Genomic DNA, 55,851 nt, shown 5'->3' on the forward strand with positions numbered 1-55,851 from the left:
AGAAGGCCGCCCCCGAGACGGCTGTCGACGCCCAGGCCGAGTCGAAGGATGCAGCCGAGAAGCCTGCGCCGTTGAGCGCAGCGAAGCGCGCAGCGGCCAAGCGCGCGCCCGTGAAGAAGAAGAAGGCCGATGACGTCGTCGAAGACGACGAGGCCCCCGCCACGGGCACCGCGGAAGCCGGCGATGACGACGACGACGACAGCAAGCCCAAGTTCGCTGAGCCGCTGCCCACGGGCGCGATCGTCATCTCGTCCACCGACGACGAGGACGTGCCGGTCTACTCGACTCAGATCACCGGCGCGACCGCAGACCCGGTCAAGGACTACCTGAAGCAGATCGGAAAGGTCGCGCTTCTGAACGCGGCCGAAGAGGTCGAGCTGGCCATGCGCATCGAGGCGGGACTCTTCGCCGAAGAGAAGCTCTCCACGATGACCGCGGCCGAGAAGGCCGGCCAGCTGGGTCTGGACCTCCAGTGGGTCGCCCGCGACGGACAGCGTGCCAAGAGTCATCTGCTCGGCGCGAACCTCCGACTGGTCGTCTCGCTCGCGAAGCGCTACACCGGACGCGGCATGCAGTTCCTGGACCTTATCCAGGAGGGCAACCTCGGTCTGATCCGCGCCGTCGAGAAGTTCGACTACACCAAGGGCTTCAAGTTCTCCACCTACGCCACGTGGTGGATCCGTCAGGCGATCACCCGCGCCATGGCCGACCAGGCCCGCACCATCCGCATCCCGGTGCACATGGTCGAGGTCATCAACAAGCTCGCCCGCGTGCAGCGCCAGATGCTGCAGGACCTCGGTCGCGAACCCACTCCGGAAGAGCTGAGCCGCGAGCTCGACATGACGCCGGAGAAGGTCGTCGAGGTGCAGAAGTACGGTCGCGAGCCGATCTCTCTGCACACCCCGCTCGGTGAAGACGGAGACAGCGAGTTCGGTGACCTCATCGAGGACACCGAGGCTGTCGTCCCGGCCGACGCGGTCGGCTTCACCATGCTGCAGCGCCAGCTCGAGCAGTTGCTCGACTCGTTGTCGGAGCGCGAGGCCGGAGTCATCCGGATGCGCTTCGGACTCGGTGACGGTCAGCCCAAGACGCTCGACCAGATCGGCGACACCTTCGGCGTGACCCGCGAGCGGATCCGTCAGATCGAGTCCAAGACGATGGCCAAGCTGCGTCACCCGAGTCGCTCGCAGTCGCTGCGGGACTACCTCGAATGAGCCAGGCGAACGACGGCAAGGCGCTCGAGACGAGCGTCGACGGCAAGAGCTACGAACGCATTCCGCTGCGCACACGTGTCGTCATGCCCGACGACGACCTCGACTCCATCATCTCGGAGTACGCGACCGCGTCGGTGCAGCCGGGTGACCTGCTGTTCGTGACCGAGAAGATCGTCGCGATCACCCAGGGACGCTCGTACCGTCTCGACGAGATCCACCCGCGCAAGCTCGCGCTGTTCCTGTCGAAGTACGTGACCCGCACGCCGTACGGCATCGGTCTGGGCATGCCCGAGACCATGGAGATGGCTCTGCGGGAGTGCGGCACGCCGCGCATCCTGTTCGCCTCCGCGGTCGCCGCTGTCACCAAGGCTTTCGGCCGCCGCGGGGACTTCTACCGGATCGCGGGCGACAAGGCACGGGCGATCGACGGTCCCACCAAGCACACGATCCCTCCGTACAACGAGGCCGTCGTGCTCGGGCCGAAGAACCCGCGCGAGGTCGCGCAGCGCGTGAAGACGCTGATCGGCGGAAAGGCCGAGGTCGCCGTGGTCGACATCAACGACCTCGGCGGCAACATCCTCGGCTCGACGCTGGACAAGGCCGGCGAACGCCGCCTGGTGCGCATCCTCGGCGACAACCCGCTCGGACAGGGGCTGGAGTCGACGCCGCTCGGTATCGTACGCGCCGTCTGACTCTGTGACGGTCTCAGAACCGCTCGCAATCGACGAAGGCCCCCGGATGCATCGGCATCCGGGGGCCTTCTCGCTTCGCTGTGTCAGAACCCGATGACCTCGCGGTAGCGGGGCTTGTGGCCGGTGCGGATGCCGGTGACGCTGGGCTTGTTCTCGTAGACGCCGGCACCCCAGTTGCCCTCGACGAGTACCGGTCCCTCCGGCGAGACGACGATGTCCCATCCGACGTACTGCACCTGCGGAACGACGCGCGCGACCTGATCGATGAAAGCCCGGACCTCGTCCATGTACGGCAGCTGGAAGTCGGCGATGGGGAACCCGGTGTCGGGATGCGTCTCGTGCACGTGCCCGTGCGAGTCATATCCGGCACCGACGGAGCGACCGTCGGCATCGAGCATCGTGTAGAAGCCGCCGAACGTCATCTGGTCGCTCACGGCTCCTCGGCCGAACTTCTGCGCCATGGCGAGGATGTGCGCCTTCTCGCCATCGAAGAACGCAGTGACGCGCGTCGTGTTGACGGTGCCGGGGCACACTGCTGCGAGAGCGTCGTGCTGGCGGATGACCTCTTCGATGAGCAGTTCTCCACGGCTGAGCAGCCCACGATGGAAGTCGTCCCAGTCCTCGATCTCGGCTGCGTGGTACCGATGCACGCCGGTGCCTGCCTGCCCGACCGGCTCCTTCGTGACGATCGTGCCGAGTCTCTGCGCGAACTCACGCACGGCGTCGGCGTTGCCCTCCTCGACCACCATCCACTCGCGGTGCAGGTACGCGGCGAAGTGCCGGTCGAACGCCACCTTGTCCTGGAAGATCCACCGGAAGTCCGGGTGGTCATAGCGCTGCGACAGCTGGTTCGACACCGGGTGGGTCATGAAGGTCTCACGCTCCGCCCGCGTCAGGATGGCGAAGTCGTAGTCGATGTAGTCCTGGAATCCGACGTTGTGGCGTCCGGCCGACCACAGCATGTCGGCGACGATGACGGGAACGGCTTTGTGGTGCTGAGCCGACGCTTCTCTGGCGCGCTCCACGACGGATCCGACATCGATGCGTCGGGCGCGACCGAGCAGGTAACGGACCCGGGGCGCGAGGGAAAGACGAGACATTGTGCTCCGAAGGGTTGGGGACCGATCCAGTCTACGGGGGCGCCTCAGCGAAGCTGGGAGCGCGGAAGATAGTGTGGAGGACGTGTGTGAGACGACGTCGAGTGCCCGACCCCGGGCCATGATCTCCCGGTCCGCGCTGGAGTCCGCCGCTCGCGCCGCGCTGCACAGCGGCGGTACGCTGGCCGACCTCCGCCGTGATGCGTGGGGGCACGGAGTGCTCACGATCGCGCAGGCGCTGACCGCCGCAGGTCGAATGCGGGTACTGGTCGACTCCGAGGGCGAGGCCGAGACGCTGGGTCTGGAAGGCATCGACGCGACTCTTCACGGCGAGCCCGACATCTCGTCGTCGCTGCTGTACGGACTGCCCGACGCCGACGGCAGTCTCCCCACACGTCCTGTGATGCGTCTCGTCGGCCACGTGCTCTCCACCAAGCCCCTGCGCGCCGGGGATGCCGTGTCGTACGGGTACACCCACCGTGCCGCGGCCGACACCACAGCGGCACTGGTCACGGGCGGGTATGCCCAGGGCATCGTGCGGGCCCTCGGCAACAACGTCCACGTCGAGGTCGACGGGATTGCACGGCCCGTCATCGGCCGCGTGGCGATGGACGTCTGCGTCGTCGACCTGCAGGGCGCCGAGGTCGCGGTGGGCACCGAGGTCACCTACTTCGGAGGGTCGGGTCCCGTCGGCCCCGCACTGGCGCGCTGGAGCGCTGTGACGGGATTCTCGGTCGCGGAGCTCGTTGCCGTCGCGGGCGGTCACGCCGACCGAGGATGGGAATCATGACGCGACCCGAACTTCGCCTGAGTGCGCGGACCTTCCGCGCGAACATCGATGCGGTCCGCTCGCGGATCGAACCGTCCACGCTCATGCTCGTGGTCAAGGATGACGCCTACGGGCACGGCCTGGCGTGGGCGGTGACCGAGGCGTGCGCGGCAGGGGTCGAGTGGATCGGCAGCTACGACGTCCGCACCGGCATCGACGCGCGGCGGAACGCCGGTGACGGCGCGCGGATCTTCGCCTGGGCGACGTCGACGGACTCCGAGATCGACGAGGCGCTTGTTCACGACATCGACCTCGGTGTCGGCAGCGCGGAGTACCTCGGCCGGGTGATCGCCTGTTCCGCGGCGCTCGGCCGGCGGGCACGCGTGCATCTCAAGATCGACACGGGTCTGCATCGCAACGGCATCCGTTCCGAGAACTGGGGCGAGGCGATCGCGACCGCCCGCGCGGCGGAGCAGGCCGGCACGGTCGAGCTCGTCGGAATCTGGAGCCACATCTCCGAGGCGAGTGACGCGGACGACGACGACTCCCGCGCCGTGTTCCTCGATGCCGTGGACGTCGCCGGGGCGACGGGGCCGACGCCGCCGCTGCAGCATCTCACCGCGTCGGCCGCCTCGTGGTGGCGGCCGGAGCTGCGGGGCTCGCTCTCGCGCATCGGCGCCTTCTGCTACGGCGTGCGTTCCGCAGACGGCCCAGAGCTTGACGGCATCCGCCCGATCGCGTCCCTGGTCGCTCCGGTCTCGCGGATCGAGGGCGCCCACGCGGTGATCGGCATCGGAAGCTTCGACGGACTGCCCTCCACGCTGGCCGGCGCTCGCGTCGGTACACCCGGCGGTGCGCGTGAGCTTCTCGGCGTCGATCCGACTTCCTCGGTCGTCGAGGGATGGGCGGGCATGGGCCTCGGCGACGAGGTGCACGTGTTCGGCGCCGGTGATCACGGGGAGTCGAGCGCCACCGCTCTCGCGGAGCGCATCGACACGGTGGGCGAGGAGATCCTCACCCGCCTGAGCATGAAAATGCGCCGGACCGTCAGAGACTGACGTTCCGGCGCGGTGGACGCGTCGAGGCGCTCCCGATTGGGGGCGTGGACTCAGACGGCGTCGATGAGACGCGAGGTCTCGTCGTGCCAGCTGGTGGCGATGCTGCGGAGCTTCTCTTCGTACTTGCGACCGTGGTGGGCGCAGAAGAGCAGCTCGGAGCCGTTGACCTCGGCGGCGATGTATGCCTGAGCGCCGCAGGAGTCGCAGCGGTCCATGGCGGTCAGGCGGAACTCGACGGTAGAGGTCTCACGTTCGGTCGTAGCGTTCATCTCGGTTCCTCCTCGGGTGTCGGGTTCGCTGTTGGAGCGTGCTCAATACAACCACGGGATACCTGGGGGCATGCCCGGATCGCGGCGTGTTTCGCTCTGCGCGTACGGGGACCGCGTCATGTCCGGTGCCGTGGGGAGTGTCGACCGGTCCACAGGTGCAGTCGAGAATAGACTCGGAGATTGTGACCGCCGAGTATTCAGCCCATCATCTCCAGGTGCTCGAGGGCCTCGAGGCAGTCCGCAAACGTCCCGGTATGTACATCGGTTCGAACGGATCGCCCGGGCTCATGCACTGCCTGTGGGAGATCATCGACAACGCCGTCGACGAAGCCGTCGCGGGCAACGGCAACCGGATCGACATCATCCTGCACGCCGACGGCAGCGTCGAGGTGCACGACCACGGTCGCGGCATCCCCGTCGACGTCGAGCCCCGCACCGGGCTGACCGGTGTCGAAGTCGTCTTCACCAAGCTCCACGCGGGAGGCAAGTTCGGCGGCGGCTCCTACGCGGCATCCGGTGGCCTGCACGGGGTGGGGGCATCGGTCGTGAATGCTCTCTCCGAGCGTCTCGACGTCGAGGTCGACCGCGGGAGCAAGACCTACGCCATGTCGTTCCACCGCGGCGAGCCGGGCATCTTCACCGACTCGGGGGAGAAGCGGCCGGACGCGCCCTTCCGCCCATTCCAGGACGGCAGCGAGCTCCGCGTCGCGGGCAAGGCGCCTCGTGGTGTGACCGGCACCCGTGTCCGCTACTGGGCCGATCGGCAGATCTTCACGAAGGACGCCGCGTTCCAGCTCGGTGATCTCGAGAATCGCGCGCGCCAGACCGCGTTCCTGGTCCCCGGGCTCGAGATCGTGATCCGCGATGAGCGGGCCGAGGAGAGCATCGAGACCTCGTACCGCTACGAGGGTGGTATCTCCGAGTTCGTCGAGTACCTCGCCTCCGACCCGCCCGTGACCGACACCTGGCGCGTTCAGGGCGAGGGCATGTTCAAAGAGACGGTGCCGGTGCTTCAGGCCGACGGGCACATGATCGCCACCGAGGTCGAGCGCGTCTGCCAGGTCGACATCGCCCTGCGCTGGGGTACCGGGTACGAGACGACGATGCGCTCGTTCGTGAACATCATCGCGACGCCCAAGGGCGGGACGCATCAGCAGGGCTTCGAGCAGGAGATGCTCAAGGTGCTCCGCGCCCAGGTCGAGCAGAACGCACGCCGGCTCAAGGTCGGCAACGACAAGCTCGAGAAGGACGACGTGCTGGCCGGCCTCACAGCCGTGCTCACGGTGAACGTCCCGGAGCCGCAGTTCGAGGGCCAGACCAAAGAGGTGCTCGGCACGCCGGCCGTGCGTCAGATCGTGGCGCAGGTGCTGCGCAAGGACTTCGCTCAACGTTTCGCCTCCACCAAGCGCGACGACAAGAACCAGGCCACGCAGCTGCTCGACAAGATCGTCGCCGAGATGAAGGCGCGTGTCTCCGCTCGCGCTCACAAGGAGACGCAGCGCCGAAAGAACGCGCTGGAGTCGTCGACGCTCCCCACCAAGCTGGTGGATTGCCGCACGAACGAGGTGGAGCGCAGCGAGCTGTTCATCGTGGAGGGCGACTCGGCGCTCGGTACGGCCAAGAACGCGCGCAACAGCGAATTCCAGGCGTTGCTGCCGATCCGAGGCAAGATCCTCAACGTCCAGAAGGCGTCGGTGGGCGACATGCTCTCCAACGCGGAGTGCGCGTCGATCATCCAGGTGATCGGCGCGGGATCCGGGCGGTCGTTCGACATCAGCGCGGCACGCTACGGCAAGGTGATCCTGATGAGCGACGCCGACGTCGACGGCGCGCACATCCGCACGCTGCTGCTCACGCTGTTCTTCCGGTACATGCGTCCGCTGATCGAGCACGGGCGGGTGTTCGCCGCCGTTCCGCCGCTGCACCGGGTGATCGTGATGAACCCCGGTTCCAAGCCGAACGAGACGATCTACACCTACAGCGAGCAGGAGATGCACGCGCTGCTGACCAAGCTCCGCAAGGCGGGCAAGCGCTGGCACGAACCGATCCAGCGGTACAAGGGGCTCGGCGAGATGGACGCGGAGCAGCTGGCCAACACCACCATGGACCGCTCCGGGCGCCTGCTCCGTCGCGTGCGGATGGAGGATGCCGAGGCCGCGGGTCGCGTCTTCGAGCTGCTGATGGGCAATGAGGTCGCCCCCCGCCGGGAGTTCATCATCGACTCGTCGGACCGACTCTCGCGCGAGGCGATCGACGCCTAGGTCCCGGACAGGCGTCAGACGATCGTGCGGCCGATGCTGCCGATCACGCCGTCGATCGGCTGCCCCGAGGCGTCCCGTCGTGCTCTGAGCTCAGGAAGCCTGCGCACGGCGCCGGTCGGGTCGACGGCCTGCGCCGGCGTGCGGCCGACCCAGGCGACCGTCAGTCGGTCCTCGCCCTTCAGGAACGAGTGCGCGCGCACCCCTCCCGTCGCTCGTCCCTTGGCCGGGTACTCCGTGAACGACGACACCTTCGCACGGCCCGGTTCGGTGCCGGGGAGAATGCCGTCCGTGCCCGAGACCGTGGCGACGACGGCGTCGTCCTCGGGGGCGACGACGCCGAAGAACAGCACGCTCGCGCCCGTTCCGAGCTTGATCCCCGCCATGCCTCCGGCCGGCGCTCCCTGCGGACGCACGATCGATGACGAGAAATGCAGCAGCTGCGCGTCGGTCGTGACGAACACCAGTTCCGTGCCATCCGGCGCCTCGGCTGCGCCGACCACCGAATCCCCGGCCTTCAGTCCGATGACCTCGATCTCCGGGCGCACGGGGAGCGTCGACGGCACCACGCGCTTCACGGTTCCCTGCAGTGTGCCCAGGGCGATCGGAGTGTCGCTGTCGAAGCGCACGAATCCGACGATGCGTTCGCCCCGCGTGGTGATGTTCAGGTAGTCCCGCAGGGGGGTGCCCGCTGCGAGCTGCACGGAGCTCGACGGCACCGACGGGAGGTCTACGGGGGAGAAGCGGACGACACGGCCCGCGCTGGTGACCGCTCCGATCTCCGCTCGGACCGTCGTCTCGAGAGTCGTGAGGATGGCGTCGTGCTTGCTGCGTCGTGCGGCTGCCGAGAGTTCCTGGCCCTGCGCGAGGTCGATCCGCACCGCACGTCCCGTCGTCGAGAGCACGAGCACCGTCGCCGCATCGGCGATCTGCAGGTCGACGGCTCCCTTGGTGGCGCGGGGCTTGGGCGGGGCGGCGTTCATGAGCAGGGTGCGGCGCGGCGTGCCGTAGGCCTCGGCCGCCGCGTCGAGCTCCGACGCCACCGCTGCGCGCAGCAGCACGGGGCTCGCCAGCAGTTCGCGGAGCTTGGCGATCTCGGCGAGGAGCGAATCGCGTTCGGCCTCGAGTTCGATGCGTGAGAACTTCGTCAGTCGGCGCAGCCGGAGTTCGAGGATGTACTCGGCCTGCAGCTCACTCAGATCGAAGATCGAGCGCAGGCGGGTGCGCGCCTGCTCGGAGTCGTCGGAGGAGCGGATGACCTGGATGACCTCGTCGATGTCGAGGATCGCGATCAGCAGTCCCTCGACGAGGTGCAGGCGCTCCTCGCGGCGCGCGAGGCGGTAGCGGCTGCGGCGCGTGATGACCTCGAGGCGATGCGCCACGTAGACGCTGAGCATCTCTTTCAGCCCGAGCGTGCGCGGCTGTCCGTCGACGAGCGCGACGTTGTTGATGCTGAAGGAATCCTCGAGCGGGGTCAGCCGGTAGAGCTGATCCAACACGGCGTTCGGGTCGAAGCCGGTCTTGATGCCGATCGCGACCCGGAGTCCGTGATTGCGGTCGGTGAGGTCAGTGACGTCGCTGATGCCCTGCAGCTTCTTCGACTGCACGGCATCGCGGATCTTCTCGATCAGCCGCTCGGGGCCGACCATGTACGGCAGCTCGGAGACGATGATGCCGGTGCGCCGGGGGCCGAGCGGTTCGACCGAGACCTTGGCGCGGACCTTGAGTGCCCCGCGCCCCGTCATGTACGCGTCCTTAACGCCGTCGAGGCCCATCAGGACGCCGCCCGCGGGGAAATCGGGGCCCGGAACGAACTCCATGAGCTCTTCCGTGGTCGCGTCCGGGTTCTCGAGCAGGTGGATGGCTGCGGCGACGACCTCGATGAGGTTGTGCGGCGCCATGTTGGTCGCCATGCCGACGGCGATGCCGCTGGCACCGTTCACGAGCAGGTTGGGGAATGCCGCAGGCAGCACCGCCGGCTGCTGGAACTGTCCGTCGTAGTTCGGGATGAAGTCGACGACATCCTCGTCGAGGTTCTCCGTCAGGGCGAGCGCTGAGGCCGCCAGGCGCGCCTCGGTGTACCGCGCGGCGGCAGGACCGTCGTCGAGCGAGCCGAAATTGCCGTGTCCGTCGACCAGCGGGACGCGCAGGGCCCACTCCTGTGCGAGGCGCACGAGTGCGTCATAGATGGCGGTGTCGCCATGGGGGTGCAGCTTTCCCATCACCTCGCCGACGACGCGCGCGCTCTTCACGTGACCGCGGTCCGGACGCAGGCCCATCTCGGCCATCTGGTACAGGATTCGCCGCTGCACGGGCTTCAGGCCGTCGCGCGCGTCCGGCAGGGCGCGCGAGTAGATCACCGAATACGCGTACTCGAGGAACGAGCCCTGCATCTCGCTGGAGAGGTCGATGTCCTGGATGCGTTCTTCGACGGGCTCGGGCGGCGGAGTTTTCGGCATGTACTTCCTGAGGGCGTTGCTGAGTGCCTGTGTCAGACTGGCAGGGATGACCCTCATGCTACCGTCCGAGTCGCCATCGACCCGGAGCGTGGTCGGGGTGGCGGCCGACCTGCTCGCGTCCTTGACCGGCACGTCCGACGCCCTGCCCGCCGTCCGATCGGCCGTGCTCGTCGTGATCGACGGACTTGGAGCGATCAGCCTCCGCGCGCACGCCGGACATGCCAGGACGCTCACGGCGCGGATGGCGAAGAAGGATGTCGCGCGCTCGGTGTTCCCCTCCACGACCGCGGCCGCTCTCACCAGCATCCTCACGGGCGTCTGGCCCGGTGTGCACGGGCTGGTCGGCTACCGCGTGCTCGATCCGAGCCGCGACCGCCTGGTGAATCAGCTGACGGGCTGGGAGTCCGAGGGCCTCGATCCCCTGACGTGGCAGCCCGCCCCGACGGTGTTCGAGCAGGCACGAGCCCAAGGTCGTCCGACCTTCGCGATCGGCGTTGCGGCCTACGCCACGAGCGGATTCACGCGCGCGACGCTGCGCGGTGCGGACTTCGTCGCGGCCGCCACTGCGGCCGACCGTGTGGCGGCCGCGTACGAGCTCGCCGAGCGGAACCCCGGTTCCCTCGTCTACTGCTACGTGCCCGAGGTCGACAAGGCCGGCCACAAGCACGGAATCGCGTCATCGCCGTGGGTGTCCGCGCTCGAGGAGGTCGACGCGGCACTCGCCATTCGGATCCCGGCGGGAGTGGGGGTCCTGGTGACCTCTGACCACGGCATGGTCGATGTGCCTGCGCAGCGCCAGGTGATCCTCGATGAGACACATCTCGTGGGCGTCCGTCACGTGGGCGGCGAGCCCCGCATGATCCACGCCTACCTCGAACCTGATGCCGACCCCGCGACCGTTCTCACTCGGTGGCGCGCCGACCTCGAGGGGGCGGCCGACGTCGTGTCGCGCGAAGAGGCCATCGTGGCCGGACTGTTCGGACCCCTCGTCACCGATGCTGCATCGTCACGCATCGGAGACGTCCTGGCCATCGCGCGGGGCGTGTCGGCGATCTACGACGGAACGGCAGTGGATCAACGCGGCCGCGGCATGGTCGGCCAGCACGGAGGCCTGACACCCGAGGAGCGACAGGTTCCGCTGCTGCGGCTCGGCGCATACGCTCGCTGACCTGGACGCACGCCGTCACGCGACGCTGCCACTCGACGCGTCATTCGTCGGTGCGCGCTCCGAACACGATCTCGTCCCACGACGGCATCGCGTTGCGACGGCGCCGGCGGCCGTTGCTGTCGGCGCCGTTGTCGGGCGACTCCGTCCGCGGGGGCTCTTCGGCGGGCACGGGTTCGACCGGCGCGGTCTCGAAGGCGTCGAACAGGGCGATCGGCGTGGACTCGTCGCCGTGGTGGTCGTCCGAGTCATCGATCAGGGGAGCGTTCTCTCGCTGACCGCGGCGGCGACGCAGCGCCTCGAGCAGGTCGGCGGTCTCCGGGTTCGTCGCGCCCGGTTCCGGCGCGCGATTGATGGCGGCGTGCTGCGCAGCCGCGTTCGAGCGTTCCGGCAGCGCAGGGCTCTCGGAGTCGGCGTCCGGCGTGGGAAGCAGTCGGGGGCCGAAGGCTCCGGAGTCGAAACGGCTCTCGTCCTTGTACGGCGAGCCACCGCGGTCGGGGTCGACGGCACGCAGCCGGGGGATGAGCCCCTCGGGCAGCGAGCCCTGGCGCGAGAGCTGGGTCGCGTCGGCGTTCAGCGGAGCGAGCGCGCTGCGGCGCGGGTCGAAGCTCCAGCGTGCGTCGTGCTCGACCTCGCTCGCGGTGAACTCCAGCTTGACGATCCATCCGGTCTCGTCTTTCCAGCTGGCCCAGCGCTCATCGGTGGCGCCGACCTCGGCGAGCTTGTCGCGCACGGCGGCACCGAACGTGGGCTGCGCGTCGGGCTCGACCTCGCTGCCGATGAGAACGGGCACGGCGAGGGCCTGATCGATGATGTGCTCGCGCTCGGCCAGTACGGGACTCTCGAAGCGGATCACATCGTCGACGCTGATGCCGAGAAGTGCCGAGACCTCGGGCGCGGTCAGACCGGCGCGGATCTGAGCCTGGATGTCGCGCGGGCTGGCGGCGAGCCGCGGAACACCGGGTTCGGCCTGGCGGGAGGCGCGACGGAGTTCGCGCCGCAGGACATCGTCGATGGCCAGCGCGAACCGCTCGCCCGACTCTGTGGCGAGTACGAGCAGTCCTGCTTCTGTGCCGACGATCGTGACGTTTTCCATGCGAATGCCCCTCTGATGGGTGTTCGTTCATGGTGTCACGCAGGAGGGCTGCAGAGCGGGAATACTCTGGGCGTGCCGTGAGTTTGGTCTGTCGCACACCACAGCATTTGCGTTCTCGCTTTGGGTCGTGCAAACTGTGGCCGCCGAATACCCGACGGCGCACCACCCACTCGCACCATGAAAGTGGAGATCTACCGCATGGCAACCGACTACGACGCTCCCCGAAAGAGTGAAGACGACTCAGAGTCGATCGAAGCCCTCAAGGAGCGTGTTCCGGACAAGTCCTCCGGATCCTCTGGGGACGAAGACTCCGACAACCCTTCGAACTTCGACCTTCCCGGCGCCGACCTCTCCGACCTCGAACTGGACGTCGTCGTGCTGCCCGCGCAGCAGGACGAGTTCACCTGCATGAACTGCTTCCTCGTGAAGCACCAATCGCAGCTCGACCACGAGGGATCCGCCGGACCCATCTGCAAGGAGTGCGCTGCCTGAGCACGCGCACGTGATACCAACGCGCCCCGGACCTCGGTCAGGGGCGCGTCGTCGTTTCCGGGTGCGGGCCGGCGCGAGACGGCTGTCTCAGCGGCGCGCCGCCGCGATGGCCGCCGCCAGGCGATCGGGCGTGCGCGTGGAGATGGTCCAGGACTCGGCCGGATCGTCGGGGTCGATGTTCGGCACGACCACGACGCCGTCGATGCCTCCGCGGATCACGTGCCATCCGTGGGCGGGGAGTCCGGGTCCCCGAGCCTGGCGCGCGTCGTCGCCGGTCAGCGCCGTCGCGTCTCCGAGGTGACGAACGTCGATGTGCGCGCGTCCCGCGTGCAGCACGCTGCCGGTGATCATGATCGCCGGGGCGGCGGCCACCAGCAGGACGACGAGCACGGCCGACACGGCGGCTCCGATGATGAGCGCGACGGTGGATCCGACGGGGACGAAGATCAGCGCGACCATCGGTCCGGCGAGCGCGACCGTGACCAGCAGCCGGAGGCTGGGGGAGAGTCGCTCGCGATAGGACGTCCGTGCGTCTGTGGTGGGGTTCTGCATTAGCCTCATGGGGTGACCGATTCCGTTGTTGTCCCCATTATCGCTCCTGTTCTGGACGGTGACGTCGTGGTTCCGGGATACGCGCACCCCGGCGACGCGGGTGCGGATCTCGTGGCGGCGGAGGCGGTCCACCTCGAGCCCGGCGAACGGGCGCTGGTCGCGACCGGCGTGCGGATCGCGCTGCCCGAGGGCTATGCGGCCTTCGTGGTTCCCCGCAGCGGTCTCGCCGCAAAGCACGGCATTTCGATCGTGAATTCGCCGGGAACGGTCGACGCCGGTTATCGGGGCGAGATCAAGGTGAGTCTCATCAACACGGACAATCACAGCGCGTACGATGTGGCCGTCGGCGATCGCATCGCACAGCTGATCGTGATGCCCGTCTCGCGGGCGACATTCATTCCGGTCGACGAACTGCCCGAGAGCGTTCGCGGCGAAGGCGGATTCGGTTCCACCGGTTATCAGGCAGGGAAGAGCAATGACTGACAACACCCCCATCCCCGCGAAGTCGGCACCCGTGAACCGGGCGACGGAGGGACCCTTCGACGACTCCGAGGCGAACCCGGTGCGTCCGTACATCGACCTGGGCGGCATCAAGATCCTGCCGCGCGAGGGGCTGAACCTGCGCCTCGAGGTCGAGGAGCAGTCCAAGCGCATCGTCGCTGTGGGTCTCGACTACGCGGATTCCTCGTTGCAGGTCCAGCCCTTCGCGGCGCCGCGCAGCGGGGGCCTCTGGGACGAGACGCGCGTGCAGCTGCGCGATCAGGTGAAGGCTCAGGGCGGCCGCGTCGAGGAGCGTGACGGCGCACTCGGCAAGGAGCTTCTGGCCGAGGTCCCCGCGACGGCGAACGAGGGATCCGGTCTCCGGCTCGCTCGCTTCATCGGCATCGACGGTCCGCGCTGGTTCCTGCGCGGCGTGATCGGCGGGGCTGCGGCATCCGATCCGGCCGCCGCCGAGAAGGTCGAGGATCTGTTCCGTTCGATCGTGGTCGTGCGCGGCGGATCCCCGATGCCCCCTCGCGACCTCATTCCGCTGAAGATGCCGGCAACGCCGGGCTCCGCGTGAGCGCTCCCGGGCCGCGTTCGGAGCAGCCAGACGCCGAGCGCGAGACGAGTGCGTCGGATGTGTTGGGGGCCGCGCTCGGTGGTGCGGCTCGGCGCGCGGGTCTCGATCCAGTCGAAGGCGGAAGCACCCCTCGTGTCGTCTGGTCCGCGATCGGGGGCTGGCGCGGCATCCTCGAGTCGGTCCTCCCGAGCCTCGCGTTCGTCATCCTGTTCACCCTGCGACCCGAGCCGCTGATCCTCGCGCTCGGGGTCTCCGTCGGGCTCGCCGCGATCTTCACGATCGTGCGTCTGATCCAGAAGTCGCCGCCGTCCGCCGCGCTCGGCGGTCTGATCGCTGCCGCCGCTGCCGCCGCCCTGGCGCTGTGGACCGGACGTGGCGAGGACAACTTCGTTCCCGGCCTGATCACCAATGCGGTCTACGGATCGGCGCTGCTGGTATCGGCGCTGATCGGCTGGTCGCTCATCGGCGTCGCGGCCGGCTTCCTGATGGGGGAGGGCACCGCCTGGCGCCAGGACCGCCGCAAGCGTCGGGCGTTCCTCTGGCTCGGGATCGCGTGGTCCGCCCTGTTCTTCGCCCGTTTGGCCGTGCAGCTGCCCCTCTACCTCGCGGGTGACGTCACCGCGCTCGGCACGCTGAAGCTGATCATGGGACTGCCGTTGTTCGCGCCGCTGATCGCTGTCACCTGGCTCGTGGTCCGTGCGCTCTATCCGCGCGCGCCGCGCGATGAGAACACCGCTCCGGCGTGATAGATTTATCTTGATGTCAAGATAAATCGCACGCTTCTGCCGAGGGCCGAAAAGGCGCAGACTGGTTAGGTACGCCTTGCTAGCCGCAGAACCTCCGAGGCGAGCAAGATGGAAGCGCCTGTCGCTCCCATCCGACCAGAAGGAGACGGATCCGTGTCCACGGTGAACAGCTTCGGTGCCAAGAGCACCCTGACAGTCGGCAGCACCGACTACGAGATCTTCCGCATCGACACGGTGCCCGGCTACGAGAAGCTCCCCTTCAGTCTCAAGGTCCTCCTGGAGAACCTGCTTCGCACCGAAGACGGCGCGAACGTGACGAAGGCGCAGATCGAGGCTCTGGGGTCGTGGGATGCTGCGGCAGAGCCCACCACCGAGATCCAGTTCACGCCGGCGCGCGTGGTCATGCAGGACTTCACCGGTGTGCCCTGCATCGTCGACCTCGCCACCATGCGTGAGGCCGTCACGGCGCTGGGCGGTGACGCGAACAAGATCAACCCGCTGTCGCCCGCAGAGATGGTCATCGACCACTCGGTCATCGCGGACCTCTTCGGTTCCGAGAATGCGCTCGAGCGCAACGTCGAGATCGAGTACGAGCGCAACGGTGAGCGGTATCAGTTCCTGCGCTGGGGCCAGACGGCGTTCAGCGACTTCAAGGTCGTGCCCCCGGGCACCGGCATCGTGCACCAGGTGAACATCGAGCACCTCGCGAAGGTCATCTACGACCGTGATGTCGACGGCGTGCTGCGCGCGTACCCCGACACCTGCGTCGGCACCGACTCGCACACGACCATGGTCAACGGCCTGGGTGTGCTGGGGTGGGGCGTCGGTGGCATCGAGGCCGAGGCTGCCATGCTCGGCCAGCCCGTGTCGATGCTCATCCCGCGCGTCGTGGGCTTCAAGCTCAGCGGCGAGATCCCCGCCGGTGTGACGGCGACCGACGTCGTGCTCACCATCACCGAACTGCTGCGCACGCACGGAGTCGTCGGCAAGTTCGTGGAGTTCTACGGTGAGGGTGTGACCTCGGTCCCGCTCGCGAACCGCGCGACCATCGGCAACATGAGCCCCGAGTTCGGTTCGACCGCGGCGATCTTCCCGATCGACGACGTCACGCTCGACTACCTGCGCCTGACCGGCCGCAGCGATGAGGCCGTCGCGCTCGTCGAGGCCTACGCCAAGGAGCAGAAGCTCTGGCACGACGCCTCGCACGAGCCCACGTTCAGCGAGTACCTCGAGCTCGACCTCGGCACGGTCGTCCCCTCGATCGCCGGCCCGAAGCGCCCGCAGGACCGCATCCTGCTCTCCGACGCGAAGTCGCAGTTCGAGCGCGACATCCTCGCCTACGCGGCACCGTCCACGTCGGACGACGTCGTCGACCTCGAGTCGAAGCACTCGTTCCCCGCCTCCGACCCGGGCAACGCCCCGGGCGAGGAGGAGCCGCGCACCACGCGTCCCGTGCACATCAACAGCGGGGCTCCGGCGAACGCATCGAAGCCGGTGCCGGTCACGACGCCGAGCGGTGAGAAGTACATCCTCGACAACGGAGCGGTCACCCTCGCGGCGATCACCTCGTGCACGAACACCTCCAACCCCTCGGTGATGATCGCCGCGGGTCTGGTGGCGCGCAAGGCTCTCGAGAAGGGCCTCAAGCAGAAGCCCTGGGTTAAGACCACGCTGGGACCGGGCTCGAAGGTCGTCACCGACTACTACGAGAAGTCCGGACTCGACAAGGACCTCGAGGGTCTCGGCTTCTACACCGTCGGCTACGGCTGCACCATCTGCATCGGAAACTCCGGACCGCTGATCGAGGAGGTCTCCGAGGCGATCAACGAGCACGACCTCGCGGTCACCGCGGTGCTCTCCGGAAACCGCAACTTCGAGGGCCGTATCAGCCCCGACGTGAAGATGAACTACCTCGCCAGCCCGCCGCTGGTCATCGCCTACGCACTGGCCGGATCGATGCACTTCGACTTCGAGAACGACGCGCTGGGACAGGGCACAGACGGCCAGGACGTGTTCCTGAAGGACATCTGGCCCACGCCAGCCGAGGTGCAGGAGCTCGTCGACTCGTCGATCTCGCGGGAGCAGTTCATCAAGCAGTACGCCACCGTCTTCGACGGCGACGAGCGCTGGCGCAGCCTGCCCACCCCGGATGACGCGATCTTCCAGTGGGATGAGAACTCGACCTACGTGCGAAAGGCGCCGTACTTCGACGGCATGACGATGGAGCTCACTCCGGTGCGCGACATCGAGGGCGCCCGTGTCATGGCGACGCTCGGCGACTCGGTCACCACCGACCACATCTCGCCGGCCGGCAACATCAAGGCGGGAACGCCGGCGGCGCAGTACCTGACCGAGCACGGGGTCGACCGCAAGGACTTCAACTCCTTCGGGTCGCGTCGTGGCAACCACGAGGTCATGATCCGCGGCACGTTCGCCAACATCCGCCTGAAGAACATGATGGTCTCGGCTGTCAACGACGGCCAGGTCGTCGAGGGCGGGTTCACCCGCGACTTCACCCGGGAGGGCGGCCCGCAGTCGTACATCTACGACGCGAGCATGAACTACCAGGAGCAGGGCACCCCGCTGGTCATCTTCGGCGGCAAGGAGTACGGCTCCGGCTCGTCGCGTGACTGGGCGGCCAAGGGCACCAGTCTGCTGGGCGTCAAGGCGGTCATCACCGAGAGCTTCGAGCGCATCCACCGCTCGAACCTGATCGGCATGGGCGTCGTCCCGCTGCAGTTCCCCGCAGGGGAGAGCTGGGAGACACTGGGCCTCGACGGCACGGAGATCGTCTCCATCTCGGGTCTTGAGGAGCTGAACAGCGGCGTGACCCCCAAGACGGTCAAGGTCACCGCGACTCCGAGCGAGCACTCGCCCGAGGGCAAGCAGGTCGTGGAGTTCGACGCCGTGGTCCGCATCGACACCCCCGGTGAGGCCGACTACTACCGCAACGGCGGCATCCTGCAGTACGTGCTGCGTTCGCTGGTCTGACGCGCAACACGAAGGGGGCTCGGGTCATCGCGACCCGGCCCCCTTCGTCGTGTCACGCGCCTGCTTCCAGGCTTCCCCCCGGGCAGGCGCGATAGGATCGACGAGACGCCCGCAGCTGTGCGGGCGGCGCTGATGAAGCCTGTAGGAGGTGCAGATGCCGATTCTCCCGAGCATCTCAGGACCCCGCGATCTGGACGCTCTGTCCGAGGATCAGCTGGTCGGACTCGCGGGCGAGATCCGCGAATTCCTGATCGAGAACGTCTCCCGCACCGGCGGGCATCTCGGTCCCAACCTCGGGGTCGTCGAACTCACGATCGCGCTGCACCGGGTGTTCTCCTCGCCCGATGATCCCTTCATCTTCGACACGGGGCACCAGTCCTACGTGCACAAGCTGCTGACGGGCCGACAGGACTTCTCCGGGCTGCGTCTGCGCGGGGGTCTGGCCGGCTATCCGCAGCGCAGTGAGAGCCCTCACGACGTGGTCGAGTCGTCGCACGCCTCCAGCTCGCTCAGCTGGGCCGACGGAGTGTCACGCGCGCTCACGGCGACGGGGCGCGCCGATCGGCACGTCGTCGCGGTGCTCGGCGACGGCTCACTCACCGGCGGCATGACCTGGGAGGCGCTCAACAACATCTCCGACGACAACGATCGCAATCTCGTGATCGTGGTCAACGACAACGGACGCTCCTACGCGCCGACCATCGGCGGGATGTCGCGGTACCTCAACCGCGTGCGCACGGCAGCGGCCTACAAGGAGCTGCACCACAAGTCCGACCGTCTGTTCCGCGCGTTCGGTCCGATCGGGCGTGCCGTGTTCCGCGGCGTCCGCGGCGGTACGCACGGCTTCCTCTCGCGCTTCACCAACAACGAGGCGCTGTACTCGAATCTCGACATCAAGTACCTCGGGCCGGTGGACGGGCATGACCTGCCCGCGCTGCTCGAGACGCTCGAACTCGCGAAGTCGTACGGCGCACCGGTGATCGTGCATGCCATCACCGAGAAGGGCCACGGGTACCAGCCCGCTCGCGATGACGATGCCGATCAATTCCACGCCGTCGGGCAGATCGATCCGATCACCGGCGAGACGCTGTCATCCGGGGGCCGCGGCTGGACCGACGTCTTCTCGGATGCGCTCGTCGAGGTGGGTGAGCGTCGGCATGACGTGATCGCGATGACCGCCGCCATGCTGCGTCCGACGGGTCTGGCGCCGTTCGCCGAGCGGTTCCCCGATCGCGTGTACGACGTGGGCATCGCCGAGCAGCATGCGGTGGCCTCGGCCGCCGGTCTGGCCTTCGGAGGACTGCACCCCGTCGTCGCGCTCTACGCGACGTTCATGGGACGGGCGTTCGACCAGGTGCTGATGGACGTCGCTCTGCACCGCGCCGGTGTGACCTTCGTGCTCGACCGCGCCGGCGTGACCGGCCCCGACGGTCCCAGCCATCACGGCATGTGGGACCTCGCCATGCTGCAGATCGTTCCGCACATCCGCATCGCGGCACCCCGAGACGGCGCGCGTCTGATCGAAGCCCTGGATGAGGCCGTCGACGTCGACGATGCCCCCACCGTCATCCGCTTCCCGAAGGGATCCGTCGCCGATGACCTGCCGGCCGTCGAACGACTGCACGACGGTGTCGACGTGCTGGAACGCGGCGAGTCAGAAGATGTGCTGCTCGTGGCCATCGGGCCCTTCGCCACGCTCGCGATGGACGTCGCTGCGCGACTGCGCGCACAGGGCATCGGCGCCACGGTGATCGATCCGCGGTGGGCGATCCCGGTGCAGCCCTCGGTGGTGGCCCTGGCCGCGCGGCATCGGCTCGTGATCACGCTGGAGGACGGCATTCGCGTGGGTGGCATCGGCACCCGTGTGCGACAGGTACTGCGCGAGTCCGGGATCGACACGGCCGTGGACGAGCTGGGTCTGCCGGACGAGTTCATCGACCACGCGACCCGCGCAGAGATCCTCGCGGACGCAGGGCTCACGGCATCGAAGATCGCGCAGGACGTGGTGGCTCAGGTGCTCGGCACCCGCATCCCGATCGCCCGGAACGCCGGGGAGACCGGCGCGATCGATATTCCGCTGCGCGAGCGCCGCTGAGACCGGTCCAGACGACGAAGAAGGGGGCCACGCCGAAGCGCGGCCCCCTTCCCCGTTCGATCAGCGGTGCTCGATGCCCCGGATCTGCGGGGTGTGGAACGACCCGCCGAAGGCACGATCAGACGCACCCTCGCGATCGAGGTACGGCGAGGCTCCGCCGTCGATGAACGGCCAGCCCGCGCCGAGGATCAGGCAGAGATCGATGTCCTCGACCTCGGGCACCACGCCCTCGTCGAGCATGGTCTTGATCTCGTGGGCGAGTCCGTCCTGCACGCGTCCCAGGATCGTCGCCGCAGATGCCGGCGTCGAACCCACGACGGGCTTGACGATCTTCTCCGCCTGCTTGGTCCAGCCGGTGACCCGACCGCCCCTGTCCTTCTCCACGACCGAATCGAGCGCGGCGAGAGCATGGAAGTTCTCGTTCGCGTAGAAGCGGTGCGGGAACGCGTGCACCATCGTGTCCTGCACGTGCGCTGCGACCTTCCAGCCGACGAGGTCGATCAGCTGGAACGGACCCATCGGCAGGCCGAGCGGTGCGAAGGCCTTCTCGACGTCGGCGATCGGTGTGCCCTCGTAGACGGCCCGCGCGGCCTCGCCCATGACCTTCGCCAGCAGACGGTTCACGACGAAGCCGGGGGCATCGGCGGTGAGCACGGCGCTCTTGCCGAGATTCTTCGCGACCACGAACGCGGTCGACAGTGCGGCGTCCGCCGTCGACGGGGTCTTCACGATCTCGATGAGCGGCATCACCGCCACCGGATTGAAGAAGTGGAAGCCGACGAGGCGCTCGGGGTGTGAGAGCTTCGCGCCGATCTCCTCGACGGACAGCGACGAGGTGTTGGTGGCGAGGATGGCATCCTCGGCGATGATGTTCTCGATCTCGCCGAACACCTGCTGCTTGACGCCGACCTCCTCGAAGACGGCTTCGATCACGAAGTCGCAGTCCGCATAGAGGGTCTTGTCGGTGGTGCCGGTCACGAGCGCACGGAGCTTGTTGGCGGTGTCGGCGTCGAGCCGACCCTTGCCCTCGAGCTTGCCGATCTCCTCGTGGATGTAGGCCACGCCCTTGTCGACCCGGGCCTGATCGAGATCGGTGATGAGCACCGGCACCTGCAGCTTGCGCACGAACAGCAGCGCGAACTGGCTCGCCATGAGTCCCGCTCCGATGATGCCGACCTTGGTCACCTTCTTCGCGAGCGCCTTGTCGGGCGCGCCGACCGGCCGCTTGGCGCGCTTCTGCACCAGGTCGAACGCATACATCGAGGCAGCGAACTGATCGCCGGTGACGAGATCGGCCAGCGCCTCGTCTTCGCGGGCGAAGCCCTCGGCCTTCGTCCCGCTCTTCGCCTTGTCGAGCAGCTCGAGTGCCGCGTACGGCGACTTCGGCACGGTGCCGATCTTCGACTCCAGCATGCCGCGCGCCATCTTCACCGCGATCGGCCACTTCGTGAGTCGCTCGAGCTTGCCGGGCTCGTTCTTGCGCTCGACCTTCTTGCCGTTGAGGACCGCGTCCGCCCATGCCAGCGAGTTCTCGAGATAGTTCGCCGCCGGGAAGATGGCGTCGAAGATGCCGAGGTCGAACGCCTGCTGAGGCTTCAGCATGCGGTTCTGCTTGAGCGGGTTGGAGATGACGACTTCGAGCGCGTTCTCGATCCCGATCAGGTTCGGGAGCAGATAGGCGCCGCCCCACCCGGGGATGATGCCCAGGAACACTTCGGGCAGCGCGACGGCTGCGGCCGACGAGTCGACGGTGCGATACGTGGAGTTGAGCGCGATCTCGAGTCCACCGCCGAGAGCCAGACCGTTCACGAACGCGAACGACGGCACACCGAGGTCCGAGAACCTGCCGAGCACCTTGTGGCCGAGCTGTGCGATCAGTCGGGCGTTGTCGCGGGATCCGACCTTGCTGATGTCGGACAGGTCGGCGCCGGCGGCCATGATGTACTGCTTGCCGGTGACACCGACCGCCTGGATCTCGCCGGCGGCTGCGCGGGCACGGAGCCCGTCGAGCGTCTGGCCGAGCTCGGTGAGCGTCGCCGGGCCCAGCGTGTTGGGACGGTTGTGGTCGCGCCCGTTGTCGAGCGTGATCAGGGCGAGCATCTTGCCGGACGGGAGGCGGATGTCGCGCACGGGCGAGTGCGTGATCACCTCGCCCTCGGTCAGCGCCTGGATAGGGGAGAAGTCGATCTCGTCGTAATTCGTCACGTTCGCGCTCACTTCTTCCGCTTCTTGCCGTCGTAGTGCGGGTTCTCCCAGATGACGGAACCGCCCTGACCGAGACCGACGCACATGGCGGTGAGGCCGTATCGGACGTCAGGACGCTCGGCGAACTGCGCCGCGAGCTGGATCATCAGACGCACTCCGGACGCCGCGAGCGGGTGGCCGAGGGCGATCGCGCCTCCCCACTGGTTCACGCGGGGGTCGTCGTCGGCGATACCGAAGTGATCGAGCAGGGAGATCACCTGGATGGCGAACGCCTCGTTCAACTCGAACAGTCCGATGTCGTCGATCGTGAGACCGGCCTTCTTCAAAGCCTTCTCGGTCGACGGAATCGGGCCGATGCCCATGATCTCGGGCTGTACGCCCGCGAAGGCGAACGAGACCATGCGCATCTTCGGTGCCAGCCCCAGCTCCTTCACCGCGCCGCCGCCGGCGAGCAGCGACATCGTCGCGCCGTCGGTGAGCGGGGACGAAGTGCCGGCGGTCACGCGGCCGTGCGGACGGAACGGCGTCTTCAGTGCGGCGAGGTCGTCCATCGTCGTCTGCGGGCGGCGACCCTCATCCTCCGTGGCGAGGCCCCAGGCGCCGTCTGCACCCTTGATCGCGACCGACACCAGGTCGGGCTGGATCTTGCCGGCGTCATAGGCAGCCTGCACCTTGTGCTGGCTGAGCATGCCGAACCGGTCGGAGCGCTCCTTGGTGAGGTGCGGGAAGCGGTCGAAGATGCGCTCAGCGGTGACGCCCATGTTCAGCGCACCGGGGTCGACCATCTTCTCCGCGACGAATCGCGGGTTCGGGTCGGCGTTGTCGCCGATCGGGTGATGGCCCATGTGCTCGACGCCGCCGGCGAGGGCGAGGTCATACATGCCGACGCCGATCGACGCTCCCATGGTGGTGACGCTGGTCATCGCGCCGGCGCACATGCGCTCCACCGCCAGGCCCGGCACGGTCTGGGGAAGACCGGCGAGGATCGCCACGGAGCGTCCGAGCGTGAGCCCCTGGTCGCCGGTCTGGCTCGTCGCGGCGATCGCGACGTCGTCGATGCGGTCGGCCGGGACGGCCGCGTTCCGCTCCATCAGGCCGATGGTCGCCTTGACAGCGAGGTCATCTGCGCGGGTGTTCCAGTACATGCCCTTTTCGCCGGCGCGCCCGAAGGGGGTGCGCACTCCATCGACGAAGAAGACGTCCGAGATCTCGGCCACTCTGCCTCCAAGTTTGTGCGGTCGTCCCAGTCTAGGAACGCGCCAAAATCGAGAGGAATCGGTTGGATCGAACCTACGAAGCGTCTGCGGGCGGCTCGTCGGGCAGTTGACTGGCTTCTACAAAAGCGTCCGCGATCTTCTGTGCAGTGTGTGCAACCTGCCACGGGCGCGCGCCGAGTTCTGTGAGGGCGTCGCCGATCGCTTCCGCCGTCTGCAGAGACAGATCCCAGGCGACGCGGCGAAGGAAATCCGGAGTCAGCAAGTTCTCGGTCGGCATGGACAGCTCCTCGGCGACAGTCTCGACGACCGGGCGAGCAGCCTTGAGTCGTGCGTCCGCCTCGGGATTGCGATCGGCCCAGGCCCGGGGCGGCGGCAGCGCGTCGCTCGGCACCCGCTCACGCGGAAGCTCCTCGGTGGCGCGTCCGTCGACGAACGCCTGCCACCAGCGATCCAACTGTGTGCGGCTCGCCCGGCCCTGGAACTCCTTGATGCCCGCGAGGGCCTGCTTGCTCTGCGGATTTCCCAGCAGAGCCGCCATGAGCGAGCGATCGGGGACGAGTCGTCCGGGTGAGACGTCCTGCTCCTGTGCGTACGCCTCGCGCGCCTGCCAGAGAGCGCGGGCGACCGCGAGGTTGCGGGCTCCGCGTACCTGGTGCAGGCCGCTCAGACGCCGCCAGGGGTCGTCTCGCGGCGGCTTCGGCGCGCGCGACAGGGTGGCGGCGAACTCCTCCGCGGCGATGTCGGTCTTCCCCTGCTCTGAGAGTTCCGCCACCAGGGCGTCACGCACGTCGACGAGGTGGAGCACATCGAGTGCGGCGTACTCCAGCCATGATGCGGGAAGCGGTCGGGTCGACCAGTCAGCAGCCGAGTGTTCCTTCTTGAGCGTGATCCCCAGCGTGTGCTCGACGACCGCCGCAAGGCCCACGCGCTCGTGGCCGAGCAGGCGCGATGCCAGCTCGGTGTCGAAGATCGTGGGGGGCTCGAGCCCGAGCTCCCGCAGGGACGGGAGATCCTGGCTGGCCGCGTGCAGAACCCACTCGACCGATCCGATCGCGTCCTGCAACGCCGTGAAGTCACCGATCGCGGGAGGATCGAAGAGGAAGACACCGGCATCGCGGCGGAACACCTGCACGAGGTAGGCGCGTTGCGAGTAGCGGAACCCGGATGCCCGCTCGACATCCACGGCGACGGGACCGGTTCCCGAGGCGAGGACGGTGCAGGCGGCGAGGAATTCCTCGGCGTCCGAGATCACAGAGTATTCAGTCACGTACAGCCTTTCGCGCGCCGATCACGGCGATGCCCTCGGAACCCGGCGGAAGTCCCGCCAGCATTCCGACCAGCTCGGCCCATGCTTCGACGTGCGGTCGGAACGGGCCGTCCGGTGTCCAGGACGCCCGCAATTCTATCTGGGCCCCGTCTCCTTCGATCGCGAGCCCCCCGAACCCCTTGGACAGGGTCTTGGTCGACGTGCCCGAGGGGGAGTGGTAGATCGCCTCACGAGAGTCGAGCGCATCGACGAGCCATGACCACGTCACGTCCGCGAGGAGGGGGTCGGTTCCGATCTCGGTCTCGAGCGGCGCCTGCGCGAAGATGATGATGCGCCAGGCACCGCCCCAGGCGGCCGGTGCGTCGGGGTCGTGCAGCAGCACGAAGCGACCGGTCCCGTACACCGACTCCCCGTGCTCGTCCGGTCGGACGTCGGCGGCCAGGGCCAGCGCGAACGGCGCGAGCCCCTGAGGGGTCGCGATCTCGTGAACGACGATGTCGCCGCGGAAGGCGGTTTCACGCAGTTCAGCGGCGGCGCTGTCGAAGAGCGACCCTGCTTCGGGGTGTGCGGTCACGGCAACAGGCTAGAGTCAGGAGGCGATGAAGAGTCTCAGGCACGCCGTTGCACTCCTTGTCCCCGCGCTGTTCGCACTCGGGGGAGCGCTGGCGTTCATCGTCCTCCGGGTGGCGCGTCGGATCGTGACCCCCGTGCGAGGGTCGACAGACGCGGTGATCCTCGCCGTTGACACCGGGGCGCAGACGATCGAGCTGGGCCGCACGCTCGACACCGAACTGCCCGGACGCTACGGCCTCTTCACGACCGGAACCTACGGATACGTCAAGCTCGGGGCGGTCCTGAGCGCCGACGCCACCAGCGTGCGCCGCAAGCTTCTGACGCAGATCGAGCCCGGCGCGCGGGTGGACCGTGACGCGCGGTTCAGCGGTTGGTACTACTCGTCACCGTCTGAGCTGCACCTGCCCTGGCAGAACATTCTGATCGGGTCGTCTGCGGGGCCGTGTCCGGCGTGGCACTTTCCGACGGAGTCCTCGACCTGGGTCGTCCAGGTGCACGGGCGCGGTGCGGTACGAGCGGAGTGCCTGCGCGCGGTCCCGGTGCTGCAGGCGGCCGGACTGTCGTCGCTCGTGGTGTCGTACCGCAACGACGGCGAGGCACCGCGCAGCCGTGGCGGCGCGTACGCGCTGGGCGCCGCAGAGTGGCGGGATGTGGATGCGGCGATCTCGTACGCGTTGCGGCACGGCGCCGAACGCGTGCTCCTGATGGGGTGGTCGATGGGAGGCGCCGTGGCGCTGCAGACCGCGGTGAACTCGGCGCATCGCGACCGAATCGCCGGGCTGATCCTCGAATCGCCCGTGATCGACTGGCGCACGGTCCTGCGGTTCCAGGCCCGAAAAGCCGGGATGCACGCCCCGCTGCCCGACCTGGCCATGGGTGCCCTGTCGATGCCGGTCACCGCGCGCATGAGTGGCGCGGAAGACGCCATCCACTTCGACCGACTCGACATGGTCGCCCGCGCGCAGGAACTGGCGGTCCCCATCCTGATCCTGCACAGCGAGGACGACGGCTTCGTACCGGCCGACGCCTCGCATGCGCTGGCGGCGGCTCGTCCGGATCTCGTCACGATGCCGCGCTTCACCGTGGCACGGCACACCAAGCTCTGGAACTACGACCAGTCCGGGTGGAGCGACGCGATCACCGAATGGTTGCGCGCCACCGGGTTCAGCGCTTCTGCCTGACCTGCTTCTTCGCCCGCATCAGCATTCCCGTCATTCCACCGATACGCAGCGGTGAGACCGCCTTGGTGAGTCCGATCGACTGCGGATAGTCGTCGGGGATGGCGAGGACCTCATCGGGCGAGAGTCCGGAGATCCCCTGAGCCAGGATGCTGGCGAAACCGCGCGTGGTCGGAGCCTCGGGCGGGGCCGTGGCGTGCATGGTGACGACGTCGTCGACGACCTCGACGTAGATGTACACCGGTGACTGGCATTCGGCGACGCGCTCGCACATCTCGGGATGATCGGCGACCTCGTCGGACACCGGAGGCAGCTCGTCCGCGAACTCCAGCAGGAGCAGCAGACGATCAGCCTCCGGCGTCTCGAGGAACGCGTCTCGGATCTCGGCGAGGGTGTCTGGGACGTCCGTGGTGCTCATCCCAGAATTCTCACACGATCAGACCGTGCCGGGCTCGGATCCGGTCACGATGGGCACGCGCACGGCGCTGCCCCACTCGGTCCAGGATCCGTCGTAGTTGCGCACGTTCTCGAACCCGAGCAGATGACGCAGCACGAACCAGGTGTGGCTGGAACGCTCACCGATGCGGCAGTACGCCACCACATTGTCGCCGTCCTTCAGGCCAGCACCGTCGCGGTAGATCGCGTCGAGTTCGGCACGGCTCCGGAACCCGCCGTCCTCGGCGACCGCCTTCGCCCACGGCACGCTCTGCGCGGTGGGGATGTGTCCGGCGCGCAGCGTGCCCTCTTCGGGGTAGGCGGGCGCGGTGGTGCGCTCTCCGCTGTACTCCTCAGGCGAGCGCACGTCGATCAGCGGGCGGCCGATGTGCGTGAGCACGTCTTCTTTGTACGCGCGGATGACGGAGTCGTCGCGCTCGACCACCGGGTAGTCGGTCGCCGGACGGGTCGTCGCCTCGCGCGTGATCTCGCGTCCCTCGGCGATCCAGCGGTCACGACCGCCGTCGAGCAGCCGGACGTCCTCGTGGCCGAAGAGCGAGAACACCCAGAGCGCGTAGGCGGCCCACCAGTTGTTCTTGTCGCCGTAGATCACGACCGTGTCATCTCGAGAGATGCCCTTGCGGCTGAGCAGTTCGGCGAAGCCCTCGCCGTCGACGTAGTCGCGCACGACCGGGTCGTTCAGCTCTGTGTGCCAGTCGACCTTCACCGCTCCCGGGATGTGGCCCGTCTCGTACAGCAGCACGTCTTCATCGGACTCCACCACCACGAGACCGGGGGTGTCGAGGTGCTCGGCGAGCCACTCGGTGGTCACCAGGCGTCCGGGTTCGGAGTACTCGGCGAACTTGGGTGAAGACGAATCGAACTCGATGGCCACAGGGATCTCCTCCAGGGGTGAGCGGACGATGGTGCGGTGCGGACGGCGTAATGTGGAGCCGTCCCTTCGACGATAGATCGCCGCCGAGCTGCCTGCACCGGATTCGTAAGACTTCGACACAGGTCCGCACCCGATTCAGGACTGTGATGACCGAGACGCCTTCCCGCACGGGCATCGTGCACCTGACCGCGCGTCAGCCCACCGTGACCGGAGCGGAGATGCTCGCGAGTCTGGTGCCGCCGCCGCAGTTCGGCTCCGCCACGTTCGACACCTACCGGGCAGACCCCGAGTATCCGTCGCAGGAGGAGACCAAGGAGACGCTGATGCGCTTCGCCGGTCGCAGCGCGCAGGTCAAGCGGGGCGGACTGTTCAGTCGTTCGAAGAAAGAGCCCGAGATGAAGCCCGGGGTGTACCTGGACGGTGGCTTCGGCGTCGGCAAGACGCACCTTCTGGCTTCGATCTATCACGCGATGCCCGCTCGTCGGAAGTACTTCGGGTCGTTCATCGAGTACACGGCGCTCGTCGGGGCGCTCGGATACAAGAACACGGTCGATCTGCTCAAGGGCGCCGATCTGCTCTGCATCGACGAGTTCGAGCTCGACGATCCGGGCGACACCATGGTCATGACGCGCCTGATCGGTGAGCTCGTTCCCACCGGCACCCGGTTGGCTGCCACGTCGAACACGCCTCCGAACGCGCTGGGCGAGGGGCGGTTCGCCGCGCAGGACTTCCTGCGCGAGATCCACGCGATGTCCGACCGGTTCCAGACGCTGCGCATCGACGGAGTCGACTTCCGTCAGCGCGCCCTCGACGGCCATGCGGTCGTGCTCGACGACGCGCAGTACGAGAAGTCCATCGCCGCGGCGTCAGGGCAGGGGGCCGTATCGGACGACGCGTTCGGCGACCTGATCCGCCACCTGGCGCAGGTGCATCCGTCACGCTACATCCGGCTCATCGACGAGATCGATCGCGTCGGGCTGCGTGACGTGCACCAGCTGGTCGACCAGTCCGAGGCTCTGCGCCTCGTCGCCTTCGTCGACCGCGTGTACGACGCACAGATTCCGGTGAGTGCGACCGGGACGCCGCTCGACTCCGTCTTCTCGGACGAGATGCTCGCCGGTGGATACCGCAAGAAGTACCTGCGCGCCATCTCCCGACTCAACGCATTGACACATTCTGCGCAAGCCTGAAGACGTGTGTAACGGGATGTTCACACCCAGCGGCATCCTGTAACACCGGGGAAACAAACCTCACGCATCCGCGAAACGGCGCGTCGTCACACTGAAGCTCTCAATTACTTCGGATGTGAGGTTTTCCTATGGATGCTCCCGGCAACATCTCGTGGGCGATCACCGCGACAGCGCTGGTCCTGCTCATGACGCCCGGCGTCGCCTTCTTCTATGGCGGTCTCGTCAAGGCGAAGAGCGTCGTCAGCATGATGATGATGAGCTTCGGCTCGATCGGTCTCGTCGCCGTGCTGTGGATTCTGTTCGGCTTCTCGATGAGTGCCGTCGACAGCCCGACCGCTTTCGCCGGCAACCCGTTCGCCGACATCGGCCTCTCGAGCCTCGCCTCGGGTGAGGGCTCGAACGTCGCTCTTCTCGGTGTCGCCTACGGCGCGACCTTCGCGATCATCACGGTCGCCCTGATCTCGGGCGCCATCGCTGACCGCGCGAAGTTCGGCAGCTGGCTGATCTTCGCCGGCATCTTCGCCACGGTCGGCTACTTCCCGGTCGCCGCGTGGGTCTGGGGCGGCGGTTGGATCATGAACCTCGGCACGACTCTGTTCGGCGAGGACAGTGGCATCGGCGTCATCGACTACGCCGGTGGCACCGCGGTGCACATCAACGCGGGTGCGGCGGCTCTGGCCCTCGCTCTGGTCCTCGGCAAGCGCATCGGCTTCCAGAAGGGCATCCTCAAGCCGCACAACGTGCCGCTGACGCTGCTGGGCGCCGCACTGCTGTGGTTCGGCTGGTTCGGCTTCAACGCCGGCGCTGAGTGGCTGGCGGAGGACATGGGCGGCGTCGGACTGATCGGTCTGAACACGCTGGGCGCCACCGCAGCCGCGATCCTCGGCTGGATCCTGATCGAGAAGATCAAGGACGGCAAGCCCACCTCGGTCGGCGCCGCCTCCGGTGCGGTGGCGGGTCTCGTCGCCATCACCCCGGCGTGCGCGAACCTCACCCCGGGCTGGGCGCTGCTGCTGGGCCTGCTGGCCGGTGTGGTCTGCGCTCTCGCGATCGAGCTGAAGTTCCGTCTCGGATTCGACGACTCGCTCGACGTGGTCGGCATCCACCTGGTCGGCGGACTCCTCGGTACCGTCTACCTCGGCTTCTTCGCTTCCGAGACCGGCCTGTTCGTGGGCGGCGACGCTCGCCAGCTGGCCGTCCAGGTGATCGCCGCGCTCGGGGTCCTGATCTACTCGTTCGTCGTCGCCTTCATCATCGGCTTCGCGATCGAGAAGACGATCGGCTTCCGCGTCACCAACGAGGACGAGATCGCCGGTGTCGACCTGGTCGTGCACGGTGAAGAGGGTTACGCTCTCGCGAACTCCTGAACGGCCGTTAGGGTGACCGGGTGAGCAAATCCCGTGGCATCCTCGCAACACTCGCAGGCATCCTTCGCTCCGCGCTGGGAGCAGATCGGGCGTCTCGGACCACTTCTGGTCCGAGACGCCCGACTGCGCGTCTGCGCACGTCCGCGGAATCCGGCACCACCGCGGTGCTCGTTCCAGCGGCCTCGGGGGAGGCCACGGTGCGCGTCGACCCCGATCACCTCAGCGCGGTACACATCGGATACGCACCGGACCGCGACGGGGCGCCCGACGCGGGCGAGATCATCTGGACGTGGGTGCCGTACGAGGAGAACGACGGACGCGGCAAAGATCGTCCTGTCCTGGTGATCGGTCGGGCGTCAGCGGACCGTGTCTATGCGGTGCGGCTGACCAGCAAGCCCCACGACGGTGACCGTGACTACCTGACGATCGGCGCAGGCGCCTGGGATGCGCAGGGCCGCGAGTCCTGGGTGGACATCGAGCAGCTGTACAGCGTGCACGAGCGCGGACTGCGCCGAGAGGCGGCGGTGCTGGACCGCCGCCGATACGACCGCGTGAGCGCCGCTCTCAGGCAGCGCTACGGCTGGGCTGCTGCGGGCTGAGCGTCGGGAACGCCTGCAGGACCATCTCGACCAGTTCGGCGAGCGGCCGCGTCAGGGGATCGGTGGCAGGCAGACCCGTCTCGAGCTCGATCTCGTCGATCGCCTCCGCAAGCTGCGTCGGCGTCAAGTTCTCGTGATTCACGGTCACGCCGATCACGCGGGTGTCGGCGAAAGCCTCGATCAGTGCGATCTCGCTCTCGATCGTGGGCATCGCGACCATCGGGAAGTCGCCCAGCATGACGCGACCCGGCGCGTGCTGCACGATGACGCCCGCGGGCTGGCTTCCGCGCAGGATGTGCGCCGAGGTGATGTAAGCGGGGTGGCTGAGGGCGCCCTGGCCCTCGACGATGATGATGTCAGGGTTTTCGCCCTCGAACGCGGCGACGACCTGATTCTCGACCTCGCCCGAGCAGAACTGGGGCACGAGGGCGTCGAGCGCCACACCGTACTTGCCGCCCTGGATGATCGTCGTCTGACCGGTGCCCACCATGACGGCATGGATGCCGCGCTCGTTGAGCGCCGCGACCAGGAGAGTCGAGGTGGTGCGTTTGCCGATCGCGCCGTCGGTGCCGAGCACGGCGATCCGCGGGCAGGTCACGTCGAAGATGCGGCCCGAGAAGAGGTGCAGGTCCTTCTTGTCCTTCGGGCGACGGACGTCCGTGATCGTGACCCCGGCGAGCAGGCTCGCGGCGACGAACTCGGCGTCGTCGGTGAGGAACTCGTGCAGACCGTTGATGATGTGCATGCCACGAGTGATGCCGTCGAGCAGCACGGTGCGCTGGGCATCGGAGAGCAGACCGTCGGCCGGAGCGACACCGCAGATCAGGTAGTCGGGAACACGGCCCGCGTGGGCGATCGCCGTCGCGAGCCCGCCGAGGATCGGAATGCCCTTGTCCACGCCGTCGAGCACCATGCCGGCGTCCGCGCCCGCGTGCGTGCTGTCGATGACACTGAGGATGTCGTACTTCTCGGAATGGCGGACGAGACCGTTGGCGGTCTTGCCGTCCTGCTCCCCGAACTGACCTTCGCAGTAGATCACGGCGGTCGAACCGGTCGGCAGAGCGATCGGCGCGGCCCACGTGTGATCGGCGGGGTCGCTGACAGGGGAAAAGGACGGGCTGGGCATGACGCTCCTCGGGCTCACACAGAGGAGGCGACGGAGAACGAAATGGCCATGGGCCCGTTGGTCGACAAGAAGTCTTCCCTGATGTCGACAAGATGCCGACCGCCTCACCGTAGCAGGGCGCCCCGAGACCCAGCCGCGAGTCGTCCGCGGAGGCGTGCGTGCAATCCGATCCGGGGGATGCGCCGAATGAGCTGTGAGTCGCGCATCGAGCGACACCACAACCAGGAGGAATCATGCGCTTCATCCCCACCAAGGTCCACGGCATTCTCGACTATCTCGTCGGCATCGCTCTCATCGCGGCACCCTGGCTGTTCGGCTTCGCGGCGGTGGGTGGACCCGCCGTCATCATCCCGATCGTGCTCGGCGTCGGCCTGATCGTCTACAGCCTGTTCACGAAGTACGAATGGGGCCCGTTCGGTTTCATCCCGATGCCGGTTCACCTGGTGTTCGACATCGTCGCGAGCCTGTTTCTCGCGCTGTCCCCCTGGATCTTCGGATTCTCGGGCGAGGCGCTCAACGTCTGGCTCCCGCATGTGGTCGTCGGTGTGACGGTCATCATCGTCGTGCTGTTCTCGAAGCCGCAGCCGGAGAGCACCCCGCGCCGCGCTCGCGCCTGATCCAGTGACTCGAAGCGCCCCCTCCGCGAGGAGGGGGCGCTTCGTCGTTGTCGCACGATCCCGCTACCGCTCCGACCAGAGAGTCTCGAGCGGCACGTCGCGTCCCAGGATCCGCTGCGCCGCGCGGTGTCCGGACAGCATCGCGGCGGTGGTCGTCGCCGGGTCATCGGTCCAGGTCGCCTCACCGGCGATGTGCAGCACCCCGTCGCCGATCGGTAATGCGAGATCGTCGTGATCCGCGGTCGTCGCCCCGAGCGTCATGTAGGCGTAGGACCCGCGCGCGAAGGGATCGTCCTGCCAGGTGGTGCGATGGAGCTGCGTGGGCGTAGGCAGGGATTCCCCGTAGAGCCGGCGGAGCGCCGAGAGCACCGAGTCGAGCACCTGCTCGTTGTCCCAGTCGCGGGTCTCCCGGGCAGCTGGTCCCGCCGCGAACGTGAGGAGCGTGGGCTCGCCGTGCAGTTCGGTCAGGTCGTACCAGGAATGCCACCAGCGGGCTTGCGGTCCCTGCTGGCGGATCGCGTAGACGCCTGCATCCCAGAATCGTGTGGGGAAGCGCAGGAAGATCTTCTCGAAGGCGTTCATCTCGAGGCGGCTCAGCGCGTCGGCGTTCGCAGCAGGGAGCGGCGGCTCGATCGCGATGGCCCCCGCTTTCAACACGCCGACCGGCACCGTGAGCACTGCCGCATCTGCACCGAAGTGGCCCTGCGACGTGCGCACTCGGACCCCGCGAGACCATTCCACGCCGGAGACGACGTGTTCGAGGCGGATATCGAGGCCGGTCGCGAGCCCCTCAGGCAGACGGTCGTATCCGTCGGGGAACACGACCTCGTCGCCGTCGATGGAGTCGTCGTCGAGCCCATGCGCGGCAAGGTCTTCGATCCACGCGCCATACTGCTCCTCGGCGCGATGCTCGAGATACTCGCGCACCCGCTGCACACGATCCGCATCCCACGGCTGTCGGGCCAGCGCCGCCTCGGTCGCCTCGCGATACGAGGCGTCAGGCGCGGAGTCTGCGATCGTGCCGATGAGCGCCGCGTCGACGGAATGCACGTCTGCAGCGAAAGCGTGCGCGTCGTCGTCGGAGAGCCGCCTTCCGTCGGGGCCGTAGTAGGCGATCGGCCGGCTGTCGACCTGGTACCCGCCGACGCTGAATTCCCTCGTCGGCATGCCGAAGGCTTCCGCCGCTGCGGCGACAGGGCTGTTCGTGATGCCGTGAACCCAGGAGGCACCGAGATCGGTCACGCCGACTGTGCGATCCGTGATGACCCGTCCGCCGATGCGGTCCCTCGCCTCCAGCACGAGGACCGAACGACCCGCTCGGCGAAGCAGCTGCGCCGTGCTGAGACCGGCGACGCCGGCGCCGATCACGATCGCGTCGAAGTGCTCCATGGTGATTCCCTTCGCGGCTGCGACATCGCCGCCTCGACTCCGACGATAGCCAGAGAGTGAAGGCGCGGGGTAGCGGTCACCCGCGCAGCGCTTCGCTCAGCCAGCGGGCGTAGAGCTGCCACGGATCACCCACCGCCCGCAACGCGTCGATGTGCGCCCGGAGCTCACCGGTCAGCGTGAACCACTCGCCGCCTTCTCGCACGTTCGCGAACTCGCGATGACGGCTCTGCTCGAGAGAGCGGTCGCCGGCCTCGAACGCGAGCAGCTCGTGATGGCGGATTCTGCGCAGCCGCTGCCGCGGCTGCCGGCTGGTGCCGATCTTCACCCGCCGGTCATAGCGCAAGTAGTAGACCACGTCGACGCGGGGGAGAGGCAGATCCGCATCGGGGACGTCTCCGTACCTCCACCCGCACGCGGAGCACAGCCACGCCTCGCCGATCCTCGTGCCCTGCATCCCTCCACAGAGGTGGCAGGGTCCGGGAAGCGCAGCCTTGGTCGACACGTAGTGAGATTACGTCGGGGTGCCGACACTCGACAGCCGGATGCCTCCGCACCGCCGGACGTGGCATCCTGGCAGTCGACGGACGCACCGGCGCACTGCCGCCCCTCCGCGATCCTCGGCTGACTGGAGTCTCGATGAAACTCGCTCGACGCGCCCGCGAGGCGGAGCCGTTCCACGCGATGGCGATCGGTGAACGCGCCGCGGCGCTGACCGCCCAGGGGCACCACGTCGTGCGGCTTTCGATCGGTGAACCGGACTTCGGTGCGCCACCGGCCGTGAGAGACGCCATGATCGCGGCGATGGACGGTCGACCGCTCCCGTACACGGCCGTGCTCGGACTCCCGGCCCTGCGTGAGGCGATCGCCGGCTTCTATCGGGACAAGCACCACGTGGAGGTCGACCCGGGCCGCATCCTGATCACCTCGGGGGCCTCTGCCGCGCTCCTGGTGGTCACGGCAGCGACGACCGAGGAAGGCGACGAGGTGATCATCGCCGACCCCTCGTACCCGTGCAACCGGGAACTGGTGAGAAGCTTCGGCGGGACGCTGGTGACCGTGCCGGCGGTGCCCGAGAACCGCTACCAGCTCGACGCCGCCTCCGTGAGTGCGGCATGGAGCGACCGCACCACGGCGGTGATGATCGCGAGTCCGGCGAACCCGACCGGAGCGTCGATCCCGTTCGCGGAGCTCGCCGCGATCTGCGAGCTCGCGCACGAGCGGGGAGCTTGGCGCATCGTGGACGAGATCTACCTCGACTTGGCCGACCACGCGGCCGACGGCACACCTGCGGCGACCGTGCTGACGACCGACCCCGATGCCATCGTGATCGGCAGCTTCTCGAAGTACTTCGGCATGACAGGGTGGCGCCTCGGGTGGGCGATCCTGCCCGCTGAGCTCGTCTCGCCGGTCGAACGTCTCGCCGTGAACTACTTCCTCTCCAGCTCGGCCCCTGCGCAACAGGCTGCGGTGGCGGCGTTCTTGCCGGAGTCGCTGAAGATCTGCGAGGAGCGTCGACTCGAGCTGGCTGCGCGACGCCGCATCGTGCTCGAGGGTCTGGCCGAACTGGGGCTCGAGGTGCCGGTGGTGCCGGACGGCGCGTTCTACGTGTACTTCGACGTCAGCTCGACCGGGCTCGACGCGTGGAGCTTCTGCGCACGGCTTCTGGAGTCCGCTCACGTCGCGCTCACCCCGGGTCGCGACTTCGCGACGGCCACCGCGCACACCCACGTGCGTCTGTCGTATGCCGCGTCTCGCGACGAGCTGGCCGAGGGCCTGCGGCGGATCGGTGCGTTCTTGAAGACCCTCTCGGATTCGGACTCCACGACGAGCGGCGATGTCAAGAGCCACCGGTAATGGACGGAGCCGCTTCATGATGACCTGGAAGCCCGTGGGAGAGGTCCCCGATGGGCGTCTGACGGCGTGGATCCACCCGAGTATCCCGCTGGTGATCGCCTTCGATGAGGCAGAGAGCCCGCCCATCGACGGAACGCGCGTCGCGCGGATGATGCAGAGCCTCAACGCGCACGGAGAGCTGCGCATCGAGACCGGGCCGTAGACGTTCGTGAGGTGGGCGATACCGGACTCGAACCGATGACCTCTTCCGTGTGAAGGAAGCGCGCTACCAACTGCGCCAATCGCCCTAAGCCCTGAGGCTCGACAACCGATACTACCGGACGAGAAGGCCCGCTTTGACCAGTCCAGAAGACACGCGCGAGATTCCGTTCCGGTTTGGACACCGGCAGATCTTCGGCTAATGTTTCATGAGTGCCCGGGACACCGGGAACGAAATGCGGATGTAGCGCAGTTGGTAGCGCACAACCTTGCCAAGGTTGGGGTCGCGAGTTCGAGTCTCGTCATCCGCTCGAGTGCAGAGGGTCTTCTCCGGAAGGCTCACGGCACGTGGGGTCAATCCACACGGTGGCGTGGCCGAGCGGCTAGGCACCGGCCTGCAAAGCCGTTTACACGGGTTCGAATCCCGTCGCCACCTCGTCGCATACAACTGAAAAGCCTGAACAGGCGCGATTGGCGCAGCGGTAGCGCGCTTCCCTGACACGGAAGAGGTCACTGGTTCGATCCCAGTATCGCGCACACTGAACCCCCGGTTTTCCGGGGGTTTTTTCGTATCCGGGGAGCCTGGGCATAATCGAGGCGTGCGAAACCCCGAGCCCAAGCGTCCTGTCAGCTCGATTGAGCTGCTCTTCGACCCGGTGACAGAGGCGGCTGTCCGCGCCGAGTGGGACGCGCTCGCATCGCACGGGATGTCGAGCCTCGCGCCTCATACATCGGCGAGCAACCGCCCCCACCTGACGCTCCTCGTGCGCAACGATCTGCCCGCATTCGATTCGCAGACTCTCGCGGGGCTCTCATCGTTCCCGGTCATACTCAGCGCTCCCTTGCTCTTCGGCACCGGAGAGCGCCGCGTGCTCGCCCGGAGTGTCACGCCGACGACCGAGCTGCTCAGTGTCCACGCTGCTGTGCACGCCGCTGCCGGATACGGGGACGACGCCCCGCACACCACCCCAGGGGAGTGGAGCCCCCATGTCACCCTCGCCCGCCGACTGCGTAACTCCGATCTCACCGCAGCTCTGGATCACATCGGCGGCGAGATCCATGGTCACGTGGTGAGCTTGAGACGCTGGGATGCCGCCACTGCAACCACCAGCACCATCACAACCTTCTCGTAGCGCCGCGAGCTAACGGATCTTCTCGTAGTCCTTACCGTTGTCGACCCAGCGGGTGTGAGCGCGCAGCCCGTGGAAGACGCCTTGACGGATCACGAGGTACATCAGGAGCAGGCCGACCACAGTCGCCAGGATGCCGACCGCGATGTTGACCACGAGTAGTAGGCCGAGTTGGGATTCGAGGTTCACAGTCCGACCATAGTGACCCGCATGCCTGGCGCGCGTGCGACGCTTCTGCCCAGGTCCGTCTCGCGGGGGATGTACCTGCTCCCATCCCTCCGTAGTGTTCTGAAGATGACCGGACCAGACAAGAGTTCCCATCAGAAGACAGGTCTCGGCGTAGCAATCGGGATGGCTATCGGCCTTCCGATCGGCGCAGGGGCCGGGTTGTTACTGTTCGACAACGTCGGCATCGGTGCCGGTCTTGGTCTCGCGTTGGGCCTTGCGCTGGGAGCGGCTTTCGGATCTTCGGGACAGGACGAGAAGTCCGAATGACAGGCACCGCAACGCATCGTGCCGTTCTCTCGGGGCGGGGATCGTAACCTCAGCCCTTGATGTCGCGTGGATCGTGGCCGTGGGAATCCCGCTCTCCGATCCGGCCGTTCAGGTTGTGGACGATGTGCTCGACGCCGCGCTGCTTCGCCGCATCCCGGCCGGCCATGACGGCGTCCGCACGTGTGGTGTGCTTGCCGCCGAGAGTCCCGGATTCACCCTCGACGCGGTTGTGCCAGAAGCCGTCCTCGTGAAACGTCTCGATGTCGCCTTTCGGCATGGGTTCCCTCCTTCGGAATAGGTGGATCCCGTTGTACTGCGACCGGTGTTCGGGCGAGAGCCCCTTGCGCCGGAGTGCCACGAAGCTCTAGCTTCTCCTAGGCTGGAGCGATGCTGTATGCCCTGATCCGTCCCGCCGAGGCCCGCACCCAGACCGTTGAGGGTACCGAGCTTCCGGAGCTTCGCGCTGAACTCATCGCTCAGGCCACCGACGGCTGGGACATGGTCTCCGCGCATGTCGAGATGAAGCCCGGAGGAATCCGCATCGTCGAAGGCAAGTATGAGCGTCGAGACGAGCCGCTCGAGATCGAGGCGCCCGACCTGGCTGCCCTCGAGGCGAAGGTTCCCGACGGATGGCGGATGCTCTCCGTCCGCTCCGCGTGAGAGAGAACGGCAGCCTGTCGCGCGACCGGTAAGCGGCTAACGGCTGCCCGGTCCGGGCGCAACCCCCTGCGCGGCAGGGCGGAAACGGGCGTACTGTCGCGCCATGAGCGAGACACGAGCGGAGACGAGGGCACGGGTCGAGATCGATGGACACGCGTTCCTCGTGGACCGCGACCGTGACCTCGTGGAGCTGATGCAGCAGATCGAGTCGGCTGCGCGGTCCCAGCCCACGTTCGTGCACCTGCACGGCGGCGAGGGGTCAGTGAGCGTTCTCGTGACCCCGCGCTCCAAGATCGTGATCACGGTCGATCACGGACGCCGCGCCGTGCTCGGCGAGGAGTCGCCGTTGGTTCCCGCGAGCGACTGGGAACTCTGACCCCGTCGCAGCTACTTGCGACGCACCGCCGAGCGCACGCGCCGCACCGCCCGGCCGATGGCATCTTTCCACGCGCCGGACGATCGCGCGCGTTTCAGCGAGATCCTTCCGTCATCACCGACCTCGACGGTGCAGGTGCGGCCCGCGAGCAGGGGGAACGGCCCACGTTGGCGAGCACGGCGCGGTCTGCGGTCAGAGGCACGTCGAAGGTCCAGCCGGCACGGCGTACGCGCACGCTCAACGCGGCCTCCAGCGCGGTGTCCTGTGCGCGGAAGACGCGCAGCGGGTCTACCGGAATCTTCACAGACGTCTTCCGCACGGCCCGGCGGCTGGCGATATGACGCAGTTCTGTCGAGCGGTCGTCGCTGACCGTCACCTCGACCTGGTCGCCGCGCGTGTCGCGTGTCGCGTCGAACGTCGGCGCAGGAAGATCATTGAGCCAGCGGGGCGCCCGCCAGACGGTGCGCTTCGGAGCGGATTCCGAGGGCTCGAGGACGAGCGCCGGTTCTCCGCCGTGCGTGATGGCGACCCGCACGCCGAGGAGCAGGCCGCCCCCTCGCGTCCAGGCGGCGGAGGTCACCTCGGCGCGACACTCCAGGTCGTGCTCGAACTGCGCGAACTGCAGGAGGTCCGACCGCCGGTCGGCGCGGAGCAGGGCAGCGCGGATGCGGTTCGGGAAGGCGAGACCCGCATCGACCCCGGGCCCGAATCGGCGCTCTGCAAGCGGACCCACGACGTCGATGAACCGCTGCCGGTAGTCATCGGGGTACCGCACCATCTGACGACCGGAGAGCCGCTTGAGGATCTTCCCGCGGAACCAGTGGCGCAAGAGCCGATCGCGGAGCTTGCCGGGCTCGGTGTTCGCCTCGACGAGATCGAGCACCGCCTCGAGATGCGGGAAGTAGGTCTCCGGCTCGATGCGTGACGAGCTCGCGCTGCCGGGGTGCTTGATCCAGGCGTAACAGGGCTCACTGGCGAGCACGGAGATCGTGGTCGCCTTGAAGTACGCCTCCATGACGAACAGGTGGTCCTCGAGCCGGACGCGCCCGTTCGGGAAGTGGATGTCGTTGTCGCGCAGGAACGCGGTACGGAACATCTTGTGCGGGGTGAGCAGCTCGAGGATCGGGTCCTCGCCCAGTCGCGCGTCAGGGATGTCTCGGCTGAAGATGCGCCGGGGAAGCGGCCGCCCGATTCCGACCTCCTTGCCGACGATCACGTCGGAGGAATGGCGGTCAGCGTAGTCGCAGAGCTTCTGCAATGCGCCGGGGAAGAGGCGGTCGTCCTGGTCGACGAACTGCACGTACGTGCCCTGCGCCTCGGCGATGCCGTGGTTGCGCGGCGTACCTGGCCACCCGGAATGGGGGAGCCACAGCACGCGCACGTACGGGCGCGTGCGCTCGAGGGTCTCGAGGCGCCCGCGCGTGGCCTCGTCGGATCCGTCGTCACAGAGCAGGACCTCGAAGTTGCCGGATGCCATCGTCTGCTCGTCGAACGAACGGATCAGGTCGTCGAACGACGGACCGGGATTGAACACGGGGACGATGACACTCACACGAACTGGCACTGATTTCCATTCACTCGGACGACCTTTCCAGCATGGCACTTCCACTGCCGTCAGACCTGGGGGTTGCGTCTGGGAGCTCCGTACAGTTCGTCGCCAGTGCCTGCGCGTCATCGCTGAGGCACACAGGTATCGGCTCGCGCAAGGGGCATCCGTTTTCCTCGGGAGGGTCATATTCTTCCCTGGTGATCAATCCCAGCCCTCGTACCTCCGACGTCCTCTGGGCGTGCGTCGAGGCAGGTTTCCATGTCGGCAGTCGCGGCGGCGACTTCCTCGGTTACGTCGATCGGCAGGCGAACGGCGAGTACATCGCGTTCGACGCCCGCTCGCAGTCGCTCGGGAGCTTTCCGACCCTCGACGAGGCGACAGTCGCAGTGTCTCGTACCAGTCTCGTCGGGGCCGACGATGACAGTACCGATGCCGGTATGACGGGAATCGTCCACCGATGACAGATGAGAATCCTGCGCTGACGTCCCTCGTGTACACCAGCACGGCCAGCGCCCCCTTCCGTGAGAGTGCTCTCTCGCATCTTCTCGGGGAGTGCCGGGCACTCAACGGCGATCGCGACGTCACGGGCATGCTTCTCTATCGCAATGAGCGGTTCATCCAGATCCTCGAAGGGCCGAGGGAGACGGTGCGCGCGCTCGTGGAGCGAATCGCTCGCGATCCGCGGCACCGAGACATGCGCATCCTCTTGGACGAGCCGATCGGTGCTCGGCGCTTTGCCGAGTGGACCATGGGATACCGCTCTCTGAACGATCACCTCGACGACGCCCCGGCAGGCTTCCGCGACTCCTTCGCCGACCTCGACGACGGTGTTGAAGGCTCGGACGCGATACGAGCTCTCAGCGAGCTCACCCTCTGGTTCCGCGTGCGCTCGGGCGACCTGGCGACCGCAAGCCACGGCTGACAGAGAAGACCCGGTGATCGTCGCGAGACGTCGCCGGACCTTCTGCAGTCAGACCCGTCAGCCGCCGGAGGGGTTGTCGACCGGCATCCCGTTCTCATCGGTCGTGTGCTCGGTCGTCTTCTCGTCGGCCTGCTCCGGCGAACCACCCGAGGCCGTGTCGGCCTCCGTGTCGGCTCCAGGCCTGCCCTGCGTGTTCTGCGGATCGCTCATGGTGTCTCCTGTCTGTCGTTACGGCGACCGTAACGCGTCTCGACGCGTCGCATGAGGGGCTTGACGATCGTCGCGATGCGCGACTCTACGCAGAGCGCGCGACGATCTGTCGGTTTCGTCCATTCTGCTTGAGTATTCGGCGTGCGCGGGTGTGGAGATGCGACAACGATTGTGCACAGACATCCGACGATCCAGAGAATGGATTTATTCAGTCGGGGGACTGAATACCTCCCAACGACGGGCTAGGCGAATCATCGCCGTCTGAAGGGAGACGGCACGGCCATATGGGGTATATGTCCAGGTGAACAACGCCGGCCGTCGCACACCGGGTCCCCCTCATGCCGCGAAGCTGGTATGAGGGGGATCCGCGTGGTCTCGCTCAGCCCTCGACGCGACTGGTGCGCTTCAGCTCGTCGTACGCGGCGAGCGCGGCCTTGCGAGTCGTTCCCAGATCGACGATCGGCTCGCTCGGCGCACCCGCGGCCCACTGGGAGATGTAGAGTCCCCGCGGATCGAACTTCTTGGCCTGCAGCTCCGGATTGAACACGCGGAAGTACGGAGCGGCGTCCGCGCCGGAGCCCGCGACCCACTGCCAATTGAACGCGTTGCTCGCGCCGTCGGCGTCGACAAGCGTGTCCCAGAACCACTCTTCGCCCTGGCGCCAGTCGATCAGGAGATTCTTCACCAGGAACGATGCGGTGACCATGCGCACCCGGTTGTGCATGAACCCGGTGTGCCACAGCTCCCGCATGCCTGCATCGACGAGAGGGACCCCGGTCTCGCCCTTTTGCCACGCTGCCAGGTGCGAACGGGAGAGCTGCGGCCAGGGAAAGGCGTCGTATTCGCTGCGGAGGTTCTTCGTTGCGAGATCGGGAAAGTGGTAGAGCGTGTGCCACGCGAACTCGCGCCACCCGATCTCCGAAAGGAACCCGCCGGCTCCGTCGACGTCTACGGCCTCGTGGTACACGGTGAACGGGCTGAGTTCGCCCCAGCGGAGCCGTGGTGACAGCCCGGAGGTCGCGCCCCCGGACGGCTCGTCGCGGGCGCGATCGTAGTCCGGCAGGTCCTCGTCGAGGAACGACCGCAGGCGGCGCCGAGCGGCGGGCTCACCCGGCTCCCAGGTCTCGCGCAGGCCGGCGGCCCAGTCCGGCCGAGTGGGGAGGAGCTTCCAGTCGTCCAGCTCATCGGAGGCCGGGAGCGGGGTGAGTCCTTCGATCTCCTGTGGTTCGGGCAGGGGAGCGCGGGGCGCCGGCAGCGCGAGACTGGCGCGCCAGAACGGCGTGAAGACTGAGTAGTGGGTGCCACTGCCGGTCGTGACCGTCCAGGGCTCATGCAGCAGCGACGCGGCGAAGGAGGCGACCTCGTGGCCGTCGTCGCGCAGCGACGACTTGAGGGCGGCGTCGACCGCGCGCTCCGGTCCGCCGTAACGGCGATTCCAGAACACCGCCGCGGCACCGGTGTCGGTCACCGCCTCGCGTACGATGCGCTCAGCGGGGCCGCGCCGCAGGATCAGGTTCCCTCCGCGCTCGCGCAGCCGCTCGCCCAGGGACGCGAGGGAGTGATGCAGCCACCACCGTGCGGCGCCGCCCAGGGGACGGATGCCAGGACTCTCCTCATCGAGCACGTACAGCGCGACGATCGGCTCTCCGCGGTCCACGGCGGCCCGCAGCGCGGGGTTGTCGGCGATGCGGAGGTCGTCGCGGAACCACACGAGCGAAGGAGACGTCATCGCACCATTCTCTCGGACGCAGTGAGAAGGCGGGCGAGAGTCATCGGCGGCGACCGCGGCTCGTCGGCTCCTCTTCGGTGGTGCACCACAGCGCCCAAGCGACCAGCAGCGGCTGCAGGAAGAGGCGCCCGAACCGGCGCGCGTCGGTGTCGAGACCCGGTGTGGAGCGCTTCGTCTGCCACTGGTGGATGTTTCCCGGCAGCACGGCGACGAAGAACGCGGCCACGGCCCATCCGATCCTTCGTCGCTCCCGTGGCAGAGCGATCAACCCCGCCGCGAGGGCTACTTCGGCCGCACCGGATGCGAGAACGATGTCGTTCTTGTCGAGTCTGGTTATTCGCACCGCCCAGTCGGGCACCACGACGCGGAAGCCGCGCGTCGACGAGAAATGCATGACACCGATCGCGCCGAGGGCGATCGCGAGGGTCCATCGGCCGAGTGCTCTCATGCCCTCACGCTACGTGATTCCCGGGCGACCGGAGGAGCGCTCCTGCCGTGGGTGCATCAGCCTGCCGAGAGGCGTATGCCCGCCCAGGCGCGGAACATCTCCACGATCTGGCGGACTGTGGGGGATGAAGGTAGTGCTCCCCGGGGAGGGCGATGACGGTTCCGTCGGCGACGCGGGCCGCCTGAAAGCAGCCCGGTCGGGAACGCGGCGTCCATGCCGGGCTGCTCGGGCACGCTCGAGTCGATGCCGACGAAGGCAGTCAGCTCGTCCGGGTAGCGCTCGGCGAACTCGAGAGCGTAGATGCCGGCGATCGAGTGACCCATGAGCGTGTATTTCTCCACACCGAGCTTCTGGAGAGCCTCGTGCACCTCGGAGACGATGTTCTCGGCCGTGCGCTCCCCGCCGTAGGGCTCGATCCGGTCCTGCTCCGCGGCCGTCGCCCTGGCATTCACCACCGTCGTCGTGGCGAGTGCGAGCACCACGACCGCCCCGATCGCCGGTCCCGCCGCCGGGGTGTGGGCGGCGGGACCGGCTTCTGGGGTCAGCTCGCCGGGTACAGGACTCTGAGCGTGTTCGTCTGCACCGCTCCCGAGATCCGTCCCGTGACCTCCGCCTCGACGCGGCCCGCCGGAAGCGATGAGCGCCGTACGGTGAAGTCATGGAACGCGCTCCTCCCTGGACGGATGGCGCGGAGCTTGCGCTTTCCGTAGTCGGTCCGGATCTCCGCGTCGACGGGGACCTCTTCCTGGTTCGTGACCTCGACGGTCAGAACCGTCTTGTCGTCACGGGACGCCGTGGTGACGGCGATCAGCACATGCGGCCGATCCCCGAGAACGATCGTGCCCAGGGGGGTGAGCTCGGCGGCGCCGGCGAATTTCGCGCCGTTCTGTGCTGAGAGCGACACCAGCTTCAGGTAGCGCGCTCGGACCTCCGGGAACTCGACGCGCGCGATGGCGGTCCCGGGGGCGAACGAGCCCTTCGCGACCGCCGAACCCCAGTCCACACCGTCTCGCGAGACGAGGACCTCGTAGTCCTTGATGTTCCCGTTGGCGCCTCCATCCTGACGGGGAAGGTAACCGAGACCGTCGAGCAGATGCTCCGACCCCATGTCGAGTGCGATCCAGTGCGGATGCGGCGGTGCGTCGGTGGACCAGCGCGAATGCCAGATCGATGACGGATTCCCGTCGATCACGTTCGCGGCGAGTCCTCCGCTCGCCGTGTCTTCCGAGCTCACGCCGGCAATGCTCACCCGCGACCGCGGGATGACTCCGTCGGCGAGCACCGAGACAGCCGCCGCGCGCGCGACGGAGCCTTTCCTTCCCGACGATGTGAAGCCGGCAGTCGCCGTGAGCAGTGCGCTCCCGGGTGCGCTTCCGATCGGCGGCTCGACCACCCAGTTCGTCGTGCGGCTCTCACCGTCTTCGAGCTTGCGGAGCTTCGGGTCCGTCGCAGCGGTCACCTGCCAGCCCTCGGGGGCCTCGAGACCCGCCGTCACCTGGCGGAGCACCCCACCGGACTGGTTGGTCACCTCGGTGGTGAGAGTCGTGGACTGTCCGGGCACGAGTTCGGTCGCCGCGGAGGCCAACGTGACCAGTGCAGGTTGGGGGGTGAGCTGTTCGGAGTCGGTCTTCACCTCGAACAGGCGTTCCCCGTCGCGGTTGATCCAGACCGCGGTCATCGTCGCGGGCGTCACCGTGGTGTCCAGTTCCAGCCGCATGAAGACATGCGGTTCGACGGCACTGTGCACGAGAGCGGGGTTCGGGACGTTCAGGCTCGGGATGACGGAGCTGTGCATCGGACTCACGATGAACTGCCAGAGGTCGTATCCGAGGCGCGGACCGTAGTTCAGTGCGCGGGACACGTGGATGTCTCCGCCCAGCACGAACACGCCGTCGATCCGGTTCTCCTGCACGAAGTCGAAGATCATCTCGCGTTCGTGCGCGTACGTGCCCCAGTCGTCGGACTCGCCGTTCATCTTGTCGTCCCAGATCATCCCGGTCGCGATGCACTTGAACGGTGCGCTGCTGGCCAGCAGCTTCTCCTGCAGCCACTCCCACTGCACGCGGCCGATCGCGGTCTGCTTGGCCGAATCGGCCCAGCTCGCCTCCGTGCGGCTGAACCAGCGCGGATCGAGCAGGAACACCTCGAGCGGGCCGCGCCGGAAAGACGTGTAAATACCTTCGCCCTCCGCAGTGCGGTCCCTGAGCGCCTCGCCGACCGTGGTGTGCCCGTACGACGCGTGGGCGCGGTAGTCGACGAACGCCGTGCGGTTGTTGCGCTTGCCCGGCATGTCGCCGTGCACGTCGTTGCCCCCGAAATCGTGGTCGTCCCACGTGCCCCAGATCGGCATGTTGCGCGTGACCTCTCGCACCTGCGGCTGCTGGAGGAAGGCCCGGTGCTTGTCCCGCGCCGTCTGCAGGTTCGTGCTGTCGATGTAGGGCGTGTCACCCAGGAACACGAAGGCTTCGCAGCCCTCTGCGCGGATCGTGTCCCAGATGTGGTTGACCTCGGTCCACACGCATGATCCGAGTCCGATGACGAGCTTGGTGGGAGCGTCGTCCTCGGTCGCCGTCGAGAAACGTCCGGAGATGTCGAGACCCGGGATGCGCTCTCCGTCGGGGCGGATCGAATAGGTGTAAGCCGTCGCCGCCGTCAGGCCGGTGACGTCGAAGAGCACGGTGTGGTCGTTCTCGGGCGACAGCACCGCGCTCACCGTGCGTCGTGTGCCGCCGTCGGTTCCGTACTCCAGCGTCCAGTCCGTGCGATCGTGGAGGTCGACGCCCGGGCGGATGAGGATGCGGGAGTGCTCGGTGCCCGTGTCGCCGACCAGCGGGCCGGCGATCGGCTGCATCGTCGGCGTCACCTCGGGCGCCGTCCCGGCGATGACCTGGCGCACGTAGGTGGCGAAGGCCGTGAAGAACATCTCGCTGTCTGCGAGGGCCGCCGCGGGCTGGATCGTCTGCCCGGCCGCGTTGTAGACCTTGTCGATCGTCAGGCTGGTGAGGATGAAACGACCACGGCCGTGCGCTCCTTCGAGCATCGCCGGAGGTCGCCCGGAGCCCGTGCACGCGAGAAGCACTCGCATGTTGCTCCACCCGAGCAGCGACTCCCAGCTCACGCGGATCTGCGTGGATCGACCGGTGAAGACCTTCCCGTCGACGACGCGGAGATGCGCGACGAGCGGGTGCTCCGCGGCGACCGGGAAGATCGTGTCGTAGTCGGAGTCGTTGCGCGACGCTGTCATCCCCGGGGGGAGATAGGCGACCGTGGCGTTGAACTGGTCGGACTGGGCCATGTCGAGCACCACTCCGCCCGCCGCGACGAAGGCGCGCAGCGACTCGGCTTGGGCTGCGATGAAGGAGCTGTAGGACGGAGCGTTGTTCGTGAATCCGCCGAAGGCGATGACGTCGACCCCCTGGTCGGTGGCAGACTTCGCGGTGTCGAGCGCGGTCACCGAGAAGCCCGATCTCTTCATCAGCTCCGCCAGGCCGGTGCCGCCCGTCCACTGATCGCGATGTTCGAGCACGGCGACGCGCAGGGGCGTGTCGTCGGCGGCCGCCGCGGCCCCGACCCCTGTCTCGGTGAACACTGCGGTCGCGGCGGCGACGGCGGCACCGCCGAGAAAGCCGCGTCGGCTGGTCACGAAGGGGGAGGTGCGCTCGGGAGAGTCCGGCTTCTTCTTCATGTTGTTCTCCTGGGGGAGTCTGCGATGGCACGGGCCCTACACGCCTGGCGGTGTCTGACCGGAGCGGGGAAGTCGAGGGGGTGCGCATTCAGTGGTTGTGACCCCGAGCGTAGGTACCTAAGGCGAAGATCGTGCGGGAGTTATCATGACAACTTCGCGACAACTTGGTGAACGGCAGTCGAGCGTTCCGGTGCGGGGAGGAGTCCGAACCGCCCGGGCGGAACGAGTAACCTGGACACCGACCAAGATGGAGAGTTTCTGTGCCTGAAAACGCCCGGCCGAATGACGGCTTCGCCCTGTTCACTGACCGAAACGTCGTCGCGATGCGCGTCAACGGCGATCTCAAGGATCTCGCCACGACAGTGACCGACACCGACGTGGTCGAAGCGGTCACGATCGACAGCCCTGACGGTCTCAGCATCCTCCGCCATTCCGCCGCGCACGTGCTGGCGCAGGCGGTGCAGCGCATCAATCCGCAGGCGAACCTCGGCATCGGTCCGCCCATCACCGACGGGTTCTACTACGACTTCGGCGTCGAAACCCCGTTCACTCCCGAGGACATCAAGGCCATCTCCAAGGAGATGCAGCGCATCGTCCGCGAAGGTCAGCGCTTCGTCCGCCGTGTCGTCACGGACGATGAGGCTCGCGCCGAGTTGGCCGACGAGCCGTTCAAACTCGAGCTGATCGGTCTCAAGGGCCCGGGCAAGGAAGCGGCCGAAGGCGCGTCGGTCGAGGTCGGCGAGGGCGAGCTGACGATCTACGACAACACCACCCGCGACGGCGAGGTCGTCTGGAAGGACCTCTGCCGCGGCCCGCACCTGCCGAACACCCGCATGATCGGCAACGGCTGGGACCTCACCCGCATCGCCGCGGCCTACTGGCGTGGCAGCGAGAAGAACCCCCAGCTGCAGCGCATCTACGGCACGGCGTGGCCCACCAAGGACGAGCTGCGCGCGTACCAGCACCGCCTCGAGGAGGCAGCGAAGCGCGATCACCGTCGCCTGGGCAAGGAACTCGACCTGTTCTCGTTCCCCGAGGAGATCGGCTCAGGACTGTCGGTCTGGCACCCGCGTGGTGGCATGATCCGCGGCGAGATGGAGCAGCACGCGCGCAAGCGTCACATCGAGGGCGGCTACACGTACGTCTACACGCCCCACATCTCGAAGGAGGACCTGTTCCTCACGTCGAACCACCTCATCACGTACAAGGACGGCATGTTCCCGCCGATCGTGATGGACGAGGAGCGCGACGAGAACGGCGAGATCACCAAGCAGGGCCAGGACTACTACCTGAAGCCGATGAACTGCCCGATGCACATCCTGATCTACAAGGAGCGTGCGCGCAGTTACCGCGACCTGCCTCTGCGGTTCGCCGAGAACGGCACGGTCTACCGCAACGAGCTCTCCGGCGCCCTGCACGGTCTCACTCGCGTGCGCGGGTTCACCCAGGACGACTCGCACCTCTTCGTCACCCCCGACCAGCTGGAGGAGGAGGTCGCGAAGGTCCTCGACTTCATCCTGTCGATGCTGCGCGACTTCGGTTTGAGCGACTTCGAGCTCGAGCTCTCGATGAAGGATGACGAGAAATCCAAGTGGATCGGCTCGGAGGAGTTCTGGGAGTCGTCGACCGATGCACTCCGTCGGGTCGCGATGGCGTCCGGGCTCAAGCTCACGGAGGTCCCCGGCGAGGCCGCGTTCTACGGTCCGAAGATCGACCTGAAGACGCGTGATGCGATCGGCCGAGTGTGGCAGCTGTCGACCGTTCAGGTCGACCCCAACCTGCCCGAGCGCTTCGAGCTCGAATTCATGGACAAGGACGGGCAGAAGAAGCGCCCGATCATGATCCACCGCGCTCTCTTCGGCTCGATCGAGCGGTTCTTCGCGATCCTGCTCGAGCACTACGCCGGCGACTTCCCCGTCTGGCTGTCCCCGCTGCAGGTCGTCGGCGTCCCGGTGGCCGAGGAGTATGCGGACTATCTCGGCGACGTGATCCGCACGCTGCGCGACTCGGGGGTCCGCGCCGAGCTCGACAGCTCGGACGACCGCATGCAGAAGAAGATCCGTACGCACACCACCGGCAAGGTGCCGCTGCTGCTGATCGCCGGCGAGCAGGATCGCGCCGCCGGAACCGTGTCGTTCCGGTACCGCGACGGCACGCAGGAGAACGGGGTGCCGATCGCCGACGCGGTCGCCCGGATCCGCGGTGCGATCGACGCGCACACCCTCGTGCAGACGGCAGGGGATCTGGCGTGACCCGCGGGCGAGTGCGCGGACACGGCAATGGCTGAGCTGGAAGACGCCGGGCGCCTGGTCGGCGTGCCCGACGAGTTCCAGCGTCTGTGGACGCCGCACCGGATGGCCTACATCCAGGCCGGGCCCGAGCCGTTGCGGGAGGAGTGCCCGTTCTGCGAGGCGCCGAAGTATCCGGATGCCGAGCGGCTGATCGTCGCGCGCGGTGAGACCGCCTACGTGCTGCTGAATCTGTTCCCGTACAACTCCGGACACCTGCTGGTGTGCCCGTACCGTCACATCGGCACGTACGACCAGGCCACACCCGAGGAGGTCGCCGAGATCGGCGCCCTCACGCAGACCGCCATGCGCGTGCTCCGCGAGGTGTCACGATGCGACGGGTTCAACCTCGGTATGAATCAGGGCGCCGTGGCCGGTGCCGGCGTCGACGGCCACCTTCATCAGCACGTGGTGCCGAGGTGGACGTCGGATGCGAACTTCTTTCCGATCATCGCGAAGACCAAGGCGCTCCCGCAGCTCCTCGGCGAGGTGCGGGAGGCCGTGGCCGACGCCTGGCCGCGCTGAGTCTCAGCGCACCTGACGCGCGGTGAACTGCATGCGGGGGTTGGCGTAGAACTCCTGCGCCTCGACCAGCTGCAGTTCGCGGTCGCCGGAGTCCAGCGTGGCCTTCAGCAGGTCGTAGACGCTCGACGCCGTGCGCTCCAGTGCGATCTGGGCGCTGCCGGTCTCGACGTAGTGCGCGGTGAAGAGCGCCGCGGTGACGTCGCCGGAGCCGTTCGCCTTCATCGGCAGGTGCGGGGTCTGCACGATCCAGGCGCCGGTGTCGTCGGCCGCGAGCATTTCGATGGTGCCTTCCTCGCGGTCGGGACGCTCGACGCTCGTTACGAGCACGGTGCGGGGACCCATCGCGTGCGCCAGATCGACCGACGCGAGAGTGGACTCCAGCGTGTCGGGCTCAGTGCCGGTCAGGAAGCCGAGCTCGAACTGGTTCGGGGTGATGATGTCGGCGACCGGGACGACGCGCTCGCGCAGCAGCACAGGGATGGCCGGTGCGACGAAGCAGCCTGATTTCGCGTTCCCCATCACGGGGTCGCACGCGTAGAGCGCCTTCGGGTTCGCGGCCTTCACGCGCGCGACCGCGTCGATGATCACGTCGCCGATGCCCTCGCCGCCCTGATAGCCGCTGAGCACCGCGTCGATCCGGTCGAAGACGCCGCGGTCCTCGATGCCCGTGATCACCTCGCGCACGTCGTCGGGTGAGATCATCGGTCCGCGCCAGGCGCCGTAGCCGGTGTGGTTGGAGAAGTTCACCGTGTAGACGGGGAGCACCTCCACGCCGATGCGCTGCAGCGGGAACACCGCTGCGGAGTTGCCGACGTGGCCGTACGCGACGGCGGACTGGATGGAGAGGATCTTCATCGGCGTCCCTTTCGTTCAGGCGGGCAGCTGCCCGCGTCGGTGATCATCGCGTCGCCGCGATGAGATCGGTGACGAGCGTGTCGGCGTCGTCATCGGACAAGTCGTGCACCGTCAGGCGGAGGTGGCGGGAGGGCTCCGCACGCTCGCCGAGGGCGAAGTCGTCGCCCGTGCGCGCAAGCCACCCGCGGCGCATCAGACGCTCGGCGACCAGGCGGGCCGGCCGCGGAAGTTCGACCCACAGGCTGAGGCCCTCGGTGGTGGCGATGGCGATGCCGGCTTCGCGCAGACGCGCGGCGAACGCCTCGTTGCGCTCGGCGTAGTGGGCTCCGGCCGAGGCGACGCGCGCCGCGGCATCCGCATCAGTGAGCTGCGCGAGAGTGAGCCGCTGCAGCAGGTGGCTCACCCAGGTGGTGCCCGGGCTCAGTCGCATCGCCAGTCGTTCGGCCGTCTCGGGATCGGTCGCCGCGAGCGCGAGACACATGTCGGGGCCCAGGAACTTCGACACCGAGCGGACGAGCGCGAAGCGACGATGCCCCGGACCGATCAGGCTCTCATAACGACGCTGAGACAGCATCGAGAAGTGGTCGTCCTCGATCAGCAGCACGTAGGGGTGGTCGGCCAGGACCGCGCGCAAATCTTCGGCACGGCGGGCGGTCAGGCTCGCGCCGGTCGGATTCTGCGCGCGGGGCGTGCAGATCACCGCCCGCACTCCCGCGGCGAGCGCCGCGCGAAGGCCGTCGACGGTCATCCCCTCCGCGTCGACCGGGACGGGCACAGCGCGGTAACCGCCGAGGCGCACGGTGTGGATGCTGGCGAGGAAGCAGGGGTCCTCGAGCGCCACCGCATCGTCGCGAGTGAGCGCCTGGGCGAGCAGTCGTTCGACGGCGTCGACCGCACCGCTGGTGACGGTGATGCGGAACGGACTCTCGGAGAGGTCGGGTGCCATCCACTCCTGCGCCCACCGGGCGAGACCCTCGTCGATCACCGGTTCCCCGTAGAGCACGGGGCGACCGGCGACCGTGGCGAGCGCCGCCGAAGGATCGGGGATCAGCGAGGGGTCGGGGTTGCCGGTCCCGACGTCGCGCAGCACGGTGTCAGAGGCGTATCCCTCCTGGGCCACGGCATCCATTCCGGCGACGACCGTCCCGGCCCGTCCGCGAGAGACCACCAGACCGGCCTGAGCGAGCTGTCGGTAGGCGGCGACGGCGGTGTTGCGATTGACGCCGCGCATGGTGGCGAGTTCGCGCACCGGCGGAAGCACGTCACCGGCGCTGAGGGTGCCGCGCTCGAGCATGGCGCGCACGCTGTCGGCGATCTCTGCCGCGGTCGTTCCAGTGATGTCGTCGCTCATGTGTCCTCGCCTCGATTCTAGGTCGTCACGGACGGTGCTATCTTTTGACATAGATCAAATCTGAGATGGAATCGCACGAACCGCGTCGCGATCCGTCCCTCCGAGAGGACCGACATGACCGTCACCGAGAAGGCCGCCACCGGATCCGCGCGCGTGAAGCGCGGCCTCGCCGAGATGCTCAAGGGCGGCGTCATCATGGATGTCGTCACCGCCGATCAGGCCAAGATCGCCGAGGATGCGGGAGCGGTCGCGGTGATGGCGCTCGAGCGGGTCCCGGCAGACATCCGTGCACAGGGTGGGGTGTCGCGCATGAGCGATCCCGACATGATCGACAGCATCATCGACGCGGTCTCGATCCCGGTGATGGCGAAGGCGCGCATCGGGCACTTCGTCGAGGCGCAGATTCTCCAGGAACTCGGCGTCGACTACATCGACGAGTCCGAGGTGCTCTCACCGGCGGACTACGTCAACCACATCGACAAGTTCGGCTTCACCGTGCCGTTCGTCTGCGGAGCCACGAACCTCGGAGAGGCACTCCGCCGCATCAACGAGGGCGCGGCCATGATCCGCTCGAAGGGCGAAGCCGGCACGGGCGACGTCTCGGAGGCCACCAAGCACATCCGCAAGATCCGCAGCGAGATCAACGTGCTGCGTTCGATGACCAAGGACGAGCTCTTCGTCGCGGCGAAGGACTTGCAGGCGCCCTACGAGCTGGTCGCCGAGATCGCCGAGACCGGCACGCTGCCGGTCGTGCTGTTCGTCGCCGGCGGCGTCGCGACCCCCGCGGATGCCGCGATGATGATGCAGCTCGGCGCCGACGGCGTGTTCGTGGGCTCCGGCATCTTCAAGTCCGGGAACCCGGCGGAGCGTGCGGCCGCGATCGTGAAGGCCACGACGTTCTTCGACGACCCGAAGGTCGTCGCGGAGGTGTCGCGCGGACTCGGTGAGGCCATGGTCGGCATCAACGTGTCGGACCTGCCCGCGCCGCACCGGCTCTCCGAGCGTGGCTGGTAGTCCCCGCGTCGGCGTGCTCGCGCTGCAGGGCGACGTGCGTGAGCATGCCGCCCTGCTCGCCGGTCTCGGCGCCGACGTCACCCTCGTCCGCCGGCCCGGAGAGCTCGCCGTGGTCGACGGACTGATCATCCCGGGTGGGGAGTCCAGTGTGATCGACAAGCTGTCGCGACTGTTCGGGATGCAGCGGCCGATCCGCGACGCGATCAGCGCCGGGATGCCGGTGTACGGCACCTGCGCCGGGCTGATCCTTCTCGCAGACACGGTGCTCGACGGCATCGCCGGGCAGGAGTCGTTCGGCGGGGTGGACATCGCGGTTCGGCGCAACGCGTTCGGGCGTCAGGCGGACTCCTTCGAGACGACGCTCGACGTGCCGGCGCTGGGGGAGCAGCCCGTGCGGGCGACGTTCATCCGCGCGCCCGTGGTCGAACGCGTCGGAGCCGGTGTCGAGGTGTTGGCGTCGCTGCCGGGCGGGGCGGTCGTCGCGGTGCAGCAGGGCAATCTCCTGGGGACGAGCTTCCACCCCGAGGTGGACGGCGAGTCGCGGTTCCACGCGCTCTTCCTGACGCGTGTGCGGGAGTTTGCCGGCGCCTGAGCGGCGTCTCAGACCATCTCACGCGTGACCGTGGCCGCAGTTCGTTAGACTTGACGATGCCCTGGGCTGAGCCCGGGCGGATACGACGAGCGGAGAACCATGTCCGGGCATTCCAAGTGGGCCACCACGAAGCACAAGAAGGCCATCATCGACTCCAGGCGCGCGAAGTCCTGGGCCAAGCTCATCAAGAACATCGAGGTCGCCGCCAAGCTCGGCGGAGCCGACATGCAGGGGAACCCGACCCTCTTCGACGCCGTGCAGAAGGCCCGGAAGACCTCGGTGCCCAAGGACAACATCGATCGCGCAGTGAAGCGCGGCGCCGGCATCGGCGGGGAGTCCGTCGAGTACCTGTCGATCATGTACGAGGGGTACGGACCCAACGGCGTGGCGCTCATGATCGAGTGTCTGACCGACAACAAGAACCGCGCGGCCGCCGAGGTTCGCACGGCGCTGAGCCGCAACGGCGGAACGCTCGCCGACCCGGGCAGCGTCGCCTACAACTTCAGCCGCAAGGGCATCATCGTCGTCGGCTCCGAGGGCACCACCGAGGACGACGTCATGATGGCGGCGCTCGAGGCGGGGGCTGAGGAGATCGAGCCGCACGCCGAGGGCTTCGAGATCGTCACGGAGGCGACCGACCTGGTCTCGGTGCGCAGCGCACTGCAGGATGCCGGGATCGACTACGAGTCCGCCGACGTGGAGTTCGTGCCGAACCTCAAGGTCGAGATCGACGCCGACACGGCCCGCAAGATCTTCCGCCTCATCGACGCGCTCGAGGACAGCGAGGACGTGCAGAACGTCTTCACCAACTTCGACCTCACCCCCGAGGTTCAGGCCGAGCTCGAGAACGACGAGGCGTAGGCGCGCCGGACGCGGCTCGGGGTCGTCGCGGCATAGCCTGACATCGTGACGACCTCTCTGCGCGTGCTCGGCATCGACCCCGGCCTGACCCGGTGCGGCGTCGGCGTGGTCGACGTCGATCGCTCGCGTCGTGGCACGCTGGTGCACGTCGGCGTGATCCGTTCGTCTCCGGACGCCGAGATCGGTGACCGGCTCGCGATCGTGGCGGCAGGTATCCGCGCCGTGATCGCCGAGCACCGACCGGATGCGGTCGCGGTCGAGCGGGTGTTCGCGCAGCACAACACGCAGACGGTCATGGGCACCGCGCAGGCCAGCGGCGTCGCGCTTCTGATCGCCGCAGAGCACGGTCTGCCCGCCGCGACCCACACCCCGAGCGAGGTGAAGGCTGCGGTGACGGGGTACGGCGCCGCCGACAAGCGCCAGGTGCAGTCGATGATCGCCCGCATCCTGCGTCTGGATGCGCCGCCGCAGCCCGCTGACGCGGCCGATGCGCTGGCGATCGCCCTGTGCCACGCCTGGCGTCGCGGAGCTCCGGGCGCTCCGGGGCAGTCCGCATTGACCCGGGCGCAGCGCGCCTGGGCCGACGCCGAGCGTGTCGCTCGAACATACCTACGATCGGCCCCGTAGGCTGAGAGGATGATCTCCTCCCTGCACGGTGTCGTCCTGCATGCGACGACCGACCAGGTCGTCGTCGAAGTCGGAGGTGTCGGGTTCTCCGTCGCGGTTCCCGCCGATGTCGCGCACACCGCCACGGTCGGCGAGCGCCTGGCGCTGCACACGAGTCTGATCGTGCGCGAGGACGCGCTCTCGCTCTACGGGTTCGCGGAGCGGGAGGAGCTCGAGATCTTCGGACTGCTGATCAGCGTGACCGGCGTCGGGCCGAAGTCGGCGCTCGGGGTGCTCTCACACATGACGGTGGATCAGATCGCCGCCGCCGTCACGTCGGAAGACGACGCGCCGTTCCGCCGAGTGTCGGGCATCGGCCCGAAGACGGCGAAGCTGATCGTGCTGCAGCTCGCCGGCAAGGTCCACGCC

General features: G+C 67.7%; 56 protein-coding genes and 4 tRNA genes (2 of these 60 only partly in view). 35 read left to right on the top strand and 25 right to left on the bottom strand.

Going from position 1 to position 55,851, the window contains the following annotated elements; genetic code table 11:
• Positions 1–1,214, top strand: the 3' portion of a protein-coding gene (locus AC2D10_RS02030) for an RNA polymerase sigma factor (protein WP_484710153.1). 37 nt of this gene lie to the left of the window's left edge; only the last 1,214 of its 1,251 coding nucleotides appear in the window; its start codon lies beyond the left edge, outside the window; its stop codon occupies positions 1,212–1,214.
• Complete coding sequence (locus AC2D10_RS02035) at positions 1,211–1,906, top strand: coenzyme F420-0:L-glutamate ligase (protein WP_484710155.1); 696 nt, start codon at positions 1,211–1,213, stop codon at positions 1,904–1,906. The genes AC2D10_RS02030 and AC2D10_RS02035 overlap by 4 nt, the downstream gene beginning before the upstream one ends.
• Positions 1,907–1,989: 83 nt before the next feature.
• Here the strand turns inward: AC2D10_RS02035 and AC2D10_RS02040 are convergent, their stop codons facing one another.
• Positions 1,990–3,006, bottom strand: coding sequence for a sugar-transfer associated ATP-grasp domain-containing protein (locus tag AC2D10_RS02040; protein ID WP_484710157.1), 1,017 nt, complete (start codon positions 3,004–3,006; stop codon positions 1,990–1,992).
• Positions 3,007–3,124: 118 nt separating this feature from the next.
• On the opposite strand from AC2D10_RS02040, the gene AC2D10_RS02045 reads away from it, so the two are divergent.
• Positions 3,125–3,793: an alanine racemase gene (locus AC2D10_RS02045; RefSeq protein ID WP_484710158.1), complete on the top strand. Its 669-nt coding sequence runs from the start codon at positions 3,125–3,127 to the stop codon at positions 3,791–3,793.
• A complete protein-coding gene (locus tag AC2D10_RS02050) occupies positions 3,790–4,830 on the top strand; it encodes an alanine racemase (protein WP_484710159.1) in 1,041 nt (346 codons plus the stop codon). The genes AC2D10_RS02045 and AC2D10_RS02050 overlap by 4 nt, the downstream gene beginning before the upstream one ends.
• 50 nt (positions 4,831–4,880) lie before the next feature.
• Here AC2D10_RS02050 and AC2D10_RS02055 read toward each other — a convergent pair whose 3' ends face one another.
• Positions 4,881–5,099, bottom strand: coding sequence for a DUF7455 domain-containing protein (locus AC2D10_RS02055; protein ID WP_484710160.1), 219 nt, complete (start codon positions 5,097–5,099; stop codon positions 4,881–4,883).
• A gap of 182 nt (positions 5,100–5,281) precedes the next feature.
• Here AC2D10_RS02055 and AC2D10_RS02060 point away from each other — a divergent pair, with 182 nt between their 5' ends.
• Positions 5,282–7,360: a DNA gyrase/topoisomerase IV subunit B gene (locus tag AC2D10_RS02060; RefSeq protein WP_484710161.1), complete on the top strand. Its 2,079-nt coding sequence runs from the start codon at positions 5,282–5,284 to the stop codon at positions 7,358–7,360.
• 14 nt (positions 7,361–7,374) lie between these two features.
• Here the strand turns inward: AC2D10_RS02060 and AC2D10_RS02065 are convergent, their stop codons facing one another.
• Positions 7,375–9,816 (bottom strand): DNA gyrase/topoisomerase IV subunit A, encoded by a 2,442-nt coding sequence (locus AC2D10_RS02065; protein ID WP_484710163.1) that lies wholly within the window; start codon positions 9,814–9,816, stop codon positions 7,375–7,377.
• Positions 9,817–9,862: 46 nt separating this feature from the next.
• Here AC2D10_RS02065 and AC2D10_RS02070 point away from each other — a divergent pair, with 46 nt between their 5' ends.
• On the top strand, positions 9,863–10,984 hold the full coding sequence (locus AC2D10_RS02070; RefSeq protein WP_484710164.1) for an alkaline phosphatase family protein: 1,122 nt from the start codon (positions 9,863–9,865) through the stop codon (positions 10,982–10,984).
• A 40-nt stretch (positions 10,985–11,024) separates the two neighbouring features.
• Here AC2D10_RS02070 and sepH read toward each other — a convergent pair whose 3' ends face one another.
• Positions 11,025–12,077 (bottom strand): septation protein SepH, encoded by a 1,053-nt coding sequence (gene sepH, locus AC2D10_RS02075; protein ID WP_484710165.1) that lies wholly within the window; start codon positions 12,075–12,077, stop codon positions 11,025–11,027.
• A gap of 198 nt (positions 12,078–12,275) precedes the next feature.
• Between sepH and AC2D10_RS02080 the strand changes: the two genes are divergently transcribed.
• The gene (locus AC2D10_RS02080) at positions 12,276–12,569 is read left to right on the top strand and encodes a DUF4193 domain-containing protein (protein WP_484711785.1); all 294 of its coding nucleotides are present in this window, start codon (positions 12,276–12,278) and stop codon (positions 12,567–12,569) included.
• An 87-nt stretch (positions 12,570–12,656) separates the two neighbouring features.
• Here the strand turns inward: AC2D10_RS02080 and AC2D10_RS02085 are convergent, their stop codons facing one another.
• Positions 12,657–13,130, bottom strand: a complete 474-nt coding sequence (locus AC2D10_RS02085; RefSeq protein ID WP_484710166.1) for a DUF3093 family protein — start codon at positions 13,128–13,130, stop codon at positions 12,657–12,659.
• 3 nt (positions 13,131–13,133) lie between these two features.
• Between AC2D10_RS02085 and dut the strand changes: the two genes are divergently transcribed.
• The 5 genes from dut (at position 13,134) to dxs (ending at position 20,016) form a co-directional block, all read left to right on the top strand.
• A complete protein-coding gene (gene dut / locus AC2D10_RS02090) occupies positions 13,134–13,604 on the top strand; it encodes a dUTP diphosphatase (protein ID WP_484710167.1) in 471 nt (156 codons plus the stop codon).
• Positions 13,597–14,184 (top strand): DUF3710 domain-containing protein, encoded by a 588-nt coding sequence (locus tag AC2D10_RS02095; protein ID WP_484710168.1) that lies wholly within the window; start codon positions 13,597–13,599, stop codon positions 14,182–14,184. The genes dut and AC2D10_RS02095 overlap by 8 nt, the downstream gene beginning before the upstream one ends.
• Positions 14,181–14,930, top strand: a complete 750-nt coding sequence (locus AC2D10_RS02100) for a DUF3159 domain-containing protein (protein ID WP_484710169.1) — start codon at positions 14,181–14,183, stop codon at positions 14,928–14,930. The genes AC2D10_RS02095 and AC2D10_RS02100 overlap by 4 nt, the downstream gene beginning before the upstream one ends.
• A gap of 153 nt (positions 14,931–15,083) precedes the next feature.
• A complete protein-coding gene (locus AC2D10_RS02105; RefSeq protein WP_484710170.1) occupies positions 15,084–17,921 on the top strand; it encodes an aconitate hydratase in 2,838 nt (945 codons plus the stop codon).
• A 154-nt stretch (positions 17,922–18,075) separates the two neighbouring features.
• The gene (dxs, locus tag AC2D10_RS02110) at positions 18,076–20,016 is read left to right on the top strand and encodes a 1-deoxy-D-xylulose-5-phosphate synthase (RefSeq protein WP_484710171.1); all 1,941 of its coding nucleotides are present in this window, start codon (positions 18,076–18,078) and stop codon (positions 20,014–20,016) included.
• Between the two features lie 60 nt (positions 20,017–20,076).
• On the opposite strand, the gene AC2D10_RS02115 is transcribed toward dxs, so the two are convergent.
• From AC2D10_RS02115 to AC2D10_RS02130, 4 genes are all read right to left on the bottom strand, one after another.
• The gene (locus AC2D10_RS02115; RefSeq protein ID WP_484710172.1) at positions 20,077–22,221 is read right to left on the bottom strand and encodes a 3-hydroxyacyl-CoA dehydrogenase NAD-binding domain-containing protein; all 2,145 of its coding nucleotides are present in this window, start codon (positions 22,219–22,221) and stop codon (positions 20,077–20,079) included.
• Between the two features lie 8 nt (positions 22,222–22,229).
• The gene (locus AC2D10_RS02120; RefSeq protein WP_484710174.1) at positions 22,230–23,438 is read right to left on the bottom strand and encodes a thiolase family protein; all 1,209 of its coding nucleotides are present in this window, start codon (positions 23,436–23,438) and stop codon (positions 22,230–22,232) included.
• A gap of 73 nt (positions 23,439–23,511) precedes the next feature.
• Positions 23,512–24,705 (bottom strand): ribonuclease D, encoded by a 1,194-nt coding sequence (locus AC2D10_RS02125; RefSeq protein WP_484710175.1) that lies wholly within the window; start codon positions 24,703–24,705, stop codon positions 23,512–23,514.
• Positions 24,698–25,279, bottom strand: a complete 582-nt coding sequence (locus AC2D10_RS02130; protein WP_484710177.1) for a DUF3000 family protein — start codon at positions 25,277–25,279, stop codon at positions 24,698–24,700. Before AC2D10_RS02130 ends, AC2D10_RS02125 begins: the two co-directional genes overlap by 8 nt.
• Before the next feature lie 25 nt (positions 25,280–25,304).
• Between AC2D10_RS02130 and AC2D10_RS02135 the strand changes: the two genes are divergently transcribed.
• Entirely contained in the window at positions 25,305–26,459 is a 1,155-nt protein-coding gene (locus AC2D10_RS02135; protein ID WP_484710179.1) for an alpha/beta hydrolase, read from the top strand.
• Here the strand turns inward: AC2D10_RS02135 and AC2D10_RS02140 are convergent.
• Both AC2D10_RS02140 and AC2D10_RS02145 read right to left on the bottom strand, forming a co-directional pair.
• Positions 26,443–26,874 (bottom strand): SufE family protein, encoded by a 432-nt coding sequence (locus AC2D10_RS02140; RefSeq protein WP_484710180.1) that lies wholly within the window; start codon positions 26,872–26,874, stop codon positions 26,443–26,445. The genes AC2D10_RS02135 and AC2D10_RS02140 overlap by 17 nt on opposite strands.
• A gap of 18 nt (positions 26,875–26,892) precedes the next feature.
• Positions 26,893–27,786: a sulfurtransferase gene (locus tag AC2D10_RS02145; protein ID WP_484710182.1), complete on the bottom strand. Its 894-nt coding sequence runs from the start codon at positions 27,784–27,786 to the stop codon at positions 26,893–26,895.
• Between the two features lie 146 nt (positions 27,787–27,932).
• Between AC2D10_RS02145 and zapE the strand changes: the two genes are divergently transcribed.
• From zapE to AC2D10_RS02160, 3 genes are all read left to right on the top strand, one after another.
• Positions 27,933–28,976 (top strand): cell division protein ZapE, encoded by a 1,044-nt coding sequence (zapE, locus tag AC2D10_RS02150; protein ID WP_484710183.1) that lies wholly within the window; start codon positions 27,933–27,935, stop codon positions 28,974–28,976.
• A gap of 128 nt (positions 28,977–29,104) precedes the next feature.
• A complete protein-coding gene (locus AC2D10_RS02155; RefSeq protein WP_484710184.1) occupies positions 29,105–30,343 on the top strand; it encodes an ammonium transporter in 1,239 nt (412 codons plus the stop codon).
• 20 nt (positions 30,344–30,363) lie between these two features.
• A complete protein-coding gene (locus AC2D10_RS02160; RefSeq protein ID WP_484710186.1) occupies positions 30,364–30,942 on the top strand; it encodes a type II toxin-antitoxin system PemK/MazF family toxin in 579 nt (192 codons plus the stop codon).
• Here the strand turns inward: AC2D10_RS02160 and AC2D10_RS02165 are convergent.
• Positions 30,908–32,068, bottom strand: coding sequence for an N-acetyltransferase DgcN family protein (locus tag AC2D10_RS02165; RefSeq protein ID WP_484710187.1), 1,161 nt, complete (start codon positions 32,066–32,068; stop codon positions 30,908–30,910). The two genes, AC2D10_RS02160 and AC2D10_RS02165, sit on opposite strands and share 35 nt — an antisense overlap.
• Positions 32,069–32,301: 233 nt before the next feature.
• On the opposite strand from AC2D10_RS02165, the gene AC2D10_RS02170 reads away from it, so the two are divergent.
• The gene (locus tag AC2D10_RS02170) at positions 32,302–32,685 is read left to right on the top strand and encodes an SPW repeat domain-containing protein (RefSeq protein ID WP_484710188.1); all 384 of its coding nucleotides are present in this window, start codon (positions 32,302–32,304) and stop codon (positions 32,683–32,685) included.
• Positions 32,686–32,748: 63 nt separating this feature from the next.
• On the opposite strand, the gene AC2D10_RS02175 is transcribed toward AC2D10_RS02170, so the two are convergent.
• A complete protein-coding gene (locus AC2D10_RS02175) occupies positions 32,749–34,074 on the bottom strand; it encodes a flavin monoamine oxidase family protein (protein WP_484710190.1) in 1,326 nt (441 codons plus the stop codon).
• A gap of 76 nt (positions 34,075–34,150) precedes the next feature.
• The gene (locus AC2D10_RS02180; RefSeq protein WP_484710191.1) at positions 34,151–34,576 is read right to left on the bottom strand and encodes a GIY-YIG nuclease family protein; all 426 of its coding nucleotides are present in this window, start codon (positions 34,574–34,576) and stop codon (positions 34,151–34,153) included.
• A gap of 134 nt (positions 34,577–34,710) precedes the next feature.
• Between AC2D10_RS02180 and AC2D10_RS02185 the strand changes: the two genes are divergently transcribed.
• A complete protein-coding gene (locus tag AC2D10_RS02185; RefSeq protein ID WP_484710192.1) occupies positions 34,711–35,928 on the top strand; it encodes an aminotransferase class I/II-fold pyridoxal phosphate-dependent enzyme in 1,218 nt (405 codons plus the stop codon).
• A 16-nt stretch (positions 35,929–35,944) separates the two neighbouring features.
• Positions 35,945–36,130 carry a DUF7882 family protein gene (locus AC2D10_RS02190; RefSeq protein ID WP_484710193.1) on the top strand — a complete coding sequence of 62 codons (186 nt, stop codon included), beginning with the start codon at positions 35,945–35,947 and terminating at the stop codon, positions 36,128–36,130.
• A gap of 12 nt (positions 36,131–36,142) precedes the next feature.
• Here the strand turns inward: AC2D10_RS02190 and AC2D10_RS02195 are convergent.
• Positions 36,143–36,215, bottom strand: a tRNA-Val gene (locus tag AC2D10_RS02195).
• Between the two features lie 149 nt (positions 36,216–36,364).
• On the opposite strand from AC2D10_RS02195, the gene AC2D10_RS02200 reads away from it, so the two are divergent.
• The 4 genes from AC2D10_RS02200 to AC2D10_RS02215 all read left to right on the top strand — a co-directional run bounded on the left by AC2D10_RS02200 (position 36,365) and on the right by AC2D10_RS02215 (position 37,259).
• A tRNA-Gly gene (locus tag AC2D10_RS02200) sits at positions 36,365–36,437 on the top strand.
• A 54-nt stretch (positions 36,438–36,491) separates the two neighbouring features.
• A tRNA-Cys gene (locus AC2D10_RS02205) sits at positions 36,492–36,562 on the top strand.
• Positions 36,563–36,591: 29 nt separating this feature from the next.
• Positions 36,592–36,663 (top strand) — tRNA-Val (locus AC2D10_RS02210).
• A gap of 62 nt (positions 36,664–36,725) precedes the next feature.
• On the top strand, positions 36,726–37,259 hold the full coding sequence (locus tag AC2D10_RS02215; protein ID WP_484710195.1) for a 2'-5' RNA ligase family protein: 534 nt from the start codon (positions 36,726–36,728) through the stop codon (positions 37,257–37,259).
• Positions 37,260–37,268: 9 nt separating this feature from the next.
• On the opposite strand, the gene AC2D10_RS02220 is transcribed toward AC2D10_RS02215, so the two are convergent.
• Complete coding sequence (locus AC2D10_RS02220) at positions 37,269–37,445, bottom strand: hypothetical protein (RefSeq protein WP_484710196.1); 177 nt, start codon at positions 37,443–37,445, stop codon at positions 37,269–37,271.
• Between the two features lie 105 nt (positions 37,446–37,550).
• On the opposite strand from AC2D10_RS02220, the gene AC2D10_RS02225 reads away from it, so the two are divergent.
• A complete protein-coding gene (locus AC2D10_RS02225; RefSeq protein WP_484710197.1) occupies positions 37,551–37,751 on the top strand; it encodes a glycine zipper domain-containing protein in 201 nt (66 codons plus the stop codon).
• 49 nt (positions 37,752–37,800) lie between these two features.
• Here the strand turns inward: AC2D10_RS02225 and AC2D10_RS02230 are convergent, their stop codons facing one another.
• Entirely contained in the window at positions 37,801–38,028 is a 228-nt protein-coding gene (locus AC2D10_RS02230) for a DUF2188 domain-containing protein (protein ID WP_484710199.1), read from the bottom strand.
• A 110-nt stretch (positions 38,029–38,138) separates the two neighbouring features.
• Between AC2D10_RS02230 and AC2D10_RS02235 the strand changes: the two genes are divergently transcribed.
• Together AC2D10_RS02235 and AC2D10_RS02240 are read left to right on the top strand one after the other, a co-directional pair.
• Positions 38,139–38,411 carry a hypothetical protein gene (locus AC2D10_RS02235; RefSeq protein WP_484710200.1) on the top strand — a complete coding sequence of 91 codons (273 nt, stop codon included), beginning with the start codon at positions 38,139–38,141 and terminating at the stop codon, positions 38,409–38,411.
• A gap of 103 nt (positions 38,412–38,514) precedes the next feature.
• Positions 38,515–38,787: a hypothetical protein gene (locus AC2D10_RS02240; RefSeq protein WP_484710202.1), complete on the top strand. Its 273-nt coding sequence runs from the start codon at positions 38,515–38,517 to the stop codon at positions 38,785–38,787.
• A 94-nt stretch (positions 38,788–38,881) separates the two neighbouring features.
• Here the strand turns inward: AC2D10_RS02240 and AC2D10_RS02245 are convergent, their stop codons facing one another.
• Positions 38,882–40,339, bottom strand: coding sequence for a glycosyltransferase family 2 protein (locus AC2D10_RS02245; protein ID WP_484710203.1), 1,458 nt, complete (start codon positions 40,337–40,339; stop codon positions 38,882–38,884).
• A 194-nt stretch (positions 40,340–40,533) separates the two neighbouring features.
• Here AC2D10_RS02245 and AC2D10_RS02250 point away from each other — a divergent pair, with 194 nt between their 5' ends.
• Together AC2D10_RS02250 and AC2D10_RS02255 are read left to right on the top strand one after the other, a co-directional pair.
• A complete protein-coding gene (locus tag AC2D10_RS02250) occupies positions 40,534–40,797 on the top strand; it encodes a hypothetical protein (protein WP_484710204.1) in 264 nt (87 codons plus the stop codon).
• A complete protein-coding gene (locus tag AC2D10_RS02255) occupies positions 40,794–41,258 on the top strand; it encodes a BLUF domain-containing protein (protein WP_484710205.1) in 465 nt (154 codons plus the stop codon). Before AC2D10_RS02250 ends, AC2D10_RS02255 begins: the two co-directional genes overlap by 4 nt.
• A gap of 57 nt (positions 41,259–41,315) precedes the next feature.
• Here the strand turns inward: AC2D10_RS02255 and AC2D10_RS02260 are convergent, their stop codons facing one another.
• From AC2D10_RS02260 to AC2D10_RS02280, 5 genes are all read right to left on the bottom strand, one after another.
• Positions 41,316–41,468, bottom strand: a complete 153-nt coding sequence (locus tag AC2D10_RS02260) for a hypothetical protein (RefSeq protein ID WP_484710206.1) — start codon at positions 41,466–41,468, stop codon at positions 41,316–41,318.
• Positions 41,469–41,847: 379 nt separating this feature from the next.
• Positions 41,848–43,197, bottom strand: coding sequence for a cryptochrome/photolyase family protein (locus tag AC2D10_RS02265; RefSeq protein WP_484710207.1), 1,350 nt, complete (start codon positions 43,195–43,197; stop codon positions 41,848–41,850).
• A 40-nt stretch (positions 43,198–43,237) separates the two neighbouring features.
• On the bottom strand, positions 43,238–43,645 hold the full coding sequence (locus AC2D10_RS02270) for a DoxX family protein (RefSeq protein WP_484710209.1): 408 nt from the start codon (positions 43,643–43,645) through the stop codon (positions 43,238–43,240).
• Positions 43,646–43,701: 56 nt separating this feature from the next.
• Positions 43,702–44,127, bottom strand: coding sequence for an alpha/beta fold hydrolase (locus AC2D10_RS02275; RefSeq protein WP_484710210.1), 426 nt, complete (start codon positions 44,125–44,127; stop codon positions 43,702–43,704).
• A 59-nt stretch (positions 44,128–44,186) separates the two neighbouring features.
• Complete coding sequence (locus AC2D10_RS02280; protein WP_484710211.1) at positions 44,187–47,330, bottom strand: alkaline phosphatase D family protein; 3,144 nt, start codon at positions 47,328–47,330, stop codon at positions 44,187–44,189.
• 323 nt (positions 47,331–47,653) lie between these two features.
• Here AC2D10_RS02280 and thrS point away from each other — a divergent pair, with 323 nt between their 5' ends.
• A complete protein-coding gene (thrS, locus tag AC2D10_RS02285) occupies positions 47,654–49,582 on the top strand; it encodes a threonine--tRNA ligase (RefSeq protein ID WP_484711786.1) in 1,929 nt (642 codons plus the stop codon).
• Between the two features lie 27 nt (positions 49,583–49,609).
• Positions 49,610–50,143 (top strand): HIT family protein, encoded by a 534-nt coding sequence (locus AC2D10_RS02290; protein ID WP_484710213.1) that lies wholly within the window; start codon positions 49,610–49,612, stop codon positions 50,141–50,143.
• Positions 50,144–50,146: 3 nt separating this feature from the next.
• On the opposite strand, the gene pdxY is transcribed toward AC2D10_RS02290, so the two are convergent.
• Both pdxY and AC2D10_RS02300 read right to left on the bottom strand, forming a co-directional pair.
• Positions 50,147–50,998 carry a pyridoxal kinase PdxY gene (gene pdxY, locus AC2D10_RS02295; RefSeq protein WP_484710214.1) on the bottom strand — a complete coding sequence of 284 codons (852 nt, stop codon included), beginning with the start codon at positions 50,996–50,998 and terminating at the stop codon, positions 50,147–50,149.
• A gap of 43 nt (positions 50,999–51,041) precedes the next feature.
• Complete coding sequence (locus AC2D10_RS02300) at positions 51,042–52,349, bottom strand: aminotransferase class I/II-fold pyridoxal phosphate-dependent enzyme (RefSeq protein ID WP_484710215.1); 1,308 nt, start codon at positions 52,347–52,349, stop codon at positions 51,042–51,044.
• A 114-nt stretch (positions 52,350–52,463) separates the two neighbouring features.
• On the opposite strand from AC2D10_RS02300, the gene pdxS reads away from it, so the two are divergent.
• The 5 genes from pdxS to ruvA all read left to right on the top strand — a co-directional run.
• On the top strand, positions 52,464–53,363 hold the full coding sequence (pdxS, locus tag AC2D10_RS02305; protein ID WP_484710217.1) for a pyridoxal 5'-phosphate synthase lyase subunit PdxS: 900 nt from the start codon (positions 52,464–52,466) through the stop codon (positions 53,361–53,363).
• A complete protein-coding gene (pdxT, locus tag AC2D10_RS02310) occupies positions 53,353–53,955 on the top strand; it encodes a pyridoxal 5'-phosphate synthase glutaminase subunit PdxT (RefSeq protein WP_484710219.1) in 603 nt (200 codons plus the stop codon). The genes pdxS and pdxT overlap by 11 nt, the downstream gene beginning before the upstream one ends.
• 99 nt (positions 53,956–54,054) lie before the next feature.
• Entirely contained in the window at positions 54,055–54,816 is a 762-nt protein-coding gene (locus AC2D10_RS02315; RefSeq protein ID WP_484710220.1) for a YebC/PmpR family DNA-binding transcriptional regulator, read from the top strand.
• A gap of 45 nt (positions 54,817–54,861) precedes the next feature.
• Positions 54,862–55,443, top strand: a complete 582-nt coding sequence (gene ruvC / locus AC2D10_RS02320; protein ID WP_484710222.1) for a crossover junction endodeoxyribonuclease RuvC — start codon at positions 54,862–54,864, stop codon at positions 55,441–55,443.
• Between the two features lie 9 nt (positions 55,444–55,452).
• A protein-coding gene (gene ruvA, locus AC2D10_RS02325; protein WP_484710223.1) for a Holliday junction branch migration protein RuvA crosses the window boundary here: on the top strand, positions 55,453–55,851 show its 5' portion. Its footprint extends 222 nt past the window's final position; only the first 399 of its 621 coding nucleotides appear in the window; the start codon lies at positions 55,453–55,455; the stop codon falls past the right edge of the window.

The sequence above is a fragment of the Microbacterium sp. PI-SA-G genome (genome assembly GCF_057215335.1).

Coding starts and splice junctions, on each gene's coding strand:
- AC2D10_RS02045 (WP_484710158.1), top strand. CDS start 3,125: ATGATCTCCCGGTCCGCGCTGGAGTCCGCCGCTCGCGCCGCGCTGCAC.
- AC2D10_RS02315 (WP_484710220.1), top strand. CDS start 54,055: ATGTCCGGGCATTCCAAGTGGGCCACCACGAAGCACAAGAAGGCCATC.
- AC2D10_RS02065 (WP_484710163.1), bottom strand. CDS start 9,816: ATGCCGAAAACTCCGCCGCCCGAGCCCGTCGAAGAACGCATCCAGGAC.
- AC2D10_RS02240 (WP_484710202.1), top strand. CDS start 38,515: ATGAGCGAGACACGAGCGGAGACGAGGGCACGGGTCGAGATCGATGGA.
- dxs (WP_484710171.1), top strand. CDS start 18,076: ATGCCGATTCTCCCGAGCATCTCAGGACCCCGCGATCTGGACGCTCTG.
- AC2D10_RS02035 (WP_484710155.1), top strand. CDS start 1,211: ATGAGCCAGGCGAACGACGGCAAGGCGCTCGAGACGAGCGTCGACGGC.
- AC2D10_RS02265 (WP_484710207.1), bottom strand. CDS start 43,197: ATGACGTCTCCTTCGCTCGTGTGGTTCCGCGACGACCTCCGCATCGCC.
- AC2D10_RS02095 (WP_484710168.1), top strand. CDS start 13,597: ATGACTGACAACACCCCCATCCCCGCGAAGTCGGCACCCGTGAACCGG.
- AC2D10_RS02280 (WP_484710211.1), bottom strand. CDS start 47,330: ATGAAGAAGAAGCCGGACTCTCCCGAGCGCACCTCCCCCTTCGTGACC.
- AC2D10_RS02190 (WP_484710193.1), top strand. CDS start 35,945: ATGATGACCTGGAAGCCCGTGGGAGAGGTCCCCGATGGGCGTCTGACG.
- pdxS (WP_484710217.1), top strand. CDS start 52,464: ATGACCGTCACCGAGAAGGCCGCCACCGGATCCGCGCGCGTGAAGCGC.
- AC2D10_RS02175 (WP_484710190.1), bottom strand. CDS start 34,074: ATGGAGCACTTCGACGCGATCGTGATCGGCGCCGGCGTCGCCGGTCTC.
- AC2D10_RS02260 (WP_484710206.1), bottom strand. CDS start 41,468: ATGAGCGATCCGCAGAACACGCAGGGCAGGCCTGGAGCCGACACGGAG.
- AC2D10_RS02255 (WP_484710205.1), top strand. CDS start 40,794: ATGACAGATGAGAATCCTGCGCTGACGTCCCTCGTGTACACCAGCACG.
- AC2D10_RS02040 (WP_484710157.1), bottom strand. CDS start 3,006: ATGTCTCGTCTTTCCCTCGCGCCCCGGGTCCGTTACCTGCTCGGTCGC.
- AC2D10_RS02140 (WP_484710180.1), bottom strand. CDS start 26,874: ATGAGCACCACGGACGTCCCAGACACCCTCGCCGAGATCCGAGACGCG.
- AC2D10_RS02290 (WP_484710213.1), top strand. CDS start 49,610: ATGGCTGAGCTGGAAGACGCCGGGCGCCTGGTCGGCGTGCCCGACGAG.
- AC2D10_RS02170 (WP_484710188.1), top strand. CDS start 32,302: ATGCGCTTCATCCCCACCAAGGTCCACGGCATTCTCGACTATCTCGTC.
- AC2D10_RS02185 (WP_484710192.1), top strand. CDS start 34,711: ATGAAACTCGCTCGACGCGCCCGCGAGGCGGAGCCGTTCCACGCGATG.
- sepH (WP_484710165.1), bottom strand. CDS start 12,077: ATGGAAAACGTCACGATCGTCGGCACAGAAGCAGGACTGCTCGTACTC.
- thrS (WP_484711786.1), top strand. CDS start 47,654: ATGCGCGTCAACGGCGATCTCAAGGATCTCGCCACGACAGTGACCGAC.
- AC2D10_RS02270 (WP_484710209.1), bottom strand. CDS start 43,645: ATGAGAGCACTCGGCCGATGGACCCTCGCGATCGCCCTCGGCGCGATC.
- zapE (WP_484710183.1), top strand. CDS start 27,933: ATGACCGAGACGCCTTCCCGCACGGGCATCGTGCACCTGACCGCGCGT.
- AC2D10_RS02135 (WP_484710179.1), top strand. CDS start 25,305: ATGAAGAGTCTCAGGCACGCCGTTGCACTCCTTGTCCCCGCGCTGTTC.
- AC2D10_RS02230 (WP_484710199.1), bottom strand. CDS start 38,028: ATGCCGAAAGGCGACATCGAGACGTTTCACGAGGACGGCTTCTGGCAC.
- AC2D10_RS02155 (WP_484710184.1), top strand. CDS start 29,105: ATGGATGCTCCCGGCAACATCTCGTGGGCGATCACCGCGACAGCGCTG.
- pdxY (WP_484710214.1), bottom strand. CDS start 50,998: ATGAAGATCCTCTCCATCCAGTCCGCCGTCGCGTACGGCCACGTCGGC.
- AC2D10_RS02165 (WP_484710187.1), bottom strand. CDS start 32,068: ATGCCCAGCCCGTCCTTTTCCCCTGTCAGCGACCCCGCCGATCACACG.
- AC2D10_RS02300 (WP_484710215.1), bottom strand. CDS start 52,349: ATGAGCGACGACATCACTGGAACGACCGCGGCAGAGATCGCCGACAGC.
- AC2D10_RS02085 (WP_484710166.1), bottom strand. CDS start 13,130: ATGAGGCTAATGCAGAACCCCACCACAGACGCACGGACGTCCTATCGC.
- AC2D10_RS02050 (WP_484710159.1), top strand. CDS start 3,790: ATGACGCGACCCGAACTTCGCCTGAGTGCGCGGACCTTCCGCGCGAAC.
- AC2D10_RS02225 (WP_484710197.1), top strand. CDS start 37,551: ATGACCGGACCAGACAAGAGTTCCCATCAGAAGACAGGTCTCGGCGTA.
- AC2D10_RS02055 (WP_484710160.1), bottom strand. CDS start 5,099: ATGAACGCTACGACCGAACGTGAGACCTCTACCGTCGAGTTCCGCCTG.
- AC2D10_RS02070 (WP_484710164.1), top strand. CDS start 9,863: ATGACCCTCATGCTACCGTCCGAGTCGCCATCGACCCGGAGCGTGGTC.
- AC2D10_RS02080 (WP_484711785.1), top strand. CDS start 12,276: ATGGCAACCGACTACGACGCTCCCCGAAAGAGTGAAGACGACTCAGAG.
- AC2D10_RS02235 (WP_484710200.1), top strand. CDS start 38,139: ATGCTGTATGCCCTGATCCGTCCCGCCGAGGCCCGCACCCAGACCGTT.